66 protein-coding genes (2 of these 66 running past the window's edge) are annotated in these 53313 nt (G+C 70.8%); 8 read left to right on the top strand and 58 right to left on the bottom strand.

All coding sequences use genetic code 11. The annotated features are described in order from the left end of the window. Positions 1–851: the 3' portion of a class I SAM-dependent methyltransferase gene (locus ABD330_RS01405; RefSeq protein WP_344459782.1), read on the top strand. Its footprint begins 319 nt before the window's first position; the window shows 851 of its 1170 coding nt (coding positions 320–1170); its start codon lies beyond the left edge, outside the window; the stop codon is at positions 849–851. 147 nt (positions 852–998) lie between these two features. On the opposite strand, the gene ABD330_RS01400 is transcribed toward ABD330_RS01405, so the two are convergent. The 5 genes from ABD330_RS01400 to tsaB all read right to left on the bottom strand — a co-directional run bounded on the left by ABD330_RS01400 (position 999) and on the right by tsaB (position 4452). Continuing rightward, positions 999–1865 (bottom strand): polysaccharide deacetylase family protein, encoded by an 867-nt coding sequence (locus tag ABD330_RS01400; protein WP_344459780.1) that lies wholly within the window; start codon positions 1863–1865, stop codon positions 999–1001. Positions 1866–1927: 62 nt separating this feature from the next. Next, entirely contained in the window at positions 1928–2188 is a 261-nt protein-coding gene (locus ABD330_RS01395; RefSeq protein WP_344459778.1) for a hypothetical protein, read from the bottom strand. After that, positions 2185–3264, bottom strand: coding sequence for a tRNA (adenosine(37)-N6)-threonylcarbamoyltransferase complex transferase subunit TsaD (gene tsaD, locus ABD330_RS01390; protein ID WP_344459776.1), 1080 nt, complete (start codon positions 3262–3264; stop codon positions 2185–2187). Before tsaD ends, ABD330_RS01395 begins: the two co-directional genes overlap by 4 nt. Then, complete coding sequence (gene rimI, locus ABD330_RS01385) at positions 3257–3778, bottom strand: ribosomal protein S18-alanine N-acetyltransferase (RefSeq protein ID WP_425555403.1); 522 nt, start codon at positions 3776–3778, stop codon at positions 3257–3259. Before rimI ends, tsaD begins: the two co-directional genes overlap by 8 nt. Before the next feature lie 20 nt (positions 3779–3798). Next, positions 3799–4452 carry a tRNA (adenosine(37)-N6)-threonylcarbamoyltransferase complex dimerization subunit type 1 TsaB gene (tsaB, locus tag ABD330_RS01380; RefSeq protein WP_344459772.1) on the bottom strand — a complete coding sequence of 218 codons (654 nt, stop codon included), beginning with the start codon at positions 4450–4452 and terminating at the stop codon, positions 3799–3801. A 131-nt stretch (positions 4453–4583) separates the two neighbouring features. Here tsaB and ABD330_RS01375 point away from each other — a divergent pair, with 131 nt between their 5' ends. Then, on the top strand, positions 4584–5156 hold the full coding sequence (locus ABD330_RS01375; protein ID WP_344459770.1) for a hypothetical protein: 573 nt from the start codon (positions 4584–4586) through the stop codon (positions 5154–5156). 31 nt (positions 5157–5187) lie between these two features. Here ABD330_RS01375 and ABD330_RS01370 read toward each other — a convergent pair whose 3' ends face one another. The 7 genes from ABD330_RS01370 to glmS all read right to left on the bottom strand — a co-directional run bounded on the left by ABD330_RS01370 (position 5188) and on the right by glmS (position 12640). Beyond that, a complete protein-coding gene (locus ABD330_RS01370) occupies positions 5188–5370 on the bottom strand; it encodes a hypothetical protein (RefSeq protein ID WP_344459768.1) in 183 nt (60 codons plus the stop codon). Positions 5371–5464: 94 nt separating this feature from the next. Then, positions 5465–6016 (bottom strand): tRNA (adenosine(37)-N6)-threonylcarbamoyltransferase complex ATPase subunit type 1 TsaE, encoded by a 552-nt coding sequence (gene tsaE / locus ABD330_RS01365; protein WP_344459766.1) that lies wholly within the window; start codon positions 6014–6016, stop codon positions 5465–5467. Further along, on the bottom strand, positions 6013–7440 hold the full coding sequence (locus ABD330_RS01360) for an alpha/beta fold hydrolase (RefSeq protein WP_344459764.1): 1428 nt from the start codon (positions 7438–7440) through the stop codon (positions 6013–6015). The genes tsaE and ABD330_RS01360 overlap by 4 nt, the downstream gene beginning before the upstream one ends. Continuing rightward, positions 7437–8621 (bottom strand): alanine racemase, encoded by a 1185-nt coding sequence (gene alr / locus ABD330_RS01355; protein WP_344459762.1) that lies wholly within the window; start codon positions 8619–8621, stop codon positions 7437–7439. The genes ABD330_RS01360 and alr overlap by 4 nt, the downstream gene beginning before the upstream one ends. Positions 8622–8857: 236 nt before the next feature. After that, positions 8858–10303, bottom strand: a complete 1446-nt coding sequence (locus ABD330_RS01350) for an NAD(P)H-hydrate dehydratase (RefSeq protein ID WP_344459760.1) — start codon at positions 10301–10303, stop codon at positions 8858–8860. Positions 10304–10319: 16 nt separating this feature from the next. Further along, complete coding sequence (locus ABD330_RS01345; RefSeq protein WP_344459758.1) at positions 10320–10688, bottom strand: holo-ACP synthase; 369 nt, start codon at positions 10686–10688, stop codon at positions 10320–10322. A 95-nt stretch (positions 10689–10783) separates the two neighbouring features. Further along, positions 10784–12640 carry a glutamine--fructose-6-phosphate transaminase (isomerizing) gene (glmS, locus tag ABD330_RS01340; protein WP_344459756.1) on the bottom strand — a complete coding sequence of 619 codons (1857 nt, stop codon included), beginning with the start codon at positions 12638–12640 and terminating at the stop codon, positions 10784–10786. Between the two features lie 100 nt (positions 12641–12740). On the opposite strand from glmS, the gene coaA reads away from it, so the two are divergent. Continuing rightward, the gene (gene coaA / locus ABD330_RS01335; protein ID WP_344459754.1) at positions 12741–13733 is read left to right on the top strand and encodes a type I pantothenate kinase; all 993 of its coding nucleotides are present in this window, start codon (positions 12741–12743) and stop codon (positions 13731–13733) included. Between the two features lie 207 nt (positions 13734–13940). Here the strand turns inward: coaA and glmM are convergent, their stop codons facing one another. From glmM to ABD330_RS01315, 4 genes are all read right to left on the bottom strand, one after another. Further along, positions 13941–15305, bottom strand: a complete 1365-nt coding sequence (glmM, locus tag ABD330_RS01330; protein ID WP_344459752.1) for a phosphoglucosamine mutase — start codon at positions 15303–15305, stop codon at positions 13941–13943. Positions 15306–15481: 176 nt separating this feature from the next. Further along, positions 15482–15994: a 30S ribosomal protein S9 gene (gene rpsI / locus ABD330_RS01325; RefSeq protein WP_344459750.1), complete on the bottom strand. Its 513-nt coding sequence runs from the start codon at positions 15992–15994 to the stop codon at positions 15482–15484. Between the two features lie 44 nt (positions 15995–16038). Further along, positions 16039–16482, bottom strand: a complete 444-nt coding sequence (gene rplM / locus ABD330_RS01320) for a 50S ribosomal protein L13 (protein WP_344459748.1) — start codon at positions 16480–16482, stop codon at positions 16039–16041. 300 nt (positions 16483–16782) lie between these two features. Further along, the gene (locus ABD330_RS01315) at positions 16783–18447 is read right to left on the bottom strand and encodes an ABC-F family ATP-binding cassette domain-containing protein (RefSeq protein WP_344459746.1); all 1665 of its coding nucleotides are present in this window, start codon (positions 18445–18447) and stop codon (positions 16783–16785) included. A 125-nt stretch (positions 18448–18572) separates the two neighbouring features. Here ABD330_RS01315 and ABD330_RS01310 point away from each other — a divergent pair, with 125 nt between their 5' ends. After that, on the top strand, positions 18573–19706 hold the full coding sequence (locus ABD330_RS01310; protein WP_344459744.1) for a hypothetical protein: 1134 nt from the start codon (positions 18573–18575) through the stop codon (positions 19704–19706). A 7-nt stretch (positions 19707–19713) separates the two neighbouring features. Here the strand turns inward: ABD330_RS01310 and truA are convergent, their stop codons facing one another. The 34 genes from truA to ABD330_RS01140 form a co-directional block, all read right to left on the bottom strand. Then, positions 19714–20640: a tRNA pseudouridine(38-40) synthase TruA gene (truA, locus tag ABD330_RS01305; RefSeq protein WP_344459742.1), complete on the bottom strand. Its 927-nt coding sequence runs from the start codon at positions 20638–20640 to the stop codon at positions 19714–19716. Between the two features lie 85 nt (positions 20641–20725). Continuing rightward, the gene (gene rplQ, locus ABD330_RS01300; RefSeq protein WP_344459740.1) at positions 20726–21196 is read right to left on the bottom strand and encodes a 50S ribosomal protein L17; all 471 of its coding nucleotides are present in this window, start codon (positions 21194–21196) and stop codon (positions 20726–20728) included. Between the two features lie 130 nt (positions 21197–21326). Further along, a complete protein-coding gene (locus ABD330_RS01295; protein WP_030055844.1) occupies positions 21327–22349 on the bottom strand; it encodes a DNA-directed RNA polymerase subunit alpha in 1023 nt (340 codons plus the stop codon). Positions 22350–22510: 161 nt separating this feature from the next. Beyond that, complete coding sequence (gene rpsK, locus ABD330_RS01290; protein ID WP_030232513.1) at positions 22511–22918, bottom strand: 30S ribosomal protein S11; 408 nt, start codon at positions 22916–22918, stop codon at positions 22511–22513. A 72-nt stretch (positions 22919–22990) separates the two neighbouring features. Next, the gene (gene rpsM, locus ABD330_RS01285; protein WP_344459738.1) at positions 22991–23371 is read right to left on the bottom strand and encodes a 30S ribosomal protein S13; all 381 of its coding nucleotides are present in this window, start codon (positions 23369–23371) and stop codon (positions 22991–22993) included. Positions 23372–23560: 189 nt separating this feature from the next. Continuing rightward, complete coding sequence (rpmJ, locus tag ABD330_RS01280; protein ID WP_003956441.1) at positions 23561–23674, bottom strand: 50S ribosomal protein L36; 114 nt, start codon at positions 23672–23674, stop codon at positions 23561–23563. Positions 23675–23735: 61 nt separating this feature from the next. Beyond that, complete coding sequence (gene infA / locus ABD330_RS01275) at positions 23736–23957, bottom strand: translation initiation factor IF-1 (protein WP_003956442.1); 222 nt, start codon at positions 23955–23957, stop codon at positions 23736–23738. Positions 23958–24111: 154 nt separating this feature from the next. Continuing rightward, positions 24112–24549, bottom strand: coding sequence for a large conductance mechanosensitive channel protein MscL (gene mscL / locus ABD330_RS01270; RefSeq protein WP_344459736.1), 438 nt, complete (start codon positions 24547–24549; stop codon positions 24112–24114). A gap of 141 nt (positions 24550–24690) precedes the next feature. Beyond that, a complete protein-coding gene (gene map / locus ABD330_RS01265) occupies positions 24691–25530 on the bottom strand; it encodes a type I methionyl aminopeptidase (protein WP_344460028.1) in 840 nt (279 codons plus the stop codon). 149 nt (positions 25531–25679) lie between these two features. Next, a complete protein-coding gene (locus ABD330_RS01260; protein ID WP_344459734.1) occupies positions 25680–26333 on the bottom strand; it encodes an adenylate kinase in 654 nt (217 codons plus the stop codon). Beyond that, entirely contained in the window at positions 26333–27646 is a 1314-nt protein-coding gene (gene secY / locus ABD330_RS01255; protein WP_344459732.1) for a preprotein translocase subunit SecY, read from the bottom strand. The genes ABD330_RS01260 and secY overlap by 1 nt, the downstream gene beginning before the upstream one ends. A 324-nt stretch (positions 27647–27970) precedes the next feature. After that, entirely contained in the window at positions 27971–28426 is a 456-nt protein-coding gene (gene rplO, locus ABD330_RS01250; protein WP_344459730.1) for a 50S ribosomal protein L15, read from the bottom strand. 1 nt (position 28427) lies between these two features. Continuing rightward, complete coding sequence (rpmD, locus tag ABD330_RS01245; protein ID WP_073924296.1) at positions 28428–28610, bottom strand: 50S ribosomal protein L30; 183 nt, start codon at positions 28608–28610, stop codon at positions 28428–28430. Continuing rightward, entirely contained in the window at positions 28610–29233 is a 624-nt protein-coding gene (rpsE, locus tag ABD330_RS01240; RefSeq protein WP_280717591.1) for a 30S ribosomal protein S5, read from the bottom strand. The genes rpmD and rpsE overlap by 1 nt, the downstream gene beginning before the upstream one ends. Positions 29234–29281: 48 nt before the next feature. Next, entirely contained in the window at positions 29282–29665 is a 384-nt protein-coding gene (gene rplR / locus ABD330_RS01235) for a 50S ribosomal protein L18 (RefSeq protein WP_344459728.1), read from the bottom strand. Between the two features lie 3 nt (positions 29666–29668). After that, positions 29669–30208 (bottom strand): 50S ribosomal protein L6, encoded by a 540-nt coding sequence (gene rplF, locus ABD330_RS01230; protein WP_344459726.1) that lies wholly within the window; start codon positions 30206–30208, stop codon positions 29669–29671. Between the two features lie 22 nt (positions 30209–30230). Continuing rightward, on the bottom strand, positions 30231–30638 hold the full coding sequence (gene rpsH / locus ABD330_RS01225) for a 30S ribosomal protein S8 (RefSeq protein WP_280717588.1): 408 nt from the start codon (positions 30636–30638) through the stop codon (positions 30231–30233). Between the two features lie 265 nt (positions 30639–30903). Then, the gene (locus ABD330_RS01220; RefSeq protein ID WP_057231320.1) at positions 30904–31089 is read right to left on the bottom strand and encodes a type Z 30S ribosomal protein S14; all 186 of its coding nucleotides are present in this window, start codon (positions 31087–31089) and stop codon (positions 30904–30906) included. Positions 31090–31092: 3 nt separating this feature from the next. Then, on the bottom strand, positions 31093–31671 hold the full coding sequence (rplE, locus tag ABD330_RS01215) for a 50S ribosomal protein L5 (protein WP_344459723.1): 579 nt from the start codon (positions 31669–31671) through the stop codon (positions 31093–31095). Continuing rightward, a complete protein-coding gene (gene rplX, locus ABD330_RS01210; RefSeq protein ID WP_344460026.1) occupies positions 31671–31982 on the bottom strand; it encodes a 50S ribosomal protein L24 in 312 nt (103 codons plus the stop codon). Before rplX ends, rplE begins: the two co-directional genes overlap by 1 nt. 15 nt (positions 31983–31997) lie before the next feature. Beyond that, positions 31998–32369 carry a 50S ribosomal protein L14 gene (gene rplN, locus ABD330_RS01205; protein ID WP_035800854.1) on the bottom strand — a complete coding sequence of 124 codons (372 nt, stop codon included), beginning with the start codon at positions 32367–32369 and terminating at the stop codon, positions 31998–32000. Positions 32370–32471: 102 nt separating this feature from the next. Next, positions 32472–32753 carry a 30S ribosomal protein S17 gene (gene rpsQ / locus ABD330_RS01200; protein WP_344459721.1) on the bottom strand — a complete coding sequence of 94 codons (282 nt, stop codon included), beginning with the start codon at positions 32751–32753 and terminating at the stop codon, positions 32472–32474. Then, a complete protein-coding gene (gene rpmC, locus ABD330_RS01195; protein ID WP_344460024.1) occupies positions 32753–32977 on the bottom strand; it encodes a 50S ribosomal protein L29 in 225 nt (74 codons plus the stop codon). The genes rpsQ and rpmC overlap by 1 nt, the downstream gene beginning before the upstream one ends. Then, on the bottom strand, positions 32974–33393 hold the full coding sequence (gene rplP / locus ABD330_RS01190; RefSeq protein ID WP_057231329.1) for a 50S ribosomal protein L16: 420 nt from the start codon (positions 33391–33393) through the stop codon (positions 32974–32976). The genes rpmC and rplP overlap by 4 nt, the downstream gene beginning before the upstream one ends. A gap of 5 nt (positions 33394–33398) precedes the next feature. Then, complete coding sequence (rpsC, locus tag ABD330_RS01185; protein WP_280717585.1) at positions 33399–34238, bottom strand: 30S ribosomal protein S3; 840 nt, start codon at positions 34236–34238, stop codon at positions 33399–33401. Next, entirely contained in the window at positions 34238–34585 is a 348-nt protein-coding gene (rplV, locus tag ABD330_RS01180) for a 50S ribosomal protein L22 (RefSeq protein WP_033824229.1), read from the bottom strand. Before rplV ends, rpsC begins: the two co-directional genes overlap by 1 nt. 50 nt (positions 34586–34635) lie before the next feature. After that, the gene (gene rpsS / locus ABD330_RS01175; RefSeq protein ID WP_030055821.1) at positions 34636–34917 is read right to left on the bottom strand and encodes a 30S ribosomal protein S19; all 282 of its coding nucleotides are present in this window, start codon (positions 34915–34917) and stop codon (positions 34636–34638) included. A gap of 11 nt (positions 34918–34928) precedes the next feature. Continuing rightward, on the bottom strand, positions 34929–35765 hold the full coding sequence (gene rplB / locus ABD330_RS01170) for a 50S ribosomal protein L2 (RefSeq protein WP_344459716.1): 837 nt from the start codon (positions 35763–35765) through the stop codon (positions 34929–34931). Positions 35766–35808: 43 nt separating this feature from the next. Further along, entirely contained in the window at positions 35809–36129 is a 321-nt protein-coding gene (rplW, locus tag ABD330_RS01165) for a 50S ribosomal protein L23 (protein ID WP_425555393.1), read from the bottom strand. Beyond that, positions 36129–36806, bottom strand: coding sequence for a 50S ribosomal protein L4 (gene rplD, locus ABD330_RS01160; RefSeq protein WP_344459714.1), 678 nt, complete (start codon positions 36804–36806; stop codon positions 36129–36131). The genes rplW and rplD overlap by 1 nt, the downstream gene beginning before the upstream one ends. 4 nt (positions 36807–36810) lie before the next feature. Continuing rightward, positions 36811–37458 (bottom strand): 50S ribosomal protein L3, encoded by a 648-nt coding sequence (rplC, locus tag ABD330_RS01155; RefSeq protein ID WP_344459712.1) that lies wholly within the window; start codon positions 37456–37458, stop codon positions 36811–36813. Positions 37459–37472: 14 nt separating this feature from the next. After that, positions 37473–37781 carry a 30S ribosomal protein S10 gene (gene rpsJ, locus ABD330_RS01150; protein ID WP_012785157.1) on the bottom strand — a complete coding sequence of 103 codons (309 nt, stop codon included), beginning with the start codon at positions 37779–37781 and terminating at the stop codon, positions 37473–37475. A 568-nt stretch (positions 37782–38349) separates the two neighbouring features. Beyond that, positions 38350–38868 (bottom strand): hypothetical protein, encoded by a 519-nt coding sequence (locus tag ABD330_RS01145; protein ID WP_344459710.1) that lies wholly within the window; start codon positions 38866–38868, stop codon positions 38350–38352. An 84-nt stretch (positions 38869–38952) separates the two neighbouring features. Next, a complete protein-coding gene (locus ABD330_RS01140) occupies positions 38953–42486 on the bottom strand; it encodes an ALF repeat-containing protein (protein ID WP_344459708.1) in 3534 nt (1177 codons plus the stop codon). A gap of 396 nt (positions 42487–42882) precedes the next feature. Between ABD330_RS01140 and ABD330_RS01135 the strand changes: the two genes are divergently transcribed. Beyond that, entirely contained in the window at positions 42883–43329 is a 447-nt protein-coding gene (locus ABD330_RS01135; RefSeq protein WP_344459706.1) for a hypothetical protein, read from the top strand. An 80-nt stretch (positions 43330–43409) separates the two neighbouring features. Beyond that, positions 43410–45077 (top strand): trypsin-like serine protease, encoded by a 1668-nt coding sequence (locus ABD330_RS01130; RefSeq protein WP_344459704.1) that lies wholly within the window; start codon positions 43410–43412, stop codon positions 45075–45077. 108 nt (positions 45078–45185) lie between these two features. Here the strand turns inward: ABD330_RS01130 and ABD330_RS01125 are convergent, their stop codons facing one another. The 7 genes from ABD330_RS01125 to rfbB all read right to left on the bottom strand — a co-directional run bounded on the left by ABD330_RS01125 (position 45186) and on the right by rfbB (position 51451). Then, entirely contained in the window at positions 45186–45824 is a 639-nt protein-coding gene (locus tag ABD330_RS01125) for a class I SAM-dependent methyltransferase (RefSeq protein ID WP_344459702.1), read from the bottom strand. 183 nt (positions 45825–46007) lie between these two features. Then, positions 46008–47318, bottom strand: coding sequence for a lipopolysaccharide biosynthesis protein (locus tag ABD330_RS01120; protein ID WP_344459700.1), 1311 nt, complete (start codon positions 47316–47318; stop codon positions 46008–46010). Between the two features lie 32 nt (positions 47319–47350). Beyond that, positions 47351–48235, bottom strand: a complete 885-nt coding sequence (locus ABD330_RS01115) for a glycosyltransferase family 2 protein (protein ID WP_344459698.1) — start codon at positions 48233–48235, stop codon at positions 47351–47353. A 9-nt stretch (positions 48236–48244) separates the two neighbouring features. Then, on the bottom strand, positions 48245–49051 hold the full coding sequence (locus ABD330_RS01110) for a glycosyltransferase family 2 protein (RefSeq protein ID WP_344459696.1): 807 nt from the start codon (positions 49049–49051) through the stop codon (positions 48245–48247). Beyond that, positions 49048–49449 carry a DUF2304 domain-containing protein gene (locus ABD330_RS01105; RefSeq protein ID WP_344459694.1) on the bottom strand — a complete coding sequence of 134 codons (402 nt, stop codon included), beginning with the start codon at positions 49447–49449 and terminating at the stop codon, positions 49048–49050. Before ABD330_RS01105 ends, ABD330_RS01110 begins: the two co-directional genes overlap by 4 nt. Positions 49450–49586: 137 nt before the next feature. Continuing rightward, entirely contained in the window at positions 49587–50468 is an 882-nt protein-coding gene (gene rfbD / locus ABD330_RS01100) for a dTDP-4-dehydrorhamnose reductase (protein ID WP_344459692.1), read from the bottom strand. After that, a complete protein-coding gene (gene rfbB, locus ABD330_RS01095) occupies positions 50465–51451 on the bottom strand; it encodes a dTDP-glucose 4,6-dehydratase (RefSeq protein ID WP_344459690.1) in 987 nt (328 codons plus the stop codon). Before rfbB ends, rfbD begins: the two co-directional genes overlap by 4 nt. 81 nt (positions 51452–51532) lie before the next feature. Here rfbB and rfbA point away from each other — a divergent pair, with 81 nt between their 5' ends. Together rfbA and rfbC are read left to right on the top strand one after the other, a co-directional pair. Further along, entirely contained in the window at positions 51533–52432 is a 900-nt protein-coding gene (rfbA, locus tag ABD330_RS01090) for a glucose-1-phosphate thymidylyltransferase RfbA (RefSeq protein ID WP_344459688.1), read from the top strand. Next, the gene (gene rfbC, locus ABD330_RS01085) at positions 52429–53025 is read left to right on the top strand and encodes a dTDP-4-dehydrorhamnose 3,5-epimerase (RefSeq protein ID WP_344459686.1); all 597 of its coding nucleotides are present in this window, start codon (positions 52429–52431) and stop codon (positions 53023–53025) included. Before rfbA ends, rfbC begins: the two co-directional genes overlap by 4 nt. Before the next feature lie 165 nt (positions 53026–53190). On the opposite strand, the gene tuf is transcribed toward rfbC, so the two are convergent. Then, positions 53191–53313: the 3' portion of an elongation factor Tu gene (tuf, locus tag ABD330_RS01080; RefSeq protein WP_344459684.1), read on the bottom strand. The gene runs 1071 nt beyond the window's last position; 123 of the gene's 1194 nt are visible here — the last part of the coding sequence; the start codon falls outside the window, past its right edge — the gene reads right to left on this strand; its stop codon occupies positions 53191–53193.

The raw sequence follows: 53313 nt of genomic DNA, 5'->3' as shown, positions 1-53313 counted from the left end.
TCGGCGGGGACGCGATCGCGCTGGCCCGGGCCGGGATCGCCGTGCTCGCCGTCGACCGCGACCCGCTGACCTGCGCCGTCGCCGAGGCGAACGCCGCCGCGCTGGGCCTGGCCGAGCTGATCGAGGTGCGCTGCGCGGACGTCACCGAGGTCGACGTGACGGGTTTCGACGCGGTGTTCACCGACCCGGCGCGGCGCACCTCGCGGGGCCGGGTGTTCGATCCGGAGGCGTACTCGCCCCCGCTCTCCTGGGCGGTCGAGGCGGCCCGCCGCACCCCGTTCGGGGCGCTCAAGATCGCGCCGGGGATCCCGCACGAGCTGGTCCCCGAGGACGCCGAGGCCGAGTGGGTGTCGGACCACGGGGACGTGAAGGAGGCCGGGCTCTGGTTCGGCACGAAGCCCGCCGAGCCGCACCGCGCCACCCTGCTGCCCGGCGCGCACACCCTCACCGGCGGCCGCCTCCCCGATCCGGCGGCCGGGCCGGTGGGCCGCTACCTGTACGAGCCGGACGGCGCGGTGATCCGGGCGCACCTGGTCGCCGAGGTGGCCGAGCAGGTCGGCGGCCGGCTGATCGACCCGATGATCGCCTACCTGACCTCCGACCGCCTCGTGCCGACCCCGTACGCCCACGCGTACGAGCTCACCGACGTGCTCCCGTACAACGTCAAGAAGCTGAAGGCGCTGCTGCGCGAGCGCGGGGCCGGCACCGTGGTGATCAAGAAGCGCGGCATCGGCATCACCCCGGAGGAGCTGCGCCGCCAGCTCAAGCCCGCCGGCCCGAACACGGTGACGGTGATCCTGAGCCGGGTCGGCGACGGGCACCTCATGATGCTCGGTCAGCCTGTCGGCTGATCAGGCAAAGGGGCACGAAGAACTGCGCGAGGCGGGAGCCTGCGGACCGTTGCCTCCCGACTCGCGCAGTTCTCCCCCAGCCTTCGGCCGGAAGGTGCCCCCACGCGCCCCTGTCTGTGGCTGACCAGCTGCCTGCCCGACCGGTGGTCAGCCTGCGGGCGCCTGGATGTAGTCGTCCAGGCGGGCGACGGCGAAGCCCTGCTCCTGGATGCGGCTGAGCATCTCGCCGAACATCGCCGTCATCGTCTCGCCCTTGAGCTCCGACGGACCGCGGAAGTGCGCCAGGATGATGTCGCCGGGCTTCAGCTTCTTGTCGGCGGTCTGGTACTGCATGTCGTGGATCTGCATCGTCTCGCGCCAGAGCACGATGGCGCGCGGGCCGCACTGCTGCACCGAGGTGTTGAGGGTCGGCGTGTTGGCGCCGTCGCCGAACGGCGGGCGGAAGAGCAGCGGGGCGGTGCCGTACTGCTGGGTGAGGGTCGCCTGGTCCACGCAGATCTCGGACTTCTGCTTCGCCGCCGAGATCTTGCTCATCTGCGGGTGGCTGACGGTGTGGTTCTGGATGTGGTTGCCCAGCGCCTGGAGCGGCTTGAAGTAGCCGTAGTTGTTCTCGATGATGTCCTTGGTCAGGAACATCGTGACCGGGATCTTGAGGTCGGTCAGCATCTCGACGAACTTCGGGTCCTTCTCCGCGCCGTCGTCCAGCGTGATGAAGACGACCTTGTCCTTGGTCGGCACGTCGCTGATGACCGGGACGGTGCCGCTGGCCGTCAGCTTGACCGGCCTGTCGGCGGGCGGGGCGGGCGCGGCCGCCATCGGCTGCAGGCCCCACTTCGACCAGGCCGCGGCCTGCGGCGAGGCGGACGCGGCGGACGGCGGCGCGGCCGCGGCCTGGGTGGTCTCGGCCGGCGGGGCCGCGGGAGCGGCCGCCGGGGCGGCGCTGCTGCTGCACCCGGTCACCGCTGCCAGCACGGCCAGTGCCGCCACCGCGTAGGTCCTCGTCCTGCTCTTCACCGTTGGGTGCTCCCCTGCGTCGTCCGGCTCTCGGACAGAACGCTACCGGCTGGCGGTCCGGGTCATTCCACGTGCTCGCTGGTGAAGCTCCAGCGGTGCACCGGGCGGCCCAGCAGCTCACCGGGCGGATCCGGGACGGGCAGCGGGGCGTCCGACCACCAGGTGACCAGCAGCACCCTCTCCCCCGGCGCGGTGAACACCTCCAGCCGCTCCAGCCCGGCCGCCCCGCGCAGCGCCGGGACGGCCCGCTCCCGGACCCAGTCCCGCAGCTCGCCGGCCCGGCCGTCGGCGGCCCGGGCCTCCCACATGGCGGCCGTGGTCACCCGAGGGCCTGGTGCGCGGCGGCGTGCAGGTCCGTGTGGGGCACCGAGACCTCGGTGACCGGCAGCGAGGAGTCGGCCGACAGGTCGAAGGAGGACGGCGCGCGGTCGCGCCAGACCATCTCGGAACCGAGGGCGGCGACCATCGCACCGTTGTCCGTGCACAGCCCCGGGCGCGGCACCCGCAGCACGATGCCCGCCTTGTCGCAGCGCTGCTGGGCCATCTCGCGCAGCCGCGAGTTGGCCGCGACCCCGCCGCCGATCATCAGGTGCTCGACGCCGTTCTCCTTGCAGGCCTTGACGGCCTTGCGGGTCAGCACGTCGGTGACGGCCTCCTGGAAGGACGCCGCGACGTCCGCGACGGGCACCTCCTCGCCCGCCCGGCGCTTCGCCTCGACCCAGCGGGCCACGGCGGTCTTCAGGCCGGAGAACGAGAAGTCGTACGCCGGGTCCTTGGCGCCGCTGAGCCCGCGCGGGAAGGCGATCGCCTTCGGGTCGCCCTCCCGGGCCAGCCGGTCGACGGCCGGTCCGCCGGGGAAGCCGAGGCCGAGCACCCGGGCGATCTTGTCGAACGCCTCGCCGGCCGCGTCGTCGATGGTCGCGCCGAGCGGCCGGATGTCGGTGGTGATGTCGGCGCTGAGCAGCAGCGAGGAGTGCCCGCCGGAGACCAGCAGGGCCATCGTGGGCTCCGGCAGCCGGCCGTGCTCCAGCTGGTCCACGCAGATGTGCGAGGCGAGGTGGTTGACCCCGTACAGCGGCTTGTCCAGCGCCCAGGCGTACGCCTTCGCCGCCGAGACGCCGACCAGCAGCGCGCCGGCCAGGCCGGGCCCGGCCGTGACGGCGATGCCGTCCAGGTCGGAGGCCTTGATCCCGGCGGTGTCCAGGGCGCGCTGGATGGTGGGGACCATCTCCTCCAGGTGCGCCCGGCTGGCGATCTCGGGGACGACCCCGCCGAAGCGGGCGTGGTCGTTGACGCTGGAGGCGACCGCGTCGGCCAGCAGGGTGGTGCCCCGGACGATGCCGACACCGGTCTCGTCGCAGGAGGTCTCGATGCCGAGGACGAGCGGTTCGTCAGCCATGGGGAGTGTCCTTCACGTCGTACCGGTCCTGCTGGGCGTCGTCCTGCCGCAGGTCTTCTGGCGGGCCGTTCTCCTGCAGGCCCTGGCGGCGCATCACCAACGCGTCCACGTCGGCGGGCTGGTAGTAGCCCTTGCGGATGCCGATCGTCTCGAAGCCGAAGCGCTCGTACAGCTGCCGGGCGCGCTCGTTGTCGACCCGGACCTCCAGCAGCATCTCCTCGCAGTCGCGCCGCACGGCGGCCGCGATCAGGTCGGTGAGCAGCGTGGCGCCGATGCCGGAGCCCTGGTGGCGGTCGTCCACCGCGATGGTCTGCACGTCGCCCTCGCCGGTGACCACCAGCAGGCCGGCGTAGCCGATGACGGTGCCGTCCTCCGTGGTCGCGACGGTGTAGTGCCGGGTGCCGCCGGGGCGGGCCTCGGCCAGCTCCGACCAGTACATGCCGGCGGTCCAGGCGTCCTCGGGGAAGAGCCGCCGCTCCAGCTCCACCACCGCCTCGATGTCCCACCAGCGCATCGGCCGCAGGGTGACCGCGCTCACGCGGGCAGCACCGCCTTGTAGCCCGCGGGCACCTGGGCGTCCGGGCGGCGCAGGTAGAGCGGCACGTTCGGCAGCAGTTCGCGCCCGGCCGCCAGCTCGGCGGCGGCGAAGCCGGCCAGCGAGCCGGCCGACACGTGCTCGGGGCCGTGCGCGCCGGGGAAGCTGTCCGGGTAGAGCAGCGCGCCGGCGCCCACGGCCTGCGGTTCGGACGCCAGCTCGGCGGGGCGGTCCACCGCGGGCCCGGAGACCCGGCGGCCGTCGGCGTCGTAGGAGGCCCAGTAGACCTCCTTGCGGCGCGCGTCGGTGGCCACCGTGAACGGCCCGGCGAGGCCCTGCTCGCGGGCCTGGTGGGCGATGGCGTCGAGGGTGCAGACGCCGTGCACGGGCAGCCCGAGGGCGTGGCCGAGCGCGGCGGCGGTGACCAGGCCGACCCGCAGCCCGGTGTACGGCCCGGGGCCGACGCCGACGGCGATGCCGGTGAGCTCGCGCTTGTCGACCCCCGCCGTCCGCAGCACCCGGTCGATGGTGGGCAGGAGCAGCTCCCCGTGGCGTCTGGCGTCGACCTCGTACGTCTCGGCGAGGACGCCCGAGCCGTCGTGGACGGCGGCGGTGACGGCGGGAGTGGCGGTATCGAACGCGAGCAGCAGCACGGGTCAAGGTTAGAGGGTCGCGGGAGCCGCTCCTGCGTACCGGTTCGGAACACACGTCCGAATCGGTCCGGCAGGGCGCCACAGACCTGGCACGATGGGCCGAGCAGCATGAGCCGACAGTGGGAGCGCACGTGGCGAAGACGCGTCCTGGAGTGGTGGTCACCGGTCTGACCCTGGGAGCCCTGGCAGCAGTGAGCCTGCTCGCCTTCCAGGCCGACGGCGCCGTCACCCGCACGCCCGCGGCCGCGCCCGCGGCCAGTGCCGCCGCGGCCTCGCCCTCCCCCACCGCCGAGCCGGGCCCGGCCGTCGCCGCCCTGCCCGCCGTATCCGGCAGCGGCCGACGGGTGGTCTACTCCACCGGCCTGCACCAGGTCTGGCTGGTCGACCCGAAGAAGACCCCGCCGGTCCAGGGCGCGTTCAAGGTCACCCCCGGCACCGTGGAGCCGCTCCCCGGCAGCTACTCGGTCTACAGCCGCGCGGCGGCGGGCACCGGCACCGACGGACTCTCCATCGAGCACGTCATCCGCTTCGTCCAGCAGGGCAGCACCGTCTTCGGTTTCAGCGCCGCGGTCGACCCGTCCCCCGCGACACCCCCCGCCGACACCACCCCGAAGAAGACCGGCGGCATCCGCTCGAACCGCGCCGACGGCCAGGCCCTCTGGGACTTCGCCCCCACCGGCACCCGGGTCACCGTCATCCCGTGACCAGGCCCGGCCGGGGGCCCGGCGCCGGGCCTCAGGCCGCCTTCGGCGCGGCCGGGAAGGGCTTCGGGCCGGCCGGCAAGGGCTTGGGTGGGGTCGACACGGCGGCGGCCGCCGCGCACGCGGCGAGGACGGCGCGTACCGGCGTCTCGGCACGGCCGGATCCGGCGGCCCGCTGCTGCGAAGTGGGCTCCGCAGTGGGGGTGGTGCTCGACATGGCGCCTCCCTAGTTAGGCATACCTAACCGCAGCACCCATCCCACCATGCCGGGACGCCCGGTCGCAACACCTTGCCGACAGCCTGTCGGAAACCTACCGCCGGGGAGCCCGGACGTCACCCAATCCGGTGAGATCCGCGCCGTCCCAGCGGGCACCGAGCCCGGACAGGGTCACCTCGCGCGGGTCGGAGTCGTCCGTGGCGGTGCCGCCGACGGCCCGCTCGATCCGGACCTCCAGGCGGTCGTCGCTCAGCTGCTCGACCTTGCCCTCGCCCCACTCGACCACCACCACCGACTCCGGCAGCGAGACGTCGAGGTCGAGGTCCTCCATCTCGTCCAGCCCGCCGCCCAGGCGGTACGCGTCCACGTGCACCAGAGCGGGCCCGCCGGTCAGGGACGGGTGCACCCGGGCGATCACGAAGGTCGGCGAGGTCACCGCGCCGCGCACCCCGAGCCCCTCGCCCAGGCCCCGGGTCAGCGTGGTCTTGCCCGCACCCAGCTCGCCGGAGAGCAGCACCAGGTCGCCCGGGCGCAGCAGCGCGGCGAGCTCCCGGCCGAGCCGGCTCATCCGCTCGGGGGTGGCGACGGTGAGGGTGGTCTGCGAACCCATCGGGGTCTCGGTGTCCTTCCGGAGAGGGGTCATCATTCGGCCAGGGCGGCGGGCACGGCCGCCAGGTCCCGGACGGCCTGCGGGAGCGGCGCCGCGCCCGCGTGCCCGGCGGCGCGCAGCAGCAGGGCCGCGAGCCGCTGGTCCACCAGGGCGGGGCACTCCAGCATCACCAGGTGCCCGGCGTCCTGGACGAGCACCAGCTCGGCGTCGGGCAGCGCCCGGGCGATCGCCTCGCTGTACTCGGGCGGGGTGAGCAGGTCCCTGGTGCCCGCCAGGACGAGGGTCGGGACGCCGGTCAGGGCCGCCAGCGCGGCGGTCTTCTCGTGCGCGGCGAAGGCGGGGTAGAACTCGGCGACCACGTCGATCGGGGTGGCGTCCAGCAGCTGCTCGGCGAACCGGACGACGCCCGGGTCCACGTCCTTGGTGCCGAAGGAGAACCGGCGGTAGAACACGCCGGTGAGGTCGGCGCCGAGGCGTCTGGTGGCCTCCACCAGCTCGACCTGGCGGCCGAGCAGCTTCACCACGCCGGGGGCCAGCCGGCGCACCAGTTTGGCGCCGGCGGCGGGCAGGCCGAGCGTGACGGAGTTCCAGTCCCCGGCCAGGGTGCCGACCAGCGCCACCCCGGCGACGCGGTCGCGGAACAGCCCGGGGTGCTGGTCGGCCAGTGCCATCACGGTCATGCCGCCCATGGAGTGGCCCACCAGCACCAGCGGGCCCTCGGGGGCGACGGCGTCCAGGACGGCCTTGAGGTCGCCGCCGAGCTGGTCGATCCCGGCGGGCTCCCCCGCCAGGTACGAGCGCGAGCGCTCGGAGCGGCCGTGGCTGCGCTGGTCCCAGAACACCAGCCGCACGCCGTCGCCCACGGCCTCGCGCAGGGCGGCGCGCTGGAAGTGCCAGCTGTCCTGGCTGAGGCAGTAGCCGTGGCAGAACACCACGGTGAGCGGCGGCGCGGCCGGTGCGGGCGGTGCGGGCGGCTCCACCGCGACGGGCGGCTGCGCGGGCGCCTCGGTGCGCCACCGCGCGAACCAGCCCCGCCGGGGCTGGCCCTCCTCCGGCGAAGGCGAGGGCGCGGGTGCGGGTGCGGGTGACGGTGCCGATACGGATACCGGTACGGACGCGGGCACCCGCAGCCCGGTGCCGTCCAGCTCGACGTAGAGCCCGGTGCCGTCGGGGGCGGCGACCGTACGCGGCCTGCCGCGCAGCGAACCGTACGGCGCGGCCGCGTCCAGCTCCTCCTGGGCCCGGCGGCGCATCGTCCGTCCGACGGTCAGGCGCTCTATCGCCACCCCGGCGGCGGCCCCGGCGGCGACCACGCCGACCGAGATCCCGATCAGCCCGGCCCGGCTCACCCCGGCCGAGGCGGTCTCGGCCGCGCGCGCGACGGCGGCGACGGCGACGGCGCTGACCGGACCACCACCGGCCGGGCCGCTGCCGACCGGGTTGCCGACGGGCTCGCTCATGCCCCGCTGCCGCCCACGTACCGGCGGGGCACCCGGGCCCCGATCCGGGTCACGATCTCGTACGAGAGGGTGCCGCAGGCCCGGCCCCAGTCCTCGGCCGTGGGCTCGCCGTTCCCGCCGGGGCCGAAGAGCAGCACCGGCTCGCCGACCTCGGGCGTGTCGCCGCCGAGGTCGACGACGAACTGGTCCATCGCGACCCGTCCGGCGATCGTCCGCCACTTGCCCGCGACCTGGACCGGCCCGCTGCCGCTGGCATGGCGCGGGATGCCGTCCGCGTACCCGACCGGGACCAGGCCGAGGGTGGTCTCGCCGGGGGTGACGTAGTGGTGGCCGTAGCTGACCCCGTGGCCGCCGGGCACCGTCTTGACCAGCGCCAGCCGGGCCGTCAGCGACATCACCGGGCGCAGCCCGAAGTCCGCCGGGGCGCCGACCTCGGGCACCGGCGAGAGGCCGTACATCGCCAGCCCGGTCCGGCAGAGGTCGTAGTGCGACTGCGGCAGCAGCAGCGTCGCCGGGGAGTTCGCCAGGTGCCGGACCTCGGGACGGACCCCGGCCTGCTCCGCGTACCCGAGGGCGGCGGCGAAACCGTCCAGCTGGGCCTGGATCGACGGGTGGCCGGGCTCGTCGGCGGCGGCGAAGTGCGACCAGAGGCCGACCACCTCGATCAGCCCCTCGGCCTGCGCGCGCAGCGCGGCGGCCACCAGCTCCGGCCAGTCGCGCGGCTGGCAGCCGTTGCGGCCGAGACCGGTGTCGGCCTTCAGGTGCACCCGGCCGGGCACGCCGGTCTCCCGGACGGCCCGGACCAGCTCGGCCAGTGCCCAGAGCGCGCTGACCGACACGTCGATCCCGGCCCGCAGCACCTGCTGCCAGGGGCCGCCCGGCGTCCACAGCCAGCACAGCACCCGGGCCTGCTCGGGCCCGATGCCGGCCGCCCGCAACGCGAGCGCCTCCTCCGGCGTGGCCGTACCGAGCCAGTTCACCCCGGCCGCTACCGCCTCCCGGGCACACCGGACCGCGCCGTGGCCGTAGGCGTCCGCCTTGACCACGGCCATCAGTGCCGAGGCACCGGTACGCTCCCGCAGCGCCGCGAGGTTTCCCCGCAGCGCCGCCAGGTCGATGGTCGCCTCGGCGCGCACCCCGTCGGTGAGGGTGGCCGTCCCGGTCGTGTTCGCAGTTGTCATCGCGTATCAGTCTCCCAGACCCGCGCACCGGCGAACGCCCCGCCATGCGCCCCCACGAGCACGGCGAGCCCGAACGCCTCCCGCGGAACCGTAGGCACACGATGAGCCACTACAGGGGCGCGTGGGGGCACCTCCCGGCCGAAGGCTGGGGGAGAACTGCGCGCACAACCACGCACCTCCGTAAAGCCCTGGCCCCTCCCCCGGACACCGCATCGGCAGGCCCCCCGCCCTCCGGGCTACCCCCGCACCGCGCCCCAGGCCCCCGGCAGCGCCCGCGCCACCTCCGTCGCGGTGACCGGAACGCCTCCCGCGGAGGCCTCGCGGCCGGCCAGCCCGTGCAGGTAGGCGGCGGCCGTGGCCGCGTCGAGCGGGTCGAGTCCGGCCGCGAGCAGCGAGCCCGCCAGTCCGGCCAGTACGTCGCCGCTGCCGGCCGTGGCCAGCCAGGGGGTGCCGGTCGGGTTGACCCGGACGGCACCGCCGGGCGCGGCGATCACCGTGGTCGAGCCCTTGAGCAGCACCGTCGCCCGGTACGCGGCGGCCAGTCGCCGGGCGGTCGCCAGCCGGGCGGCGGCGAGGTCGTCGGCGGCGGGCGGCGCCTGGCCCGACACGCCGGCCAGCAGCCGGGCCGCCTCGCCGGTGTGCGGGGTGAGCAGGGTCGGCGCGGTGCGTCCGGCCAGTGCGGCGGGGCCGGTCCGGGCCAGTTCGGTCAGCCCGTCGGCGTCCACCAGGACGGGGACGGGGCTCGCCAGGGCCTCGGCGAGGGCCTGGGCCGCGCCCTCGCCGCTCCCGGGGCCGACCACCCAGGCCTGCACCCGCCCGGCCGCCGCCGGACCGCCCTCGCTCACCAGCGTCTCGGGGAAGCGCCGCACCACCTCCTCGGCGGCCCGCCCGGCGTACCGGACGGCGCCCGCGCCGCCCCGCAGCGCCCCGGCCACCGCGAGCACCGCCGCGCCGGGGTAGCGCGCCGATCCGGCGGCGATCCCAACCACCCCGCGCCGGTACTTGTCGCTCTCGGCGGAGGGGGCGGGCAGCAGCGCGGCCAGATCGGCGTGCTGCCACGCCTGCACCGCCGGCTCGGGCAGCGTCAGCCCGATGTCCACCAGGTGCACCACGCCCGCGTACGAGGCCCCGGGGTCGACCAGCAGCCCAGGCTTGTACGTGCCGAAGGCCACCGTGACGTCCGCCCGCAGCGCCACCCCGGGCACCTCGCCGGTGTCCGGGTCGACCCCGCTGGGCACGTCCACGGCCACCACCGGGCCCCGGCGCTCCAGCGCGGCGTACGGCTGTGCCTCGGGCCGCAGGCCGCCCCGGCCGCCGATCCCGACGATGCCGTCCAGCACCAGGTCGGCCCGGCCGAACTCGCCCTGGTCCGCCGTCACCCGGCCGCCCGCCGCCAGCAGCGCGGCCAGCCCGGCGGCGTGCACCCGCTCGGGGGCGAGCAGCACGGCCCGTACCGAGGCGCCGCGCCGCGCCAGCAGCGCCCCCGCGTGGAGCGCGTCGCCGCCGTTGTCGCCGCTGCCGGCCAGCACCAGGACGCGGCTGCCGTACACCCTGGGCAGCAGCCGGGCGCAGGTCGCGGCCAGCCCGGCGGCGGCCCGCTGCATCAGGGTGCCCTCGGGCAGCCGGGCCATCAGCACGGCCTCGGCGGCCCGGACCTGTTGGACGGTATGGGCCCGGCGCATCCGGTCCTCCTCGACGCTAGCCTTCGGCGATCACCACGGCCGACGCTACGCCCGCGTCGTGGCTGAGCGATACGTGCCACGACTTGACGCCCAGTTCGGCCGCGCGCGCCGCGACCGTCCCGGTCACCCGCAGCACCGGGCGGCCGGAGTCCTCGGTGTGCACCTCGGCGTCCGTCCAGCGCAGCCCTGCGGGTGCCCCGAGTGCCTTGGCGAGCGCCTCCTTCGCGGCGAACCGCGCCGCCAGCGAGGCGGCGCCACGCCGCTGCCCGGACGGCAGCAGCAGCTCGGCCTCGGTGAACAGCCGCTGCGCCATCCCGGGGGTCCGCTCCAGCGAGGCCCCGAACCGGTCGATCCCGGCCACGTCGATCCCGACTCCGATGATCATGAAGTACCTCGCACAGCAGACCTCCGCAGGACAGCGGGCCGGACATGGGAAGGGGAGGGCGCGGCACCGGCGCCCTCCCCATGATCGTGCACCGGCTACTCGACGGTGACGGACTTCGCCAGGTTGCGCGGCTGGTCCACCTCGTGGCCCTTGGCCGTGGCCAGCTCGCAGGCGAAGACCTGGAGCGGGACGGTCGACACCAGCGGCTGGAGCAGGGTCGACGTGGCGGGGATCCGGATCAGGTGGTCGGCGTACGGCGCGACGGCCTCGTCGCCCTCCTCCGCGATCACGATGGTCCGGGCGCCACGGGCGCGGATCTCCTGGATGTTGGAGACGATCTTGTCGTGCAGGATCGACCGGCCGCGCGGCGACGGGACGACCACGACCACCGGCAGGCCCTCCTCGATCAGCGCGATCGGGCCGTGCTTCAGCTCGCCCGCCGCGAAGCCCTCGGCGTGCATGTACGCCAGCTCCTTGAGCTTGAGCGCACCCTCCATGGCGACCGGGAAGCCCACGTGCCGGCCGAGGAACAGCACCGACTTCGCGTCCGCCAGCGAGCGCGCCAGCTCGCGCACCGGCTCCATGGTCTCCAGGACCTGCTCGATGTGGGTCGGCGCGTCGCCGAGCTCCTTGATGACGGCGAGGATCTCGTCGCCCCACTTGGTGCCGCGCACCTGGCCCAGGTACAGCGCCACCAGGTAGCAGGCCACCAGCTGGGTCAGGAACGCCTTGGTCGAGGCGACCGCCACCTCGGGCCCGGCGTGCGTGTAGAGCACGGCGTCCGACTCGCGCGGGATGGTCGAGCCGTTGGTGTTGCAGATCGCCAGCACCTTGGCACCCTGCTCGCGCGCGTGCCGCAGCGCCATCAGGGTGTCCATCGTCTCGCCGGACTGCGAGATCGCGATGACCAGCGTGCGGTCGTCGAGGATCGGGTCCCGGTAGCGGAACTCCGAGGCGACCTCGACCTCGCAGGGGATCCGGGTCCAGTGCTCGATCGCGTACTTGGCGATCATGCCGGCGTGGAACGCCGTGCCGCATGCGACGATGACGACCTTGTCGACCCGCCGCAGGTCCGAGGCGGAGATCCGCAGCTCGTCCAGGGTCAGCCGCCCGTCGGTGCCGATCCGGCCGAGCAGGGTGTCGGCGACGGCCTTCGGCTGCTCGGCGATCTCCTTGAGCATGAAGTAGTCGTAGCCGCCCTTCTCGGCGGCCGAGGCGTCCCAGTCCACGTGGTACTCGCGCACCTCGGCCGGGCTGCCGTCGAAGTTGGTGACGGTCACGCCCTCGCGGCGCAGCTCGACCACCTGGTCCTGGCCCAGCTCGACCGCCTCGCGGGTGTACGCGATGAAGGCGGCCACGTCCGAGGCGAGGAAGTTCTCGCCCTCGCCGCGCCCGACCACCAGCGGCGAGTTCCGGCGGGCGCCGACCACCACGTCGGGGGCGTCCGCGTGCACCGCGACCAGCGTGAACGCACCGTCCAGCCGGCGGCAGACGGTGCGCATGGCCTCGGCCAGGTCGCCCTCGTACGCCTCGCCCAGCAGGTGGGCGACGACCTCGGTGTCGGTCTCCGAGCGCAGGGTGTGGCCGCGCTCGGCGATCTCCGCACGCAGCTGCGCGAAGTTCTCGATGATGCCGTTGTGGACGACCGCGACCCGCTGGGAGTCATCCAGGTGGGGGTGGGCGTTGGCGTCCGTCGGGCCGCCGTGGGTGGCCCAGCGGGTGTGGCCGATACCGGTGGTGCCGCCGGGGAGGGGGGTCTCGGCGAGCGACTTCTCAAGGTTCGCGAGCTTGCCGGCCCGCTTGTCCGTGGCGAGGCTCCACTGCCCGTCGGAGCCCTGCGTCTGGACCGAGACACCGGCCGAGTCGTAACCCCGGTATTCCAACCGCCGCAAACCTGTGATCACTACGTCAAGGGCTGAGGATGAGCCCACATAAGCAACAATTCCGCACATGCGAGTCAGCATAAGCGGGGCCCGGGATCACCCTGGTCACGCCGGTCGCGACGCCTAGTGACCGACACCACAGCATCGACAGGACCCGGGACGGCCCACAATGGAGCACGTGCTGACCGAACTCTGTACGCGGGGCGCCCCCTCCACGCCCACCCCCTCCCCGTACGTGGACCTGAGCCGGGCCGAGTGGAGCGCCCTGCGCGAGCGCACCCCGCTGCCGCTCTCGGCCGAGGAGGTGGAGCGGCTGCGCGGTCTGGGCACGGCGCTCGACCTCGACGAGGTCCGGGACGTCTACCTGCCGCTGTCACGGCTCCTGAACCTCTACATCCACGCGACCCACGAACTGCGCGGCGCCCTCGGCACCTTCCTGGACAAGCAGGACACCGAGCAGGTCCGCACGCCGTTCGTGATCGGCGTGGCCGGCTCGGTGGCGGTCGGCAAGTCGACCACCGCCCGCCTGCTGAAAGCCCTGCTGGCCCGCTGGCCCGAACACCCCCGGGTCGAGCTGGTCACCACCGACGGCTTCCTGCTGCCCAACGCGGAGCTGCGGCGCCGGGGACTGATGGCGCGTAAGGGCTTCCCCGAGTCGTACGACCGCCGGGCGCTGATGCGGTTCGTCGCGGACGTGAAGGCGGGCAAGGACCGGGTCTCCGCGCCGGTCTACTCGCACCTGTTCTACGACATCGTGCCGGACGAGCGGCTCGTCGTGGAGCGGCCCGACATCCTCATCGTCGAAGGCCTGAACGTCCTCCAGCCCGCCCTGCCCGGCACCGACGGCCGGACCAGGCTCGCGGTGGCGGACTACTTCGACTTCTCCATCTACGTCGACGCGCGTACCGACGACATCGAGCGCTGGTACCTCGACCGCTTCAAGAAGCTCCGGGACACCGCGTTCCTCGACCCGAGCTCCTACTTCCGCCGCTTCACCGAAGTGCCGGAGGAGGAGGCCCTGGAGTACGGCCGCCAGGTCTGGCGCACCATCAACAAGCCCAACCTGGTGGAGAACGTCCTCCCCAACCGGGGCCGGGCCACCCTGATCCTCCAGAAGGGCGCCGACCACAAGGTCCGCAGGGCCCTGCTCCGCAAGCTCTAGAAGCTCACCGCAACCACAACAGGGGCGCGTGGGGGCACCTCCCAGCCGAAGGCTGGGGGAGAACTGCGCGAAGCCGGAAGGCACCGGACCGTCACTTCCGATTTCGCGCAGTTCCCCGCGCCCCTTGGGTTGGCCCCGACTGTTGAGTCCCCCTGAACATGCGTCAGCGCCCCTCGCCGTGAGCAGGCGAGGGGCGCTGACCCGCACTCAGCCCAAGTGGAGACGTACCGCCTCGGCCAGCCGCTCCGCGACGGCCTTCGCCTGGATCTGGTCCGCCGCCTCGACCATCACGCGGACCAGCGGCTCCGTGCCGGAGGACCGCAGCAGGACCCGCCCGGTGGCGCCCAGCTCGGCCTCGGCCTCGGCCACTGCGGCCTGGAGCTCGACGCAGGTGTCGACGCGGCTCTTGTCGACGCCCTTGACGTTGATCAGCAGCTGGGGCAGCCGGGTCATCACGGCGGCGAGGTCGGCCAGCGACTGCTTGGTGGCCGCCAGCCGGGCACCGAGCATCAGGCCGGTGAGGGTGCCGTCGCCGGTGGTCGCGTGGTCGAGCAGGATGACGTGGCCGGACTGCTCGCCGCCGAGCGCGAAGCCGTGCTGCTTCATCTCCTCCAGCACGTAGCGGTCGCCGACGGCGGTCTGGATCAGTTCGATGCCCTCGCGCTCCATGGCCAGCTTGAAGCCCAGGTTGGACATCACGGTGGCGACGGCGGTGTTGCCGCGCAGCGTTCCGGCCTCGCGCATGGCGACGGCGAGGATGGCGAGGATCTGGTCGCCGTCCACCTCCTCGCCCTCGGCGTCGGCGGCCAGGCAGCGGTCGGCGTCGCCGTCGAGCGCGATGCCGAGGTCGGCGCGGTGTTCACGCATCGCGACGCGCAGCTTGTCCAGGTGGGTGGAGCCGACGCCGTCGTTGATGTTGAGGCCGTTGGGCTCGGCGCCCAGGGTGTAGACCACCTCGGCGCCGGCCCGGGCGAACGCCTCGGGGGCGACCCGGGCGGCCGCGCCGTGCGCGCCGTCGATGACGACCTTGATCCCGTCCAGCCGGTTCGGCAGCACGGCGACCAGGTGGGCGACGTACCGGTCGAAGCCCTCGGTGTACTGGCGGACCCGGCCGACGGCGGCGCCGGTGGGCCGCTTCCAGTCCTCGCCGCCGAGCGCGTAGCGCCGGTAGTGCGCCTCGATGGCGTCCTCGATGGCGTCGTCCAGCTTGTGCCCGCCGCGCGCCAGGAACTTGATGCCGTTGTCGGGCATCGCGTTGTGGCTGGCGGAGAGCATCACGCCGAAGTCGGCGCCGAGCGAGCCGGTGAGGTACGCCACGGCGGGGGTCGGCAGCACGCCGACCTTGAGCACGTCCACCCCCGCGCTCGCCAGTCCGGCGATCACGGCGGCCTCCAGGAACTCCCCGGACGCGCGCGGGTCGCGGCCGACCACGGCGACCGGGCGGTGCCCTTCGAAGGCCCCGGCGTCGCCGAGCACATGTGAGGCCGCCACCGAGAGGCCTAGCGCCAGTTCGGCGGTCAGCCCTTCGTTGGCCACACCACGTACGCCGTCCGTACCGAAGAGTCGTCCCACAGCCTGGTCCTCCGTCATGCCGCCCGTACCGAATTTCCTCTGTCTCCCCGGCCTCCGCACAGGCTCGGGAAGAGAAAAGCACGACGCCCCGGAGCACACAGGGTGCTCCGGGGCGTACGACTGCACCCAACGGGGGTGCGAACCATCGCAGATGGTACGCCCCCCGGCGGAGGTGCTTAGCGCTTGCTGTACTGCGGGGCCTTGCGGGCCTTCTTGAGACCGGCCTTCTTGCGCTCGACGGCACGCGCGTCACGCATCAGGAAGCCGGCCTTCTTCAGGGCGGCGCGGTTGTTGTCCTGGTCCGCCTCGTTCAGGGCGCGGGCCACGCCGAGGCGCAGCGCGTAGGCCTGACCGGAGACGCCGCCACCCGAGATGCGGGCGACAACGTCGTAGCGGCCGTCGAGCTCAAGGAGCTTGAACGGCTCGTTGACGGTCTGCTGGTGCACCTTGTTGGGGAAGTAGTTCTCCAGGGTGCGACCGTTGATCTTCCACTTGCCGGTGCCCGGGACGATCCGCACGCGGGCGATCGCCTCCTTGCGACGGCCGAGGCCGGCGCCGGGGATGGCCTCGCCGAAGCGGCCGGCGAGCGACTCGGAGGTGTAGGTCTCCTCCGAGGTGAACTCCTCGACGCCCTCGGCGTCGAAGTCGACCTCAACCTCAAGGGGGGTCTCAATGGCAGTCTCGGCCACGGTGTTCCTCAGCTTCTCAGTGATGGGGGGGCTTGTGGCCGGAATTACTGCGCGACCTGGGTGATCTCGAACGGCACCGGCTGCTGGGCAGCGTGCGGGTGCACATCGCCCGAGTAGACCTTCAGCTTCGAGAGCATCTGGCGGCCCAGGGTGTTCTTGGGGATCATGCCCTTGATGGCCTTCTCGACGGCCTTCTCGGGGTTCTCGTCCATGAGCTTGTCGTAGCGCACCGAGCGGAGACCGCCCGGGAAACCGGAGTGGCGGTAGGCCAGCTTCTGGTTCTTCTTGTTACCGGACAGGTGCACCTTGTCGGCATTGATGATGACGACGAAGTCACCCATGTCCATGTGCGGCGCGTAGATCGCCTTGTGCTTGCCCCGGAGGAGGTTGGCGGCCTGGGAGGCCAGGCGGCCGAGCACGACGTCTTGCGCGTCGATGACGTACCACTGACGGGTGACGTCGCCGGGCTTGGGGCTGTACGTACGCACGGTCGTAGCCTTCGCTTTTCAGTGAGTGTGTCCTGACAGGAGCACCTGGCGAAGAGATCAGCCCGGTCCCGCTTAGGACGCAATCCAAGGGGGAGCCGCTGGTCATCGGCCTGGTGTCTCCGGCGTACCGACCTCTCACGTGAGATGGAGCGAGCCAATACGCACAACAAGCGCCCAGCCTACCGGGCCATGCCCGAGGGGTCAAAAACGGTCGGCGGCCACGTCCCGTTCACACCCCGTCCAGGCCCGCCGATCCGGGCCGGCGGTCCGGATCGGCGGGCCTGCGGGCGGCGGGCCCGCTCAGCGGTCGCGGACCACCCGGGCCTCGTCCCAGACCGGCTCGGGCGCCTCGTAGACCCGGCCGTCCGAGCCGAAGACCAGGAAGCGGTCGAAGGTCCGGGCGAACCAGCGGTCGTGGGTCACGCACAGGACAGTGCCGTCGAAGGCCTCCAGGCCCTCCTGCAGCGCCTCGGCGCTCTCCAGGTCCAGGTTGTCCGTCGGCTCGTCCAGCAGCAGCGCGGTGACGCCGGAGAGCTCCAGCTTGAGGATCATCAACCGGGCCTGCTGGCCGCCGGAGAGCGACTCGAACTTCTGCTCCTCCTGCTTGTCCAGCTCGTACCGGCGCAGCACGCCCATCGCGGCCTTGCGGTCGAGCGCGTGCTCCTCCTCGACGATCGACCGGACGGTCCGGCCGAACAGCTCGGGGTGGGCGTGGGTCTGCCGGAAGTGACCGGGGACGACCCGGGCGCCGAGCTTCCAGCTGCCGGTGTGCTTCACCGACTCGTCGCCCGCCAGCATCCGCAGGAAGTGCGACTTGCCGGAGCCGTTGGAGCCGAGCACCGCGACCCGCTCGCCGTAGAAGACCTCCAGGTCGAAGGGCTTCATCAGGCCGGAGAGCTCCAGCTTCTCCAGGGTGATCGCGCGGACGCCCGTCCGGCCGCCCTTGAGGCGCATGGAGATGGACTGCTCGCGCGGCGGCTCCTCCGGCCGGCCGGCCTCCTCGAACTTCTTCAGCCGGGTCTGCGCGGCGGCGTAGCGGGTGGCCAGCGCGTGGCTGATCGAGGCCGCCTGGCGCAGGGTGACGACCAGCTTCTTGAGCTTGGCGTGCTCCTCGTCCCAGCGGCGGCCCAGCTCCTCGAAGCGGGCGAAGCGCTCCTTGCGGGCCGCGTGGAAGGACTCGAAGCCGCCGCCGTGCACCCAGACGCTGCTGCCGCCGCCCCCGAAGCCCGACTCGACGCTGATGATCTTGTCGGCGGCGCAGGAGAGCAGCTCACGGTCGTGCGAGATGAACAGCACGGTCTTCGAGGTGGCCTTGATGGCCTCCTCCAGCCAGCGCTTGCCCGGGACGTCCAGGTAGTTGTCCGGCTCGTCGAGCAGCAGCACCTCGTCCGGACCGCGCAGCAGCGCCTCCAGGACGAGCCGCTTCTGCTCACCGCCGGAGAGCGTGTTCAGGCCGCGGAACTGGGCCCGGTCGAAGGGCATGCCGAGGGCCGCCATGGTGCAGACGTCCCAGGTGGTCTCGTAGTCGTAGCCGCCGACGTCCGCCCAGTCGGAGAGCGCCTGCGCGTACGCCATCTGCGACTTCTCGTCGTCCTGGGCCATCATCGCCAGCTCGGCGGCGTCGACGGCCTTCGCGGCCACCGCGATCCGGGTGGGGGCCACCGAGACCAGCAGGTCGCGGACGGAGGCGTCCGGCGCCAGTGCGCCCGGGGTCTCGCGCTGGTCCTCACGGCCGGTGGTCCCGACGAACTGGCGCATCACGCCCAGCCCGCCGCTCACCGTGACGGTGCCGCCGTGCGACTGGGTGTCCCCCGCGATCATGCGCAGCAGGGTGGTCTTGCCGGCGCCGTTGGCGCCGACCAGCGCGACGGCGGCGCCCTCGCCGACCCGGAAGGACGCGTCGTCGAACAGCACCCGCCCGTCCGGCAGGTAGTACTCAAGGTGCGAAATCTCGACGTGTCCCATGCATCGGATTTTGCTACGACCGACCCCCTGGGCCCAAACGGATTAGCCGGTGGCCGGGCATCGGCTCGGCCACAGAACGGCCGACCTGGCGGCTCGTCAATGCGATAGCACTACAATCCCGGCTCATGAGCGACGCATCAGACTCCCAGCCTCCCGTCGAGAGGACGCAGCCCGCTGAGGGTCTGCCGCAGCCCCAACAGTCTCAGGAACCCCAGGCGCCCCAGGCCCAGTCGCCCTGGCCGTATCCGCAGCAGGGGGGGTTCCCGCAGCAGCAGGGATTCCCCCAGCAGACCCCGCCGCAGACCCCCGGCTTCCCCCAGCAGGGATTCCCCCAGCAGGCCTACGGGCAGGAGACGCCGCAGACCCCGGGCTTCCCCCAGCAGGGATTCCCGCAGCAGGCCTACGGGCAGGAGGCGCAGCAGCCCTTCCCCGCGCCGGGCTTCCCGACGCAGCCGTCGGCCGAGCCGGACTGGGTCGCGATGGCCCAGGAGCAGGAGAAGTCCAGCAGCCGCCGCAAGCGCCTGTACCTGATCGGCGGCATCGTCCTCGGCGCGGCCGCGCTGGCCGGGATCGTGTTCACCACGATCGCGCTGACCGGCGGCAATGCCGGGAAGGACATCACCACGCTGAACTCGCCGTCCCCCTCGCCGAAGAAGCCGGCCGGCCCCACCACGCCGCTGGACGTCCTCAGCTCGGACACGACGGACACCACCCCGGTGAGCATCGCCACGCTCTTCCCGGCCCCGAAGATCACCGTCGACGGCCGCGACTACCTGCTCACCGCCCACGACACCGACAGCTGCACCAAGGCCGGCGCGCACGGCCTCGGCGAGGCGCTCACCGCCAAGGGCTGCTACCGCGCCTACCGCGTGACGTACGTGAGCGGTCCGAACGAGATCACCGTCGGCGTCTTCGCGTTCCGCGAGGCGGCCGGCGCCACCTCCGCCAAGGCCACGGTCGGGACGGGCACCGTGGCCCCGCTGGTGGCCGGCAAGGTCACGCCGTTCTGCCAGAACGTGGTCTGCCAGACCACCCAGAGCTCGCTCGGCCGGTTCGCCTACTTCACCATCGCCGGGCCCGGGAACGGCAAGCCGTCGCCGGACAACGACCAGGTCGCGGTGCAGGCCGGCCGCGACCTGTCGGCCTCCATCCACGACACCCTGTGGGCCCGGGGGACGGCCGGCCTCGCGAGCCTGACGGCCACCGCGCGCCCGGCGGCGCCGGGCGCGGCCGTCCCCGGCAGCAGCCCGTCGCACTGACCTCCGCTCAGCCGTCCGCCGGCTGCACGCCCGCCGGCTGCACGCCCGGCAGGGTGCGCAGCCGGCGGGCCGCCCGGTTCCGCGCGGCCAGCTGGTCGTCGGCCGGGTAGCCGACCTCCTCCAGCGTCAGCCCGTGCGGCCGGACCACGTTCACGGCGGAGTTGCGCACCCGGCCCGCCAGCACCTGGCCGGGGAACTCCACCGGCCGGTGCCCGCCGCCGACCAGCAGCATCGAGCCGACCAGCGCCCGCACCATGTTGTGGCAGAACGCGTCCGCCCGGACGGTGGCCACCGCCAGCTCGCCCGCCGACCCGGCGACGAACGGGTCCGCCGGAACGCGCTCCCAGTGCAGGTCGAGCAGCGTCCGGATGGTGGTCGCACCCTCGCGCTTCTTGCAGTACGCGGCGAAGTCGTGCTCGCCCAGCAGCAGCGCCGCCGCCTCGTTCATCTTCTCGACGTCCAGCGGCCGGTCGTGCCAGAGCACGTGCCCGCGCAGCAGCGGGTCCACCCCGCCCGGGTTGTCGGCCACCCGGTACGCGTACCGGCGCCAGACCGCCGCGAACCGGGCGTCGAAGCCCGCCGGGGCCTCCGACGCCCGGTACACCCGGATGTCCCCCGGCAGCCGCCCTGCGAGCCGCCGCAGCAGCTTCTCCCCGTGCTCGGCCCACAGCTCCACCGGCAGGTCCACGTGCACCACCTGCCCCCGCGCGTGCACCCCGGCATCCGTCCGCCCGGCCACCGTCAGGTCGTACGCCCGCTCGCTCCGCGTCACGACCTGCAGCGCGCTCTCCAGCTCCCCCTGCACCGTCCGCCGCCCGGGCTGCCGCGCCCACCCGGAGAACTCGGCCCCGTGGTACGCCAGGTCCAGCCTGATCCGGACGGTCCCCTCGGCGGGGCCGTCCTGGCGCTCCGGCCGCTCACAATCCTTGAGCACTGCTTCCACTCCCACTCGCACTGGAAAAGGAACGGGCCCGCTCCCCCATCGCTGGGAGAGCGGGCCCGTCAACACCTCAGGGTGTTCAGGCGGTCTCGACCTCAGTGGTCTCAACGGCGGCAGCCTCGGCAACCTCGGCGTCCTTGGCGGCACGCTTGGTGGCGCCCTCGGCCTCGCCGACGGCGGTCTGCGCGACGGTGAGCGCCTCGACCAGCTCGATCACGGCCATCGGGGCGTTGTCGCCACGACGGGGACCGATCTTGGTGATACGGGTGTAACCACCCGGGCGGTTCTCGTAGCGCGGCGCGATCTCGGTGAAGAGGGTGTGCAGCACGGAGACGTCGGTGATCGTCTTGCGGACGATGCGACGGTTGTGGATGTCGCCGACCTTGGCCTTGGTGATCAGCTTCTCCGCCAGCGGGCGCATCCGACGGGCCTTGGCCTCGGTCGTGGTGATGCGGCCGTACTGGAACAGCTCCCGGCAGAGGCCGGCGAGCAGCAGCGGCTCGTGGTGCGGGCCGCCGCCGAGGCGGGCACCCTTCGCGGGACGGGGCATGGTAGCTCCTTAAATCTCCGAATCCGGCCGTATCAGGTACCGGAACGGGCGTGGGGGCACTGTTGCCCCCACGGCTTGCTTGCTACTTGCATCGAACAGGGGGCGGCCCGAGGGCCGCCCCCGTCCAAACTCAGTACTGCTCGGTCTCCGCGTAACCCGCGTCGTCCAGGTCGTCGGCGCCGAAGGCGTCGGCGGCGGCGGTCGGGTCGAATCCGGGCGGGCTGTCCTTGAGGGCCAGGCCCATGCCGGCCAGCTTCGCCTTGACCTCGTCGATCGACTTCGCACCGAAGTTGCGGATGTCGAGCAGGTCGGCCTCGGAGCGGGCGACGAGCTCACCCACGGTGTGGATGCCCTCGCGCTTGAGGCAGTTGTACGACCGAACGGTGAGCTCCAGCTCCTCGATCGGCAGGGCGAGATCAGCGGCCAGGGCGGCGTCCGTCGGGGACGGGCCCATGTCGATGCCCTCGGCGTCGATGTTCAGCTCGCGGGCGAGACCGAACAGCTCCACCAGGGTCTTACCGGCCGAGGCCATGGCGTCACGGGGGCGCATGGCGGGCTTGGTCTCGACGTCGACGATCAGCTTGTCGAAGTCGGTCCGCTGCTCGACACGGGTGGCCTCGACCTTGTAGGTGACCTTCAGCACGGGGCTGTAGATCGAGTCGACCGGGATGCGGCCGATCTCCTGGCCGGAGGCCTTGTTCTGGACGGCGGAGACGTAGCCGCGACCGCGCTCGACGGTCAGCTCCATCTCCAGCTTGCCCTTGCCGTTGAGCGTGGCGAGGACCAGCTCCGGGTTGTGCACCTCGACACCGGCCGGGGGCGCGATGTCCGCGGCGGTGACGACACCCGGGCCCTGCTTGCGCAGGTACATCACGACGGGCTCGTCGTGCTCCGAGGAGACGACCAGCTGCTTGATGTTGAGGATGAGGTCGGTGACGTCCTCCTTGACGCCCGGCACGGTGGTGAACTCGTGCAGGACACCGTCGATCCGGATGCTGGTGACAGCAGCGCCGGGGATCGAGGAGAGGAGCGTGCGGCGCAGGGAGTTGCCGAGGGTGTAACCGAAGCCCGGCTCAAGCGGCTCGATAACGAAGCGCGAGCGGAACTCGTCGACGACCTCTTCGGTCAGCGAAGGGCGCTGAGCGATCAGCATGTTTTCAGATCCTCCAGTTGTCTTCGGCACCCACTATTTGATGCCGAACAGAACCAGCGTACGGGGTCCCGTACAGAACGGGACCCCGCACGCAGGTTTAAAGCAAACACCGAGCCCGAAGGCGCTCCCCTCTCACCCGGAGGCGAGGGGGGATTACCGCGTCAGACGCGGCGGCGCTTCGGCGGACGGCAGCCGTTGTGCGGGGTGGGGGTGACGTCCTGGATCGAGCCGACCTCCAGGCCGGTGGCCTGCAGCGAACGGATCGCGGTCTCGCGGCCGGAGCCCGGACCCTTCACGAAGACGTCGACCTTGCGCATGCCGTGCTCCTGCGCGCGACGGGCAGCGGCCTCGGCGGCCATCTGCGCGGCGAACGGGGTGGACTTGCGCGAGCCCTTGAAGCCGACGTGGCCGGCAGAGGCCCAGGAGATCACGTTGCCCGCGGGGTCGGTGATCGAAACGATGGTGTTGTTGAACGTGCTCTTGATGTGGGCGTGCCCGTGAGCGACGTTCTTCTTCTCCTTGCGGCGGATCTTCTTCGCGCCTGCAGCCTGACGACCCTTAGGGGGCATAAGTCTGTTACTCCTACTGAGGTGGTCGGTCCGCTACCCGCGGGCCGGAGGGGTGTCCGGGTGAGGGGCGGACTACTTCTTGCCGGGCTTCTTCTTGCCGGCGATCGCGCGACGCGGGCCCTTGCGGGTACGCGCGTTGGTGTGGGTGCGCTGACCGCGGACGGGCAGGCCGCGACGGTGACGCAGACCCTCGTAGCAGCCGATCTCGACCTTGCGGCGGATGTCGGCGGCCACCTCACGGCGGAGGTCACCCTCGACCTTGTAGTTGGCGTCGATGTACTCGCGCAGCTTGACGAGGTCTTCCTCGGACATCTCGCGGACGCGGACGTCCGGGTTGACACCCGTCTCCTTCAGCGTCTGCTGGGCGCGGGTGCGGCCGATGCCGTAAACGTACGTGAGGGCGATCTCGATCCGCTTCTCGCGCGGGAGATCAACGCCGGAAAGGCGTGCCATTCATGGCTCCTGTGATTCTTCAGAGGTCTTACGAGCTACCTACTCCGACACCTCTCGGTGTGGGAGCCCCGGCCTCTGACCGGGGGTGGCAGTCCGTCCGCGAGGACGGATCGGGCAGCCCGCGTATGACGTGGTGCGCGTCGCGCGGACGGTCGGTCCACGCAAAGACGTACGAGAAATGCTGAGGGATCAGCCCTGGCGCTGCTTGTGGCGCAGGTTGTCGCAGATCACCATGACCCGGCCGTGACGGCGGATCACCTTGCACTTGTCGCAGATCTTCTTGACGCTCGGCTTGACCTTCATGATTCAGGTTCTCCGGGTCTAGATCTGATCTCCTGCCCCTTGCGGAGCAGGACAAATGTTCCTACTTGTAGCGGTAGACGATCCGGCCACGTGTCAGGTCGTAGGGGCTGAGCTCCACCACGACCCGGTCGTCCGGGAGGATCCGGATGTAGTGCATCCGCATCTTGCCGCTGATGTGCGCGAGGACCTTGTGACCGTTCTGCAGCTCAACCTTGAACATGGCGTTCGGGAGAGACTCGATCACGGTGCCCTCGATCTCAATGGCGCCTTGCTTCTTTGCCATGAACTGCGAGATCCACCTTCCGGGAACGGCTACCGTATGCGGCACGCTCGTGCGAACCTGGGTTCACCCCTGCCCCGGAGGGAAGAGGGCGTGCGAGAGCACGCTACGAGTGAGCCGACGGTCCATCCTACGTGACCGCGAGCGGTATACCAACTCAGCGCTGCGCACCCACGTGCAGGGGCATCTGGACGGGCGGCACCACGGCGGTGCAGGCCGCGCAGCGGCGCGCCGCCTCGGGGATCTCGGTGAGGCACTCCGGGCACGGGCGCTTGGCGGCCTTCGGCTTGGTGGGCAGGTAGCGGGCGGTCGCCTTGCTGACCGGCAGCACCACGCAGAAGTACAGCACCGCGGCGGTCAGGACGAAGGCGATCAGCACGTTCAGGAACTGCCCGTACGGGAAGATCACGCCGCCGATGTTCGCCGAGTAGCCGGCGAAGTTGCCGGCCGCGCCGACGGTGACGCCGACCAGCGGGGTGAGGAACGCCGTCACGAAGCCGGTCACCACGCCGGTGAACGCCGCACCGATGACGACACCGACCGCCATGTCGACGACGTTGCCGCGCATGATGAAGTCGCGGAAGCCCTTGAGCACTGCTCGCCCCTTAAGTGGTACCGGTGAAGCCCGCGAGTTTAGCGAACAGTGCGCTGGTAGCAAAAACGGACAAAAGGCCCGGAGGCGGCAGCCTCCGGGCCCTTCGTACCGAACGTACCGGCGGACGCGCCGGTCGGCGGGTCAGCCCAGCGGGTCCGGCGCGGCCGTCACACCGAGCGCGGCGAGCGCGGCCTTGCCGCCGTCGAAGGCGGTCAGGACCAGCGGGCCCTGCTCGGTGACGGCCACCGAGTGCTCCCAGTGCGAGGCCCAGGTGCCGTCGGTGGTGACGACCGTCCAGTCGTCCTCCAGCACGGTGGTGTGCGGGGTGCCGAGCGAGACCATCGGCTCGATCGCGAGGACGGTGCCGGGGACGAGCTTCGGGCCCTTGCCGCGCCCGCGCTCGACGTAGTTCAGCACGTGCGGCTCCATGTGCATCGCGGTCCCGATGCCGTGCCCGCCGTACCCCTCGGTGATGCCCCACTTGCCCTTGGGCGGCAGCGGCTGGCGGCGGATGAAGCCCTCGATCGCCTTGGAGACGTCGGCCAGCCGGTTGTTCTTCTTCATCTGGGCGATGCCGGCCCACATCGAGCCCTCGGTGACGCTGCTGAGCATCGCGACCTCGGGGGCCACCTCGCCGACCGCGACGCTGATGGCGGCGTCGCCGTGCCAGCCGTCGACGATGGCGCCGCAGTCGATGGAGATCAGGTCGCCCTCCTGGAGCACCCGGCCACCGGGGATGCCGTGCACGACCTCGTTGTTGACCGAGGCGCAGATCACGCCCGGGAACCAGAGCCCGCCGTGGTCGGCGCGGAAGTTGGAGGTGGCGCCGTGGTCGGCGATCACCTTCGCCGCGATGTCGTTGAGGTCCTGGGTGCTGACACCCGGGGCGACGGCCTCCCGGCAGGCCTTGAGCGCCTCGGCGACGACCAGCCCGGCCACCCGCATCTTCGCGATCTGCTCGGGGGTCTTGATCTCCACCATGTGCTCCACGCCTTCCACTGTTGTCGCGGACCCGGTCCTTGCCGGGCCGCCGTGCTCGTAACCACCGTACGACGCCGTACGGCCGCGGTGCCCCGCTCGGGGCGCCGCGGCCGTACGTACGTCGTCGTTCCCGACCGTCCTCGGACGGGTCAGGAGTCGCTCTTCAGCGCCTCGATCGCGCGCTGGGTGACCTCGTCCACCTTGCCCAGGGCCGGGATGGTCGAGACCACGCCCTGCTGCTGGTAGTAGGCGATGATCGGCTCGGTCTCCGTGTGGTAGACGTCCAGCCGGTGGCGGACGGTCGCCTCGGTGTCGTCGGCGCGCTGGTACAGCTCGCCGCCGCACTCGTCGCAGACGCCCTCGACGGCCGGTGCGTTGTAGTCCACGTGGAACACGTGGCTGCCGTCGTTGCGGCACAGCCGGCGGCCGGCGATGCGCTTGACGACCTCGTCCTCGGGGACCTCCAGGTCCAGTACACCGTCGAGCGCGATGCCCCACTCGGCCAGGATCTCGTCGAGAGCCTTGGCCTGCGCGAGGTTGCGCGGGAAGCCGTCGAGCAGGAACCCGTTGGCGGCATCGGACTGCGCCATCCGGTCCTTGGCCATCCCGATGGTGACCTCATCCGGTACCAGCCGGCCCGCGTCCATGTAGCCCTTGGCCTCGAGCCCCAGCGGGGTGCCCTGGCCGATGTTGGCGCGGAAGAGGTCGCCGGTGGAGATGTGGGGGATGGACAGGGTCTTGGCGAGCACGTGCGCCTGAGTACCCTTCCCGGCCCCGGGAGGTCCGACGAGGACGATACGCATCAGCGGAGGAACCCTTCGTAATTACGCTGCTGGAGCTGGCTCTCGATCTGCTTCACAGTTTCGAGTCCGACACCGACGATGATGAGGATGCTGGTACCGCCGAACGGGAAGTTTGTCTGCGCGCCGAACGCCACCAGGGCGATCAGCGGGACCAGGGCGATCAGCCCCAGATACAGCGAACCCGGCCACGTGATGCGGGTAAGCACGTAGTTCAGGTACTCGGCAGTCGGACGGCCGGCCCGGATACCCGGGATGAAGCCACCATACTTCTTCATGTTGTCGGCAACTTCTTCGGGGTTGAAGGAGATGGCGACGTAGAAGAAGGCGAAGAAGACGATCAGCACGAAGTAGGTGACCATGTAGATCGGGTGGTCGCCCTTGATGAAGTTGGTCCGCACCCACGTCGCCCAGCCCGCCTGGCTGTTGGTCAGCTGGACCACCAGCGAGGGGATGTAGAGCAGCGACGAGGCGAAGATGACCGGGATGACACCGGCCTGGTTGACCTTCAGCGGGATGTAGGTCGAGGTGCCGCCGAACGCCCGCCGGCCGATCATGCGCTTCGCGTACTGGACCGGGATCCGGCGCTGGGCCTGCTCCACGAAGATGACCAGGATCACCACGACCACGCCGACGGCGATGACGCTGAAGAACTCGACCCAGCCGCCGCCGATCTTGCCGGAGAGCTTGATCGCCCACATCGAGCCCGGGAAGCCGGAGGCGATGGAGGTGAAGATCAGGATGGACATGCCGTTGCCGATGCCGCGGTCGGTCACCAGCTCACCGAGCCACATGATCATCGTGGTACCGGCGGTCATGGTGATGACCATCGTGGTGATCCGGAAGACCGACTGGTCCGGGACGACCTGGCTGGCGTACTGGCAGCCGGAGAAGAGCGCACCGCTGGAGGCCGTCGCCACGATGCCGGTGCCCTGGAGCACGGCGAGCGCGATGGTCAGGTAGCGGGTGTACTGGGTGATCTTGGCGGTACCCGCCTGGCCCTCCTGCTTCAGCGCCTCCAGGCGGGGGATCACCACGGTGAGGAGCTGGAGGATGATGCTGGCGGTGATGTACGGCATGATGCCGAGCGCGAAGATCGTGAGCTGGAGCAGCGCGCCACCACTGAAGAGGTTGACGAGCCCGAAGAGCCCGCTGCTCTTGCCTGGTCCCGACAAGCACTGGTTGACAGCATGGAAGTCCACACCAGGCACGGGGACGTGCGCACCCACCCGGTACAGAGCCACGATGCCCAGCGTGAACAGCAGCTTCTTGCGCAGGTCGGGCGTCTTGAACGCCCGCGCGAACGCACTGAGCACGGTGCCTCCTGCACCTCCCGCACGTCGTCGGCGGAAGGGTCGGTCCTGATGTGGGGAACGGGCCGGGCCGGCCCTGGCGTTGCAAAGCCTCGCAGGAACCAGCAAAGGCAAGCCTGTGCCGCAGCCTACAAGGGAACTCCACGGACTCTAACAGTGTGTGGCCACCCTGAAGAAGCGTGTGCCGCCCCTCTGCCACTCACGAGGTACGGGATGCCCGGATTTGACACAAAAGAACGACACAAACAGCTGGGACGAACAGCCGGGACATAAAGAACGGGCCCCGTGTCTCCCAGAGGAGACACGGGGCCCGAAGAGTCAGCAGGCTCAGAGGAGCTCGGTGACCGTACCGCCGGCGGCGGTGATCTTCTCGGCGGCGGAGCCGGAGACGGCGTCAACCGTCACCTGCAGCGCCACGGCGATGTCGCCGGTGCCGAGGACCTTGACGAGCTCGTTCTTGCGAACGGCGCCCTTCGCGATCAGGTCGGCGATGGTGACCTCGCCACCAGCCGGGTAGAGCTCGGCCAGCTTCTCCAGGTTCACGACCTGGAACTGCTTGTGTGCCGGGTTCTTGAAGCCCTTGAGCTTCGGCAGGCGCATGTGGAGGGGCATCTGCCCACCCTCGAAGCGCACCGGAACCTGGTAACGGGCCTTGGTGCCCTTGGTGCCACGACCAGCGGTCTTACCCTTGGATGCCTCACCACGACCAACACGGGTCTTGGCGGTCTTGGCACCCGGGGCGGGACGCAGGTTGTGGAGCTTCAGCGGGTTAGTGTCCGCCATTTCAGTCCACCTCCTCGACCGTGACGAGGTGACGGACGGTCTGGGCCATCCCGCGGATCTCGGGACGGTCCTCCTTCACGACCACATCGTTCATCCGCTTGAGACCAAGCGAACGAAGGGTGTCACGGTGGTTCTGCTTGCTACCGATGTAGGACTTGGTCTGCGTGATCTTGAGACGGGCCATCAGGCACCGGTCCCAGCCGCACGCGCCCGCAGCAGAGCAGCGGGAGCCACATCCTCCAGCGGCAGACCACGGCGGGCCGCAACCTCTTCCGGGCGAACGAGGCCCTTCAGAGCAGCAACCGTGGCGTGCACGATGTTGATCGCGTTGGACGAGCCGAGCGACTTCGACAGGATGTCGTGAACGCCGGCGCACTCCAGAACGGCACGCACCGGGCCACCGGCGATAACGCCGGTACCGGGGGACGCCGGCTTCAGGAGCACAACGCCGGCCGCCTTCTCGCCCTGGATCGGGTGCGGGATGGTGCCCTGGATACGGGGGACCTTGAAGAAGCTCTTCTTGGCCTCCTCAACACCCTTGGCGATGGCGGCCGGAACCTCCTTCGCCTTCCCGTAGCCGACACCTACGGTGCCGTCACCGTCGCCCACCACGACCAGCGCGGTGAAGCTGAAACGACGACCACCCTTGACAACCTTGGCGACACGGTTGATCGCGACAACGCGCTCAACGTAAGCGGTCTTCTCGACGGCGGGGGCGTTGCCCCGGTCGTCACGCTTACGGTCACGCCGCTCGCCACCGCCGGTGCCGCCGCCGGCGCCGCTACCGCGGCGCTGGGGTCCAGCCATTGGAATTACCTCTCTCGATTACGTCCGTCGACTGAGCCGACGAGCGGCTTAGAAGTCGAGCCCAGCCTCACGGGCAGCGTCCGCCAGGGCGGCGATGCGCCCCGCGTAACGGTTGCCCGCGCGGTCGAAGACGACCGTCTCGATGCCGGCGGCCTTGGCGCGCTCGGCGACCAGGGCTCCGACCTTCTTGGCCAGCTCGGTCTTGTCGCCCTCGTTGCCACGGATGGACACGTCGAGGGTGGACGCCGACGCGAGGGTGTGACCCTTGGCGTCGTCGATGACCTGGGCGACCATGTGGCGGTTCGAGCGGGTCACGACGAGGCGCGGACGCACCTCGGTGCCGGTGACGCGCTTACGAACACGGATCGCGCGGCGCTTGCGGGCAGCGTTCTTGTAGCCGTTGCCCTTGCCGATCTTGACAGAAAGACTCATGGCTTACTTACCGCTCTTTCCGACCTTGCGGCGGATGACCTCGCCCGCGTACTTGACGCCCTTGGCCTTGTACGGGTCGGGCTTGCGCAGCTTGCGGATCTTGGCCGAAACCTCGCCGACCAGCTGCTTGTCGATCCCGTCCACGTGGAACTTGGTGGGCGACTCGACCACGAAGGAGATGCCCTCCGGGGCCGTGATCAGGATCGGGTGGCTGTAGCCGAGCTGGAACTCCATGTCGGAGCCCTTCATTGCCACTCGGTAACCAACACCGCTGATCTCCAGCGACTTGCGGTAGCCCGCGGTCACGCCGGTGATCATGTTCGCCACCAGCGTGCGCGAAAGGCCGTGAAGGCTCTTCGACACCCGCTCGTCGTTGGGGCGAGTGACGACCAGGGTGCCGTCCTCGTCCTTGCTGATCTCGATCGGCGCGGCAACGGTGTGGGAAAGGGAACCCTTGGGGCCCTTCACCGCGACCGCCTGGCCATCGATGGTGACGTCCACGCCGGCGGGAACCGGGATGGGCAGCCGTCCAATTCGCGACATTGCTGTACCTCCGTTTCCCGAATTACCAGACGTAGGCGAGAACTTCTCCGCCTACGCCCTTCTTGGCGGCCTGCTTGTCCGTGAGGAGACCCGAGGACGTGGAGATGATCGCCACGCCCAGGCCGCCGAGGACCTTCGGCAGGTTGGTGGACTTTGCGTAAACGCGCAGACCCGGCTTGCTGATGCGCTTGATGCCGGCAATGGAGCGCTCACGGTTGGGGCCGAACTTGAGCTCGATGGTCAGCTTCTTGCCGACCTCGTTCTCCTGCGGCTCCTCAACCTTCCAGGAGGAGATGTAACCCTCCTGCTGCAGGATCTGGGCGACGTGCGCCTTGATCTTGCTAGCCGGCATAGCCACGGTGTCGTGGTACGCCGAGTTCGCGTTACGCAGACGCGTGAGCATGTCTGCGATGGGGTCAGTCATGGTCATGGTTGGCCTCAGGCCTCTCTCGCCGTGGTTTCTCCGCGCCAGGTCCCCCTCGCGCACTCCGGGGAGTGCGCAAGGGGCACAGACGCAGGGGACCTGCGACGTTAGTAAGACTGGGTGCGAGCCCTCGAAGAGGGTCGCGGGCACCTACGGAGATGCCGCGACACGGGGCCCGACCCCACTACCTTACGGGATTCCGTACGGAGCCCCAAAAGCAGGGGGTCGGGCACCAGTGCTTCACACTGTGGCGTTACCTAGAACTCCGGGACTACCAGGAGGACTTGGTGACACCCGGCAGCTCGCCGCGGTGGGCCATCTCACGGAGGCACACACGGCACAGGCCGAACTTGCGGTACACCGAGTGCGGACGGCCACAGCGCTGGCAGCGGGTGTAACCGCGGACAGCGAACTTCGGCTTGCGCTCGGCCTTCGCGATGAGGGACTTCTTCGCCATGTGTTACGCCTCCTTGAACGGGAAGCCCAGAGCGCGCAGGAGCGCCCGGCCCTCGTCGTCGGTCTGGGCGGTGGTCACGACGGTGATGTCCATACCGCGCTGACGGTCGACCTTGTCCTGGTCGATCTCGTGGAACATGACCTGCTCGGTCAGACCGAAGGTGTAGTTGCCACGGCCGTCGAACTGCTTCGGGGAGAGACCACGGAAGTCACGGATACGCGGCAGGGCCAGCGACACCAGACGGTCCAGGAACTCCCACATGCGGTCACCACGGAGGGTGACGTGGGTGCCGATCGGCTGGCCCTCACGCAGCTTGAACTGCGCGATGGACTTGCGAGCCTTCGTCACCGCCGGCTTCTGGCCGGTGATGGCGGTGAGGTCGCGGATGGCGCCCTCGATCAGCTTCGAGTCGCGGGCGGCCTCGCCCACACCCATGTTGACCACGACCTTGACCAGGCCCGGGATCAGCATGACGTTCTCGTACGAGAACTCCTGCAGAAGCTGGGGCTTGATCTCGGCGTTGTAGCGCGTCTTGAGGCGGGGGGCCACCTTCTCGACGTTCTCGATCGTCGTCTCAGACATCAGATGTCCTCACCGGTTCGCTTGGCAACGCGGATCTTGTTGCCCTCGTCATCGAAGCGGTAACCAACGCGAGTGACGACCTTCTTGCCGTCCTTCTCGACGACCAGCTGCACGTTGGAAACGTGCACCGGGGCCTCGACGGTGACAATGCCACCCTGAGTACCCGGGCCGGGCTTGGTGTGCTTCTTGACCCGGTTCACACCCTCGACGAGAACCTTGTTGGTCGCGGGCATGGCCTGAATGACCTTGCCCTGCTTCCCGCGGTCCTTGCCGGTGATGACCTGAACCAGGTCACCCTTCTTGATCTTCATGCTGTTCGCCATGGGTTAGAGCACCTCCGGCGCAAGCGAGATGATCTTCATGAACTTCTTGTCGCGCAGCTCGCGGCCCACCGGGCCGAAGATGCGGGTGCCACGGGGGTCACCATCGGTGTTCTTGAGGACGACGGCGGCGTTCTCGTCGAACCGGATGTACGAGCCGTCGGGACGACGACGCGACTTCACGGTGCGGACGATGACGCACTTGACGACGTCACCCTTCTTGACCGAACCGCCGGGGATCGCGTCCTTGACGGTTGCGACGATGACGTCCCCGATGCCGGCGTAGCGGCGACCGGAGCCACCGAGAACGCGGATGCAAAGGATTTCCTTTGCGCCCGTGTTGTCGGCGACACGCAGTCGCGACTCCTGCTGGATCACTGCTTTCTCCTGATCGTCAACGAGAGCTGGCGGGCCGGCCGCTGCTCACACCAGCGCCCGCGAGGGACCTGGTGCACATACGGCCGTACCCGGACAACTTCGTTACTTGGCCTTCTCGAGGATCTCGACGACGCGCCAGCGCTTCGTCGCGGACAGCGGACGGGTCTCCGCGAGGAGGACCCGGTCGCCGATGCCGCAGGCGTTGGTCTCGTCGTGCGCCTTCAGCTTGTTCGTACGGCGGATGACCTTGCCGTACAGAGCGTGCTTGACGCGGTCCTCGACGGCGACGACGACGGTCTTGTCCATCTTGTCGCTGACGACCAGACCCTCGCGGGTCTTACGGAAGCCGCGGGCCTCGGTCTCAGTGGTGGTGTTCTCAGTCATCAGGCCTTCTCCACCGTCTCGATGCCCAGCTCGCGCTCGCGCATCAGGGTGTAGATCCGCGCGATGTCCTTACGGACGAGCTTGAGCCGTCCGTGGTTGTCGAGCTGCCCGGTCGCCGCCTGGAAGCGGAGGTTGAACAGCTCCTCCTTGGCCTCGCGGAGCTTGCCAACGAGACCATCGTTGTCCAGCTCACGAAGCTCTGCAGCCTTGGTGGCCGACATCAGCTCTCACCTGCCTCGCGCCGAACAATCCGGCACTTCATCGGGAGCTTGTGAGCAGCGCGGGTGAGCGCCTCACGAGCAACCTTCTCGTTGGGGTAGGACAGCTCGAACATGATCCGTCCCGGGTGAACGTTGGCAATCCACCACTCGGGGGAACCCTTACCAGAACCCATGCGGGTCTCGGCAGGCTTCTTGGTGAGGGGGCGGTCCGGGTAAATGTTGATCCAGACCTTGCCGCCACGCTTGATGTGACGGGTGACGGCGATACGAGCGGACTCGATCTGCCGGTTCGTCACGTAGGCCGGGGTGACGGCCTGGATGCCGTACTCGCCGAACGCGAGCTCGGTGCCACCCTTGGCAGCGCCACGGCGCTTGGGGTGGTGCTGCTTGCGGTGCTTGACCCGACGGGGGATCAGCATGACGGTCAGGCCTCCGTTCCGGTGCTCTCGGCAGCCGGCGTCTCCGTCACAGCCGCGGCCGGAGCCTCGGTGTTCTGGGGACGACGGGCGCCACCACGGGCGCCGCCACGCTCGCCACCGCGGGCGCCGCCACGCTCGCCACCGCGGGCGGGGCGGGCGTCGTTGCGGGCCGGACGGTTGCCGGAGCGGGCAGCAGCGTTCTCAGCGCGGACCTCGGCGATGTTCTTGACGTCGCCCTTGTAGATCCAGACCTTCACGCCGATACGGCCGAAGGTCGTCTTGGCCTCGAAGAAGCCGTAGTCGACGTTCGCGCGCAGCGTGTGCAGCGGCACACGACCCTCGCGGTAGAACTCCGAACGGCTCATCTCGGCGCCGCCGAGACGACCGGAGCACTGGACCTTGATGCCCTTGGCGCCGGACTTCATGGTGCCCTGCATGCTCTTACGCATGGCACGGCGGAAGGAGACACGGGAGGACAGCTGCTCCGCGACGCCCTGAGCCACGAGCTGGGCGTCCAGCTCGGGGTTCTTGACCTCAAGGATGTTCAGCTGGACCTGCTTGCCGGTCAGCTTCTCCAGGTCGCCACGGATGCGGTCGGCCTCGGTGCCACGGCGACCGATGACGATGCCGGGGCGAGCGGTGTGGATGTCGACCCGGACGCGGTCGCGGGTGCGCTCGATCTCAACCTTCGAGATGCCGGCACGCTCCATGCCCTTCGTCATCATGCGACGAATGGCAACGTCTTCCTTGACGTAGTCCGAGTACAGCTTGTCGGCGTACCAGCGGGACTTGAAGTCCGTGCTGATGCCGAGACGGAACCCGTGCGGGTTAACCTTCTGGCCCATTACCGGGTCCCTTCCTTGCTGCTGACGACCACGGTGATGTGGCTGGTCCGCTTGCGGATCCGGTAGGCACGGCCCTGGGCACGCGGACGGAACCGCTTCAGGGTCGGGCCCTCGTCAACGTACGCCTCGCTGATGACGAGGTCGTCCACGTTGTTGTGGTTGTAGTTGTGCACGGCGTTGGCAATGGCGCTGTCGAGCACCTTGCCGACCGGCACGGTAGCGGCCTGCGGAGCGAAACGCAGGACCGCCTGGGCCTCCGTGGCGTTCAGGCCACGGATGAGGTCCACCACGCGGCGGGCCTTCATGGGCGTGACGCGGATGTACCGCGCCTGGGCCCTGGCTTCCATGGTTGTCCCCTTGCTGGTGTAAGTCATTGAGTCGGTAATCTCGCTGGCGACTAGCGACGCTTCGACTTGCGGTCGTCCTTGACGTGACCGCGGAAGGTACGCGTCGGCGCGAACTCGCCGAGCTTGTGGCCGACCATCGACTCGGTGACGAACACCGGGACGTGCTTACGGCCATCGTGAACCGCGATCGTGTGGCCGAGCATGGCCGGGAAGATCACGGAGCGACGGGACCAGGTCTTGATGACGTTCTGGGTACCCGCCTCGTTCTGCGCGTCCACCTTCTTGAGAAGGTGGCCGTCGATGAAGGGGCCCTTCTTGAGACTGCGCGGCATCTGACCTGCTCCTAGCGCTTCTTGTTGGTCTTGCGGCGGCGCACGATGAGGGCGTTCGAAGCCTTCTTCGGGCTACGAGTGCGACCCTCCTTCTGGCCCCACGGCGAAACCGGGTGGCGACCACCAGAGGTCTTACCCTCACCACCACCGTGCGGGTGGTCGATCGGGTTCATAGCCACACCACGCACGGTCGGGCGGACGCCCTTCCAGCGCATACGGCCGGCCTTGCCCCAGTTGATGTTCGACTGCTCGGCGTTGCCGACCTCGCCGATGGTCGCGCGGCAGCGCGCGTCCACCAGACGGATCTCGCCGGAGGGCATGCGCAGGTGCGCCATCTTGCCCTCACGAGCCAGCAGCTGGATACCGGCACCGGCGGAGCGGGCCATCTTGGCACCGCCGCCCGGACGCAGCTCCACAGCGTGGATGACGGTACCAACCGGGATGTTGCGCAGCGGCAGGTTGTTGCCGGGCTTGATGTCGGCCGTCGGGCCGTTCTCAATCCGGTCACCCTGGGCCAGCTTCGCGGGGGCGATGATGTAGCGCTTCTCGCCGTCCGCGTAGTGCAGGAGCGCGATGCGCGCGGTGCGGTTCGGGTCGTACTCGATGTGCGCGACCTTGGCCGGCACGCCGTCCTTGTCGTGACGACGGAAGTCGATCACGCGGTAGGCGCGCTTGTGTCCGCCACCCTGGTGGCGAACGGTGATCCGACCGGCGTTGTTACGGCCGCCCTTGCTGTGCAGGGGGCGAACCAGCGACTTCTCCGGCGTGGACCGCGTGATTTCTACGAAGTCGGCCACGCTGGAGCCACGACGGCCCGGCGTAGTCGGCTTGTACTTGCGGATGCCCATTGGCTTCTCTCGTCCTCGTCCTAATCGACGATCCGACACTCCGTCAGGAGGTCGGACCACCGAAGATGTCGATGCGGTTGCCCTCAGCCAGCGTCACGATGGCGCGCTTGGTGTCCTTGCGCTTGCCAAAGCCCGTCTTGGAGCGCTTGCGCTTCCCCTGACGGTTGAGCGTGTTGACGGACTCGACCTTGACCGAGAAGACCGCCTCGACGGCCTGCTTGATCTGGGTCTTGTTGGCACCGGGCGACACGACGAACGTGTACTTGTTCTCGTCGAGGAGCGAGTAGCTCTTCTCCGAGATGACCGGCTTCACCAAGATGTCACGGGGGTCCGTGAACGTCTTGCTCGTGATCTCTGCAGCCATCAGGCGGCGCTCCCTTCGAGCTCGCCCTCAGCAGCCACAGCCTTGGCGGACGCGGCGGGACCCGCCACGAAACGCTCGAAGGCGGCCTGGGTGAAGACCACGTCGTCGGAGACGAGCACGTCGTAGGTGTTCAGCTGACCGGCGTCCAGGATGTGGACGTTCGGCAGGTTGCGGGCGCTCTTCAGACCCAGCTCGTCGGCACGCTCGACGACGAGGAGGATGTTCTTGCGCTCGGTGATCTTGCCGAACAGGCCCTTCGCGGCCTTGGTCGACGGCGCCTCGGCCGCGATCACGTCGGTGATGACGTGGATGCGGTTGTGACGGGCCCGGTCGGTGAGCGCGCCACGCAGAGCGGCGACGATCATCTTCTTCGGGGTCCGCTGCGAGTAGTCACGCGGCTTCGGGCCGTGGACGACGCCACCGCCGACGAACTGCGGCGCGCGGGTCGAGCCCTGACGGGCGCGGCCGGTGCCCTTCTGGCGGTACGGCTTGCGGCCGCCGCCTCGGACCTCGCCACGACGCTTCGTCGAGTGGGTGCCCTGACGGGCGGCAGCGTTCTGCGCCACGACGACCTGGTGCATCAGCGGAATGCTGACCTTGGCGTCGAAGATCTCAGCGGGCAGCTCAAGGCTGCCGACCGTGTCGCCCGAGGGCGACAGGATGTCAATCGTGCTCATATCCTCACAGCCCCTTCGCCGCGGTGCGGACGAGGACGAGGCCGCCGTTCGGGCCCGGGATCGCTCCCTTGATGAGGAGCAGCCCCTTCTCCGCGTCAACGGCGTGGATGGTCAGGTTCTGGGTGGTCACGCGCTCGTGGCCCATCCGGCCGGCCATCTTCATGCCCTTGAACACGCGACCCGGGGTGGCGCAGCCACCGATCGAGCCGGGCGAACGGTGCTTGCGCTGCACGCCGTGACCGGCGCCGAGGCCCTTGAAGTTGTGACGCTTCATGACACCGGCGAAGCCCTTGCCCTTGGAGGTGCCGGTCACATCGACCTTGACACCCGCCTCGAACAGCTCAGCGGTGATCTCCTGGCCCAGCGTGTACTCGGACGCGTCCGAGGTACGCAGCTCGACCAGGTGGCGGCGCGGGGTGACACCGGCCTTGGCGAAGTGACCCGCGAGGGGCTTCGTCACCTTGCGGGGGTCGATCTCGCCGAAGCCGATCTGGACGGCGTCGTAGCCGGCCGTGGAATCAGCGGTGTGGACCTGGGTCACGACATTCGGCCCGGCCTTGACGACGGTCACCGGAACGATCCGGTTGTTCTCGTCCCAGACCTGGGTCATGCCGAGCTTCTCGCCCAGGATGCCCTTAATCTGCTTTGCCATCTTCGTCGCGCCTCTCAGAGCTTGATCTCGATGTCGACGCCGGCCGGAAGGTCGAGGCGCATCAGCGAGTCAACGGTCTTCGGGGTCGGGTCGAGGATGTCGATCAGACGCTTGTGGGTGCGCATCTCGAAGTGCTCGCGCGAGTCCTTGTACTTGTGCGGCGAGCGGATGACGCAGTAAACGTTCTTCTCAGTGGGCAGCGGCACCGGGCCCGCGACCTGCGCACCAGTGCGAATGACGGTCTCGACGATCTTCTTCGCCGAGGAGTCAATCACCTCGTGGTCGTAGGCCTTGAGCCGGATGCGGATCTTCTGTCCCGCCATGGCTACTAGTAGTCCTTTTGTCCGTGTCGCCTCTACAGCCGGCTTCATCCACCTGCGGATTGGATCCGGTGGCGCCTCCGGGTGGTTACCTTCCGACCCCCGCGCTCGGGCGTGTCGCCCTCTCGCTTACAAAAAACCAAAAGGGCCGACCCTCTTCCGAGGGGGCCTTCTCAAGGTCTTGCGGGATCGGCGGGCCTTGCACCCACCAGGCGCCGGATCGAGGCCCTGCCCACGCTTCCCGGAAGATTCCCGTACGTCCGCCCCGCAGCTGCCGCGGTGTCGCTTACACACCACTACGTCCACACACAGCACGTGGACATATGAACGGCCATCACGGGAACGACGAGTACTTGGGACTCGCTTCCAGTCCTCCCGGCGGGAGGCGCGCAGCATCGGCACTCAACCGAGCAACTAGGACATCTTGCCACACGGGAGGGCCGCTGCGCCAATCGGGGCTGTCAGAGGCTACCCGGCCGGAGTGCCGCCAAACACCGACGGCACCCGTCCGGACGAGCGACGGGCGACGGCCTCCGGGCTGAGGATTCGGGCCTCGCCACGGCGCGGACGCTCAGGAGGATCCGCCCAGGTAGGTGGAGTCCAGGTAGACCGTCTCCACAGGATCGCGGGGGTCGACCAGCACCGCGAAGGTGCTCTGGTTGGCGGTGGCGAAGCCGGTGAAGAGCTCGTACTTCGTGGCGCCGTCGAAGGACCAGCCGTACTTTGCGGCATCCGCGTCCGAGACCAGCCGCGCGGCCTTCGGATCCGCTCCGGGCGACCAGTGCGCCGGCTTCCCGGGGTCGGCCGAGTGGTCCCGGAGGTACTGGTCGACGCACGCCTTCGGGGCCCGGAAGCTCAGGCTGAGCTTCTGGTAGGGCTCCTTCGAGCTGCCGGAGTACCCGACGCCCTGCACCTCGCAGGGGGGCAGCTGGAGGCCGAAGGTCTTCAGGACGCCCTCCAGCGTCTGCCCCGCGGGGCTGCCCGGGTAGGCACGCGGGTCCTTCTTCTCCGAGGAGCAGCCGCTCAGCACGAGCGCCGAGAGTGCGAACACGGCCACGGCCACGCCCGTCCGGCGTCGCCGCCAAGGCATGTGGGGCTGTGTCGTGGACCGTGTCCGCACTGGTTCTCTCCTCGTCGCCTGCGCCGCCACTTGGTAGCGACACGAACGAACATGCTAGCCGTTGGTGCTGTCGAGGTGGCCGGTCGTACTCCCCTGGACGGTGAAGTCACGGGCGTACCCCTGGCTCGGCGCCATGGCGAGCAGCTTCACGTTGATCGGGACGCCCCAGACGTCGATCGGGGGCTTGCTCATGTCGAAGTTGTATTCCTTCTTGAGGTCGAACCGGTAGTCGCCGGACAGCTTGACCTTCCCCGGGCCCACCACGGTGGCCGTGATGTCGCCCCCGCTGAGCCGGTACTCGATGGAGTGCAGGGCGAAGATGGCGTCCTTGGATCCCGGGTACGCGTACGTGAAGCCGACCCAGTTGGTGTCGAGGTTCACCTTGCACGTGGTGCCCACCGAACCGGTGCACTTCGTGGCCGCGTCCGTCGCGTAGCCGATCGCCTTCAGTGCCAGCCGGTCCTGCAGGCTCGGGTTGTTGTACAGGTCCCGCATCTGGTCCGCGTTGAAGTCGAACGGCTTGCCCGACTTCCCCTCCCAGTACTTGAACAACTGGCAGGAGATGGGGCCGGAGTGACAGGCGAACAGCTCCGAGCCGCCCACGAACTGCAGGATCGGGTCCTGGCTCTGCCCCTGGCCGAGACCCTTGAAGAAGCGGTCCCAGAAGTCCGGCTCGTGGAACGGCGGGTGCTCCTTCGTGTCGTCCTCGTCGCTGGTGTAGGGGTGCCCGTTGGGGTCGGTGAGCGAGATGCTGCCCGGGGGCGGCGGCGTGCTGCCCGTGGCGGCGGCGGCCGCCGCCGCCCGGGCGCGCTCCTCCGCGGCGGTCTTGTCGGCGGCGATCTTCATGGCGTCGGTGCCCGCCTGGGCCGCGCCCTCCGCGTCCTGGCCGGCGGCCCGCGCCGAGTCCTCCGCGCCGGCCGCCGAGGCGTACGCCGAACTCGCGTACGACGCGGCCTTGGTGGCGGAGTACGAGGCCCAGGCGGCGGACTTGCCCGCCGCCGCCGCATCGGCCCGGGCCGCGGCGGCCGCGCCCTGGGCCGTCCTGGCGGATCCGGCCGCCTGCTGGGCCGACTGGTCGGCCTGGGCCGAGGCCTTCTTGGCCTGGTCCGCGAAACCCGCGGCGTCGTCGGCGGCCTGCCGGGCCTTGCCGGCGTAGTTGGCGGCGTCCGAGGAGGCGCCTCGGGCGTCCGCGGCGGCCTGGGCCGCCTGGGCCGCGTTCTGCCGGGCCGTGGCGGCACTGCCCGAGGCGTCGGCGACGATCCGCTGGACACCGGCCGCGAAGATGGCGCTGTCGTAGTCGGCCTTGGCGGCCTTGTACTGCGCCACCGTGACGAAGTTGTGCAGCTGGGTGGGCGGTCCGGCGAGGGCGATCTGGGCCGAGGCCTTCACCTGCGCGGTGCCGCTGTTCAGCAGGCTGAGGGCGATCACCCGCTCGTCCTCGCTGCGGGCCGTGTACTGGCCGGAGTCCAGGAACTGGTGGAACGCGGCGGCGGTGCCGGTGGTGAGCACGGTGTTGCCGGCCGTCTTCACCGCCTTGCCGCCCTGGTCGATGATCTTCAAGATCTGGACCCGGTAGTCGTCGGCCTGCGCCGTGTCCTGCCCCTGGGCGAGGAAGGCCTGGATGTCCTGTGCGGAGCCGTTCAGCGCCGTGTTGGCGGCCTGGCGCAACTGCGGCTTGTCCGACTCGGCCAGGTGCGCCACCCGGGACAGGTTGTCCTGGTCCACGGCGATCTGCCGGCCGGCCCGCAGCCAGGCGCGGACATCCGCGTCCGTGCCCGAGAGCGCGCCCTGCGCGGCCTGCCGCGTCCAGGAGCCGCCGACCCGGTAGAGGTTCAGCGCCGCCTGCCGGCCCGTCGACGCCGCGACGGCGGGGTCGGTGCCGGGCTTGACCGCGTCGGCCAGCAGCTTCTGGGTGTCGGCGTCCACCCGGGCGGCCTCGGCCCGGGCCGTGCTGTCCTGGACCTGCTGCGCGTCGTACTGCTGCTTGAACTCCTCCGCCTGCTGCAGTGCCTTGGCGGTGTCGTTCTTCAACTGCGCGGCCTCGGCGTCGGCGGCGGTCTGCTGGATCCGGCCGGCCGCGTCGGCCGCCGTGGTGGCCGAATCGGCGGCCTGGAGGGCCGCGTTGGCGTGCGCGGTCGCCGCGTTGGCGTCGTTGGCGGCCTGCCCGGCGTGGGCGGCGGCCTCGTCGGCGGCCTGGGCGGCCGCGTTCGCGTGGGCGGCGGCGTCCGAGGCGGCCTGACGGGCCTGCTGGGCCGCGTCGGCGGCCTGGCCGGCCAGCCTGACCGCGGTGTCGGCCGCGTCGGTCGCGGTGTCGGCGGCGCGACGAGCGCGAGCGGCCGCGGCCTTGGCCCGGTCGGCCTGGGCACCGGCGGCCTGCGAGTAGCCGCCGGCCTGGGCTGCGGACTCGGCGGCGGCAGCGGCGTTCCGGCCCGCGTCGGCGGCCGACTTGGCCGCCGTGGCGGCCTCCTTCACGGCATTGACGGCCTGGTCGATGGCATCCGCCGCGCGCTGGGCGTTGGCCGCCGCGTCGCGGGCGTCCTGCGCCGCCTGGCGTGCGGCCGCGGCCTGGCCCGCGTCCGTGGCGGCGGCGTTCGCGGACCGGTAGGCGCGCGATGCCGCCTGGCCCGCCGCGGCGGCGGCGGAGGCGGCGGCCGAGGCCGCGTTCGCGGCCACCCGGGCCGCCGAGTTGGCCGCGTCGGCGGCGTCGATCGCGGTCTTGGCGGCCTCGGCCGCCTGGTCGGCGGCGTCCGCCGCGCGACCGGCCGCGTCGGCGGCCCGGACCGAGGAGTCCTTCGCCGCGGCCGTCTCGTCGGCGGCACGTTTGGCCGCGTCCTTGGCGGCCTGGGCGGCGGCGACCGCACGGGCCGACGCCTCCTTGGCGGCCTCCGTCTCGGCGAGGGCCTGCCGGCCGGACGCCGCCGCCTGGTCGGCGAGCTGGGTGATGCTCATCCGCTCCTGGTCCCGCGCCCGGGCGAGGTACTGCCCGTTCCGCAGGTACTCGCGGACGTCGTCGGCGGTCCCGTTGAGGGCGTCCTGGCCGCCCTTGCGCACCTGCGGGCCACCGGTCGCGACGAGCTTGAGAACGGCGACCCGGTCGTCCTCCTCCTGCGCCTTGACCCGGCCGTCCAGCAGGAACGCCTGCAGGACATCGGCCGATCCGTCGTTCATGGCCTTCTGCCCGGCGCTGCGGACTCCGCCCGCGCCGAGATTCACCACCATCAGCACGGCGGCGCGCAGGTCGTCCTGCCACGGCGCCTGCCAGCCCGACGCCCGGAAGGTGTGCAGGGCGGCGGGGTCGGGGCTGTCGAGCGCGGTCTGGGTGGCCGAACGAACCCCCTTGCCGCTCGTGCCGAGCTGGGTCAGCGCCCAGGCCCGGTCGTCCTCCGCGACCACGGGCGGCTGCCCGGTGGTCAGGAAGGCGTGCACCTGGTCGTCCGAGCCGAGCAGTGCCTGCTCCGCCGCGGCCTTCGTCGAGCGGCCACCGTCGAGCCAGGCGGCGAACACCTTGGCGCGCTCACCGGCCGGCGCCGTCGCAGCGCCCGCGTCGGCCTTCACCGTGACCGCCGACGCCGGGCTCAGCATCCCCATGAGCAGTGCAACGGTCGTGAACCCGAAGACTGTTGAGCGCAGCGGCAGAATGCCGCCCGGCGCTGGTTCGCAGCCTGATTTCCGCTGTTTCCCCATATCCCCTCAAAGCATCACCAGGCCGCTCGGCGACCCGACTCCCCAACGACCGAAGGCCGCCCCGTAACCAGTTGTACGACTGGCAAATATACGGATCAGATCGGGTACGGTGCACCACCGAAAACGGTGCATACGAGGACATAGCCACCATAAAACGGCAAAGATAAACCCATGATTGGTTAATGATCATCACATCCAAGGTGATATCAATATGGGCGGCGTCAACGAACTTTCACAGCGAACAACAAAGGGGGCGGGGACCCGATGAGGGCTTCATCTCGACTGCTGGCCACGGGAATCGTGGCTGGAATCACTCTGCTGGCAGGCGCGTCCGGGGTCTTCGCGGCCGACGGCGGTACCGCTGCGGACACGCCGCCGGCGGCCGTGGAGGACTTCCAGTACCCGGGAGCCGACCAGGTCCTCAAGGACCACGGCATCGTGCTCAAGCAGGGTGACGGCCACATCATGCTGGCCGACTGCGCCTCCGAGCCGGGGCTGCTGGAGGTCTGGGCCCGTGGCATGGACAAGTTCTGCCTCAAGGTCACCGGCAACGGCGGCTACCTGACGATGGACGTGCCCAAGGTCTACGGCATCAAGGGCAACAGCTACACCGTCCGCGCCAACATGACGGTCGACAACACCGACGCGTCGTTCGACATCACCAAGGACACCTGGACCCCCGTCGGTGAGACGGCCGACTCGAAGGCCCGCGACCACAACCTCGTCCAGCTCACCGCCACCAAGTAGCGGCGTGGCCGCGGCGCCGTACGCACACCGGCGCGCGGCCCCCTTCTGCCTTCTCCCAGGCCTCGGTTAGGAACTGACACATGTTCGGCAATGCTCCGCGCACCGCGTGGAAGACGGGAATTCTCGCGACGGCCGTGACGGCGGGCGTCCTCACCGCCGGCGCCGGCACACCCGCCACCGCCCTCGGCGGCGACCCGGCACCGGCCGGAAGCTACGCGTTCACCGCGAAGCTCGACATCGGCGGCCAGCGCAGCTGCTCCGGCGCCCTGGTCGACCCGTACTGGGTGATCACCGCCGCGAGCTGCTTCGCCGCCGACCCCGCCAAGCCGCTGGCCCTCGCGGCGGGCGCACCGGCGCTGAAGACCACCGCCACCATCGGCCGCACCGACCTCACCGGCACCGCGGGGCACGTCGTCGGCATCGCGGAGCTCGTCCCGCGTGCCGACCGGGACCTGGTCATGGCCCGCCTGGCCACGCCGGTCACCGACGTCACCCCGCTCGCGCTCACCGGCACCGCCCCCGCCCAGGACGACGCGCTGCTCGTCGCCGGCTACGGCCGCACCAGGACGGAGTGGGTCCCCAGCCTGCTCCACACCGCGACGTTCGCCGTCCAGAAGGTCACCGCCACCGGGATCGCCATCGCCGCGAAGGCCCCCGCCGACGCGACGGTCTGCAAGGGCGACACCGGCGGCCCGGCCGTCCGCCAGGTAGCCGGCCGGCCGGCCCTCGCCGGGGTCAACAGCCTCTCCTGGCAGAACGGTTGCCTCGGCTCCACGGAGACCCGCAGCGGCGCCGTGGAGACCCGCACCGACGACATCACCGACTGGATCCAGCAGACCCGCGCCCTCGCGACGAACTGGAAGGCCGAGGTCGTCGTCAAGAGCGACAACAGCCTGTACCAGGCGATCCGTCTCGCCGACGGCAGCTGGACCTCGTTCGGCAACGTCGAGACGAGCGCCGGCGGCATCGGCGGCGTGCGCAACGCCGCGGTGGCCGGGATGAACGGTGACACCCACGTGGTCGCGCTCGGCGGCGACGGCCGGCTGCACCACACGATCCGCCGCGCGAACGGCAGCTGGCTCGGCTTCGGGGACCTCAACACCGCGGCCGGCGAGCTCTCCAACATCACCCAGGTGTCCGCCGTTTCGAGCGGCTGGGAGCTCCAGGTCGTCGTCGTGGCGAACGGCCACCTGTACCACACCGTCCGGCAGGCCAACGGCGTCTGGACCAAGTTCGGCGACGTCACCGCCGCCGCCGGCCCGATCGGGGCCGTCAGCTCCGTCGCGACGGCCAGCACGGCCGGCCAGCTCCAGGTCATCGCAGTCTCCAACGGCAAGGCGTACCACACCGTCCGTGACACCGCGGGCTCCTGGTCCGGGTGGGGTGACGTCGCGGCGGCCGCGGGCAGCACCGGTCCGATCAGCTCCGTGGCCATGGCCGGCGTCGGGCCCGACGTCCAGATCGTGGTCGCCACGGACAACGGCACCCACCAGTACCACTCGATCCGCTACGCCGACCGCACCTGGGCCTCCTTCGGCAACCTGGGCGGGTACCTCGGCGGGATCACCGCCAGGACCGTCAGCGCGGCCGGGGTCGACGGAGAGCTCCAGCTCGCCGTGACGACCTCCGACAACCGGGTCCTGCACATCATCCGTCACGCCGACCGCACCTGGACCGCCACCACCCCGGTGGACCTTCGCGGCGTCAGCGGCACCCCGAACGGCGCCGCCATCACCGGCACCTACTGACCGGGTGCACCGGCCTGCCGACAGGCAGCCCGGTGCCCGGACGAACGGCGACAGCCGGAGCCCCGTCGGGGCTCCGGCTGTTCGCGTTCCGGGGGCGGCGGCGCTGCGTCAGCCGTCCGCGCGGCGGAGGGCGAGAAGGATGTTGTTGCGCTTCGGCGGGACGCGGGTCTCGCAGACCACCGAGAAGTCGGGCAGCGCACGGCTCACGATGGCGTGGAGCTGCTCGCGGTCGGCGAAGTCGACGTTCTTGTCGCCCGAGACGTAGCGGTCCGAGGTGTACGCCATCAGGTGGGCGAGGTCCTGGCGGCGCTCCCACTCCTTGACGATCAGGGTGCCGCCCGGCGCGAGCATCGCCTCGGCGTCGTGCAGCAGGGCGTCCCGGTGCGCGGGCGGAACGTGGTGGAGGACGTCCACGACCAGCACGAGGTCGAAGAGGGCGGGACCTTCGGCACGCAGGTCATGGGAGTAGACGGAGCGGAACTCGGCGCGGGCGCGGTCCCCGCGGAAGAGCCGGCCCGGCTCGGCCATGACGTCGATCCCGACGTACTCGGCGTCCGGGAGCGCGCCGACCAGGCGCTCGGCGACCGCGCCGTCGCCGCAGCCGATCTCCAGGATGCGCTTGGGCCGGCTCAGGCTCAGAAGCGTGGTGGCCATGTCGTCGAGGTCGATGAACACCGAGCGGTAGAGCTCGGCTGCCGGTACCTCGTACTTGCCGAGACGACGGCGGACAGCGGTGGTGAATCCCATGCGATCTCTCCGAGACGTACAGCGTGCTCCTGACCGAGGAAGTCTCGCAGTCGGCGCACGGGTGCCCTGCGGCGGGGTGGTGCGGCCGTAGGCCGGCACATGCTACTGCGGAACGTTATCCCATCGACACAGAACACGGTGCCCGCGCGGCCCGGACTGCGCCCGGAGCCGGCGGACAGCTCCCTACGAGGACGGGACGGAGGCCGTCCGCTGCGCGGCCGGGTCGTCGGCCCGCCCGGCGGCCGAGCGGGCGCGCCGGGTGAGGGCCCACAGCATGACGAGCGCGGTGGTCGCGGTACCGGCCGTGAAGGAGATCGTCACCCGGGTCGCGATGCCTCCCGGCAGGAAGGTCACCCCGGCCAGCACCGCGGTGCCGAGCAGCCAGCTGGCGAGCTGTGCGCGATGGCGGTGCTGCACGATCAGCGCCTGTCCGAGCACCTGGGCCAGCAGGTAGCAGAGCGTGCCGAGCGAGAGCCAGAAGAAGTCCAGGCGGGTCAGGACGTCGGGTGCGGCGAACAGGACGTGGATCAGCCACGGCCCCACGAACACGGCCGGGACGCCGCCGCAGCACGAGAGCAGGGTCACCACCAGGCAGGCCTTGCGGAGCATCCGCAGGAAGCCGCCCTGGTCACCGGCGGCCACCGCGCTGGCGAGCCCCGAGAGCAGCGACGCCTGCAGGGCGGCGAAGACGAAGAGCGGCACCCGGGCGAGCACGAGCGCGTTGAGCAGCGCGGCCACCAGGGCGACCTGGTCGGGTGCGAGCAGCTGGGTGCTCATCACCACGGCGTTGACCATCATCTGCGCCAGCAGGGTGGAGCCGATCAGCGGGCCGAACCCGCGGAGCAGGTCGGGCCAGCTGATCGGCGGCCCGGGCAGCGAGGCGCGCAGGGCGGTGGGGAGGGTGACGGCGAAGGCGGCCATCGGTGCGACGGTGAGGATCAGGCTGAAGGCGAGCGCCGAGTGCAGTCCCGCGACGGCGCAGCCGAGCGCGAGGATCATCCGCAGCCCGCCGTCGACGGCCAGCTGGGCCCCGTAGGCGTTGAAGCGGCCCAGCCCCGCCAGCACGCCCCGGGTCAGGTAGGTGAGTGCCATCCCGACGAAAGCACCGCCGAGGGACAGCACCAGCTGGAGGTCTCCGTGGAAGAAGCCGTCCGCCACCGGCCGCGCGAGGGCCGCCAGCAGACCCAGCACCACCGCCAGGAATCCGCACGTCAGCAGGGCGGCGCGGCGGAGCACCGGGGCGACGCCGGTGCCGTGGACGGCCCGTGCCGCGATGATCCGGGTGAGTTCCTGCTCCAGCGGGAAGAACAGCCCCGTCCCCACCGACATCACTGCCGTCCACAGGACGGAGAGCCCCGCCATGTCCTTGGTCGAGAGACTGTGCCCGGCCACCGCGAGGTGGACGTACGAGGCGGCACCGAGCACCACCGTTCCGGCCGCGACGACTTTGATGCCGGGTGGCAGGGCACTGCCGACCTTGGTTATGCGGTTCATGGCAGGTCTCTCGGACGGTTCGGGGGTGCGGGTCAGCGGGTGGCGTGCCGGAGCATCGCGGAGAGGCCGGGGCGGCCCGCGTGGCGTACGGCGCCGGGGAGCAGGGTGAGGGCGTGCAGCCGGGAGGAGAGGTGGAGCCGGGCGACTCCGGCGGCCTGCGGCCAGCCGAGCGCCTCCAGGCGGTCGGCGGTCTCCAGGAAGAAGCGCTTGGCCTCGTCGAAGCGGTCACCGGTGAAGGCCTTGGCCGAGGACTCGCTTGCGGCGTGCCTACGGTAGCTGAAGCAGACCTCCGGGGTGACGGCCAGCGACTCCCCCGCGACGAGCAGGTCGACGACCAGGGCGAGGTCCTGGATCACGCCGAGGTCGGCGCGGAAGCCGAAGCGCCGGACGGCCTCGGTGCGCCAGCAGATCGACGGGAAGTAGAGCCAGTTGCCGCGCAGCAGGCTGGCGGCGAGCTGTTCGCCGCCGAGCAGCGCCCGGCCGGGGCCCTTCGGCGCGTACAGCTTGCGCTTGGTCCGGTCGGCCAGGGTGTCGTACGGGCGCCCGTCGCTGCCGATCACCTCGACGCCGGGCTGGATCATCGCCGCCCCGGGCTCGCGGTCGGCGGCGGCCCGGACGGCGGTGAGGTAGCCCGGGTGCATCAGGTCGTCGCAGCCCATCAGCACCACGTACTCGTACTCGGCGAGTTCGACGCAGCGGTTGAAGTTGCCGGTCACGCCGAGGTTCCGGTCGTTGCGGTAGTACCGGACCCGGGGGTCGTCGAGCCCGGCGAACCACTCGGGCACGCCGGGCTCGCGGCCGTCGTCCACGACCGTCAGCCGCCAGTCCCCGCCGTCCTGGGCGAGGACGCTGCGGACGGCGTCCTGCATCAGCCGGACGTCGCCGTAGTACGGCAGCATGATCTCGAAGCGGGACACCGGGGTCTCCTAGGCCTCGGCCGGGTACTCGGCCGGGTGCGGCTGGCGCACCGGCCGCTCGGCGAAAGCGGCGTAGTAGGGGGAGCCGGGAGCCAGCTCCCGCAGCTCACGGGGGATCCGGCGGATCACCGCCAGCAGCAGCACCAGACCGGCCCGGACGAGGTAGATGGTGGCCTTGACCGGTGAGGCGCTCGGCCGGCCGGTGGTGCGGGCCCGCATCGCGACCGGGACCTGGCGGACGGTGAAGCCGCAGCGGGCCGCACCGACCAGGCTCTCCACGGTGTCGCCGAGGTACTCGACCGGGTACCAGCGGGCGAAGAACTCGATCAGGGGCCGGTTGCAGGCGCGGAAGCCCGAGGTGGTGTCGGTGAGCCGGGTGCCGGTGATCCGGGAGAGCACGAAGGAGAGCAGGCCCATCGCCCAGCGGCGCGGGCCGCGCACCCGGTAGTCGCCCTCGCCGTCGAAGCGGGCGCCGATCACCAGGTCGGTGTCGGTGAGCCGGGCCAGCAGCGCCGGGACGTACGCGGGGTCGTGCTGGCCGTCCGCGTCGACCTGGATGGCGACGTCGTAGCCGTGCTGCTGCGCGTAGCGGTAGCCGAGCCGCATCGCCCCGCCGACGCCCAGGTTGAACGGCAGCCGGGCGACGGCGGAGCCGGCCGCGGCGGCCACCTCGGCCGTCCGGTCGGTCGAGCCGTCGTCCACCACGAGTGTGTCGACGTAGGGCAGTTGGCGCTTGATCTCACCGAGAACGGCGGGCAGGCCGTCGGCCTCGTTCCAGGCCGGGAGGATGATCAGGACACGTCGGCCGTCGCTCATGAGCCGACCTCTTCCTCGTGGACCGACTGCGGTTGGGGGGCCGGCGGCGAGCCGAGCGGCGTGCCCTGCTGGGCGAGGTGGGCGCGGATCAGCGCCACGTCCTCGGCGAGCGTCCTGGTCTCGGACTCCAGCCGGCTGGCCTCCCAGCTGAGGTGGAGGCTCACCAGCAGCACCAGGACGAAGCCGGCGAAGAGCACCAGGCTGACCCCGGAGGCCACGCCCAGCCTGCGGGCGGTCGAGTCGAGGATGTCCGGGAAGAAGCCCAGCGGCGCGATCACCACCCCTATGCTCAGCCAGATCGCCGCGTACTTCTCGCGGAGCTGCTGCCTGCGCAGCAGCTCCAGGATGTAGCCGAGCACCACGATTCCGGTGATCGACGTCAGAACGGAGAGTTGCACTGCCGGTGGCGCCTTCCGTGCGCGGGACGGCCCTGGTGGGGCCGTGGTGTGCGGGTGGTGCAAGGTGTGACGGATCGTGCAGGTGGTACGGGGTGCCCGTGGGTCAACAGGGTAGAGCAGCCCCGGCGCGGGCCTGCCTACCGAGCCGCCTTCGGGGCGAGTGCCGCGAAGGCCGGGCGGCCGAGCGCGAGCGCGAGCGAGGCGCGCCAGTCCGGCAGCGGTGCGAGGCCGGCGGCGGCCCAGCGGTCGTGGCCGAGGACGCTGTACGCGGGACGGACGGCCGGGCGGACGAAGGCCGCCGAGCTGGTCGGCCGGATCCGCTCCGGGTCGAGACCGCTCAACTCGTAGGCGGCGCGGGCGAGTCCGTACCAGGTGGTGCGGCCGGAGGCGGTGCCGTGGTAGATCCCGGCGGGGGCCCCGGGGGCCCGGCCGAGGGCGGCGAGCTGCTGCGCCAGCGCGTACGACCAGGTGGGCTGGCCCTGCTGGTCGTCGACCACGTCGAGGGTCTCGCGCTGGGCGGCGAGCTTCAGCATGGTGGCGACGAAGTTGTTGCCGTGCTCGCCGTAGAGCCAGGCGGTGCGGACGACGTAGCCGTGCTCGGGCAGCAGTTCGGCGACGGCGCGCTCGCCGGCCAGCTTGCTGCGGCCGTACGCGTTGGCCGGCCCGGTGGCGGCGTCCTCCGGGTACGGCTGCCCGGCGTCGCCGGGCAGCACGTAGTCGGTGGAGACGTGCAGCAGGCGGGCGCCGGCCTCGGCGCAGGCGGCGGCGAGGTGGCGGACGCCCGTGCCGTTGACGGCGGTGGCGGCCTCCTCGGCGGCCTCGGCGCCGTCGACGTCCGTCCAGGCGGCGCAGTTGACGACCACGCCGTGCCCGGCGACGGCCGCCCGGACGGCCGCCGGGTCGGTGATGTCGAGGGCGGCGCGGTCCAGCGCGGTGGCCGCGATGCCCGCCTCGGCGAGGACGCTCAGCAGGTCACGCCCGAGCATGCCGCCCGAGCCGGTCACGAGCCAGCGGGTCATGCCTGCGCCGCCTTCGGCTGCAGGCCGGCCTTCAGCGGCTCCCACCAGGCGCGGTTGTCGCGGTACCAGGCGACGGTCGCCGCCAGGCCGTCCGCGAACGCGACCTGCGGCTCGTAGCCGAGCTCGGTGCGGATCTTGCTGATGTCCAGCGAGTAGCGCAGGTCGTGGCCCTTGCGGTCGGCGACGTGCTCGACCCGCTCCCAGCCGGTGCCGGTGGCCTCCAGCAGCAGGCCGGTGAGCTCCTTGTTGGTGACCTCGGTGCCGCCGCCGATGTTGTAGACCTCGCCGGCCCGGCCGCCGCGCATCACCAGCTCGATGCCCCGGCAGTGGTCGGAGACGTGCAGCCAGTCGCGGATGTTGCCGCCGTCGCCGTACAGCGGGACGCTCGCTCCGTCGATCAGGTTGGTGGTGAAGAGCGGGATGACCTTCTCGGGGAACTGGTGGTGCCCGTAGTTGTTGGAGCAGCGGGTGACCACCACGTCCATGCCGTGGGTGCGGTGGTAGGCGAGCGCCAGCAGGTCGGAGGACGCCTTGGACGCGGAGTACGGGGAGTTGGGGGCCAGCGGCCACTCCTCCGTCCAGGAGCCCTCGGTGATCGAGCCGTACACCTCGTCGGTGGAGACGTGGACGAAGCGGCCGACCCCGTGCTTGCGGGCGGCGTCCAGCAGGACCTGGGTGCCGACCACGTTGGTCAGCACGAACGGGCCCGCTCCCTCGATCGACCGGTCCACGTGGGACTCGGCCGCGAAGTGCACCACCACATCGTGACCGGGCATCAGGGCGTCGACGGTGTCGGCGTCGCAGATGTCGCCGTGGACGAAGGTGTACCCGGGGTGGTCCGCCACGGAGGCGAGGTTGGCCTCGACACCCGAATAGGTGAGCTTGTCGAGGACGGTGATCCGGGCCGAGGCGTCAGCCCCCAGCAGGGACCGGACGAACTCCGAACCGATGAAGCCGGCACCGCCGGTCACAAGGATGCTCATAGTGCGCGAAGTGTACCGCCGCAGCACGGCCGTCCGGGGCGATCCGGCCACCGGGCGGCGGCACTCGCATAGGGTGCTGCCATGCGAGGAATTCTCCTGGCCGGCGGCACCGGATCACGACTGTGGCCGCTGACCCGCGCGGTGTCCAAACAACTGCTTCCGGTGTTCGACAAGCCGATGGTCTACTACCCGCTGTCCACCCTGGTGATGGCCGGTATCAGCGAGATCCTGATCATCACCACGCCCGAGGACCAGACCCAGTTCCAGCGGCTGCTCGGGGACGGCTCCCAGCTCGGGCTCCGGCTGGAGTACGCCGTCCAGGAGCGCCCGGAGGGGATCGCCCAGGCCTTCGTGCTGGGCGCCGAGTTCATCGGCGACGAGGCCGTCGCGCTGATCCTCGGCGACAACATCTTCCACGGCAGCGGGCTCGGCACCCGGCTCGCGCAGCACTCCGGCGCCAAGGGCGGCCGGGTCTTCGCGTACCCGGTGGCGGACCCGACGGCGTACGGGGTGGTGGAGTTCGACGAGGACGGGCAGGTGATCTCCATCGAGGAGAAGCCGGCCGAGCCGAAGTCCCGGTACGCGGTGCCCGGCCTGTACTTCTACGACAACCGGGTGGTGGAGATCGCCCGGGGCCTGCAGCCCAGCGCCCGGGGCGAGTTGGAGATCACCGCGGTCAACGAGGCGTACCTGCGGGCCGGTGAGCTGCACGTCACCAAGCTCGACCGGGGCACCGCCTGGCTGGACACCGGCACCTTCGTGTCGATGGTGCAGGCCTCGGAGTTCGTCCGGGTGATCGAGGAGCGCCAGGGCTTCAAGATCGGCTGCATCGAGGAGGCCGCCTGGCGGGCCGGGCTGATCGGATCCACCCAACTACGGGCACTGGCCGAGCCGTTGCTCAAGAGCGGGTACGGCCGGTACCTGCTGGACCTGCTGGACGAGACCGTGCCGGTCGAGTCGACGAAGGAGACGTCGCAGTGAAGTTCCGCGAGCTGGCGATCGAGGGCGCCTTCGAGATCACCCCGCAGCTGCACGGCGACCCGCGCGGCCTGTTCACCGAGTGGTACCGCTTCGACCGGCTGGCCGAGGTGGTCGGCCACCCGCTGCGGCTCGCCCAGGGCAACCTGTCCGTCTCGGCGCGCGGCGTCGTGCGCGGCATCCACTTCGCCGACGTGCCGCCCGGCCAGGCGAAGTACGTGAGCTGCGTCCGGGGCGCGGTGCTGGACGTGATCGTGGACCTGCGGGTCGGCTCCCCCACCTTCGGCCGGTGGGAGGGCGTGCGGCTGGACGACGTGGACCGGCGGGCGGTGTACGTCGCCGAGGGCCTCGGGCACGGCTTCTGCGCACTGAGCGACGACGCCACCCTGTCGTACATCTGCTCCGAGACGTACAACCCGACCGGCGAGCACGCGGTGCACCCGCTCGACCCGGACCTCGGCATCGAGTGGCCGGCCGACGTCCCGCAGCTCTCCGCCCGGGACGAGGCCGCGCCGTCGCTGGCGGACGCGATCGCCGGCGGGCTGCTGCCCTCGTACGAGGCGTGCAAGGCGTACGAGGCCTCACTGCGGGTGTAGCGCACGGCACGGTACGGCGGGTGCAGCGCACGGCACGGTCCGCCGGCGCACACCGGCCGGCGGAGCGGAAGACAAGAGGGCCCGCCCTCCCCGTCCTTGCGGACGGAGGGAGCGGGCCCTCTTGTGAGCCTGTCTGTACGACAGCTCAGGTCAGACCGTCAAGAATTACTTGAGGATCTTGGTGACCTGGCCGGCGCCGACGGTGCGGCCACCCTCACGGATGGCGAACTTGAGGCCCTCCTCCATGGCGATCGGCTGGATCAGCACGACCGTCATGGCGGTGTTGTC

Origin of the sequence: Kitasatospora kazusensis, from assembly GCF_039529945.1 — a bacterium.
Taxonomy (GTDB): domain Bacteria; phylum Actinomycetota; class Actinomycetes; order Streptomycetales; family Streptomycetaceae; genus Kitasatospora; species Kitasatospora kazusensis.
The sequence above is the reverse complement of the archived record's forward strand: the minus strand, read 5'-3'. Positions and strand labels throughout refer to the sequence as shown.

Coding starts and splice junctions, on each gene's coding strand:
- tsaD (WP_344459776.1), bottom strand. CDS start 3,264: ATGGCTGACGAACCGCTCGTCCTCGGCATCGAGACCTCCTGCGACGAG.
- rimI (WP_425555403.1), bottom strand. CDS start 3,778: ATGCGCTGGTGGGACATCGAGGCGGTGGTGGAGCTGGAGCGGCGGCTC.
- ABD330_RS01370 (WP_344459768.1), bottom strand. CDS start 5,370: ATGTCGAGCACCACCCCCACTGCGGAGCCCACTTCGCAGCAGCGGGCC.
- tsaE (WP_344459766.1), bottom strand. CDS start 6,016: ATGATGACCCCTCTCCGGAAGGACACCGAGACCCCGATGGGTTCGCAG.
- ABD330_RS01360 (WP_344459764.1), bottom strand. CDS start 7,440: ATGAGCGAGCCCGTCGGCAACCCGGTCGGCAGCGGCCCGGCCGGTGGT.
- alr (WP_344459762.1), bottom strand. CDS start 8,621: ATGACAACTGCGAACACGACCGGGACGGCCACCCTCACCGACGGGGTG.
- ABD330_RS01350 (WP_344459760.1), bottom strand. CDS start 10,303: ATGCGCCGGGCCCATACCGTCCAACAGGTCCGGGCCGCCGAGGCCGTG.
- ABD330_RS01345 (WP_344459758.1), bottom strand. CDS start 10,688: ATGATCATCGGAGTCGGGATCGACGTGGCCGGGATCGACCGGTTCGGG.
- glmS (WP_344459756.1), bottom strand. CDS start 12,640: ATGTGCGGAATTGTTGCTTATGTGGGCTCATCCTCAGCCCTTGACGTA.
- coaA (WP_344459754.1), top strand. CDS start 12,741: ATGGAGCACGTGCTGACCGAACTCTGTACGCGGGGCGCCCCCTCCACG.
- ABD330_RS01315 (WP_344459746.1), bottom strand. CDS start 18,447: ATGGGACACGTCGAGATTTCGCACCTTGAGTACTACCTGCCGGACGGG.
- ABD330_RS01310 (WP_344459744.1), top strand. CDS start 18,573: ATGAGCGACGCATCAGACTCCCAGCCTCCCGTCGAGAGGACGCAGCCC.
- rplQ (WP_344459740.1), bottom strand. CDS start 21,196: ATGCCCCGTCCCGCGAAGGGTGCCCGCCTCGGCGGCGGCCCGCACCAC.
- ABD330_RS01295 (WP_030055844.1), bottom strand. CDS start 22,349: ATGCTGATCGCTCAGCGCCCTTCGCTGACCGAAGAGGTCGTCGACGAG.
- rpsK (WP_030232513.1), bottom strand. CDS start 22,918: ATGCCCCCTAAGGGTCGTCAGGCTGCAGGCGCGAAGAAGATCCGCCGC.
- rpsM (WP_344459738.1), bottom strand. CDS start 23,371: ATGGCACGCCTTTCCGGCGTTGATCTCCCGCGCGAGAAGCGGATCGAG.
- rpmJ (WP_003956441.1), bottom strand. CDS start 23,674: ATGAAGGTCAAGCCGAGCGTCAAGAAGATCTGCGACAAGTGCAAGGTG.
- infA (WP_003956442.1), bottom strand. CDS start 23,957: ATGGCAAAGAAGCAAGGCGCCATTGAGATCGAGGGCACCGTGATCGAG.
- map (WP_344460028.1), bottom strand. CDS start 25,530: ATGGTGGAGATCAAGACCCCCGAGCAGATCGCGAAGATGCGGGTGGCC.
- ABD330_RS01260 (WP_344459734.1), bottom strand. CDS start 26,333: ATGCGTATCGTCCTCGTCGGACCTCCCGGGGCCGGGAAGGGTACTCAG.
- rplO (WP_344459730.1), bottom strand. CDS start 28,426: ATGGCGGACACTAACCCGCTGAAGCTCCACAACCTGCGTCCCGCCCCG.
- rpmD (WP_073924296.1), bottom strand. CDS start 28,610: ATGGCCCGTCTCAAGATCACGCAGACCAAGTCCTACATCGGTAGCAAG.
- rpsE (WP_280717591.1), bottom strand. CDS start 29,233: ATGGCTGGACCCCAGCGCCGCGGTAGCGGCGCCGGCGGCGGCACCGGC.
- rplR (WP_344459728.1), bottom strand. CDS start 29,665: ATGAGTCTTTCTGTCAAGATCGGCAAGGGCAACGGCTACAAGAACGCT.
- rplF (WP_344459726.1), bottom strand. CDS start 30,208: ATGTCGCGAATTGGACGGCTGCCCATCCCGGTTCCCGCCGGCGTGGAC.
- rpsH (WP_280717588.1), bottom strand. CDS start 30,638: ATGACCATGACTGACCCCATCGCAGACATGCTCACGCGTCTGCGTAAC.
- ABD330_RS01220 (WP_057231320.1), bottom strand. CDS start 31,089: ATGGCGAAGAAGTCCCTCATCGCGAAGGCCGAGCGCAAGCCGAAGTTC.
- rplE (WP_344459723.1), bottom strand. CDS start 31,671: ATGTCTGAGACGACGATCGAGAACGTCGAGAAGGTGGCCCCCCGCCTC.
- rplX (WP_344460026.1), bottom strand. CDS start 31,982: ATGAAGATCAAGAAGGGTGACCTGGTTCAGGTCATCACCGGCAAGGAC.
- rpsQ (WP_344459721.1), bottom strand. CDS start 32,753: ATGACTGAGAACACCACCACTGAGACCGAGGCCCGCGGCTTCCGTAAG.
- rplP (WP_057231329.1), bottom strand. CDS start 33,393: ATGCTGATCCCCCGTCGGGTCAAGCACCGCAAGCAGCACCACCCCAAG.
- rpsC (WP_280717585.1), bottom strand. CDS start 34,238: ATGGGCCAGAAGGTTAACCCGCACGGGTTCCGTCTCGGCATCAGCACG.
- rplV (WP_033824229.1), bottom strand. CDS start 34,585: ATGGAAGCCAGGGCCCAGGCGCGGTACATCCGCGTCACGCCCATGAAG.
- rpsS (WP_030055821.1), bottom strand. CDS start 34,917: ATGCCGCGCAGTCTCAAGAAGGGCCCCTTCATCGACGGCCACCTTCTC.
- rplB (WP_344459716.1), bottom strand. CDS start 35,765: ATGGGCATCCGCAAGTACAAGCCGACTACGCCGGGCCGTCGTGGCTCC.
- rplW (WP_425555393.1), bottom strand. CDS start 36,129: ATGGCTGCAGAGATCACGAGCAAGACGTTCACGGACCCCCGTGACATC.
- rplD (WP_344459714.1), bottom strand. CDS start 36,806: ATGAGCACGATTGACATCCTGTCGCCCTCGGGCGACACGGTCGGCAGC.
- rplC (WP_344459712.1), bottom strand. CDS start 37,458: ATGGCAAAGCAGATTAAGGGCATCCTGGGCGAGAAGCTCGGCATGACC.
- rpsJ (WP_012785157.1), bottom strand. CDS start 37,781: ATGGCGGGACAGAAGATCCGCATCCGGCTCAAGGCCTACGACCACGAG.
- ABD330_RS01145 (WP_344459710.1), bottom strand. CDS start 38,868: ATGCCTTGGCGGCGACGCCGGACGGGCGTGGCCGTGGCCGTGTTCGCA.
- ABD330_RS01140 (WP_344459708.1), bottom strand. CDS start 42,486: ATGGGGATGCTGAGCCCGGCGTCGGCGGTCACGGTGAAGGCCGACGCG.
- ABD330_RS01130 (WP_344459704.1), top strand. CDS start 43,410: ATGTTCGGCAATGCTCCGCGCACCGCGTGGAAGACGGGAATTCTCGCG.
- ABD330_RS01125 (WP_344459702.1), bottom strand. CDS start 45,824: ATGGGATTCACCACCGCTGTCCGCCGTCGTCTCGGCAAGTACGAGGTA.
- ABD330_RS01120 (WP_344459700.1), bottom strand. CDS start 47,318: ATGAACCGCATAACCAAGGTCGGCAGTGCCCTGCCACCCGGCATCAAA.
- ABD330_RS01110 (WP_344459696.1), bottom strand. CDS start 49,051: ATGAGCGACGGCCGACGTGTCCTGATCATCCTCCCGGCCTGGAACGAG.
- rfbD (WP_344459692.1), bottom strand. CDS start 50,468: ATGACCCGCTGGCTCGTGACCGGCTCGGGCGGCATGCTCGGGCGTGAC.
- rfbB (WP_344459690.1), bottom strand. CDS start 51,451: ATGAGCATCCTTGTGACCGGCGGTGCCGGCTTCATCGGTTCGGAGTTC.
- rfbA (WP_344459688.1), top strand. CDS start 51,533: ATGCGAGGAATTCTCCTGGCCGGCGGCACCGGATCACGACTGTGGCCG.